At 60.9% G+C, this 46,393-nt stretch carries 41 protein-coding genes; 16 read left to right on the forward strand and 25 right to left on the reverse strand.

What is annotated here, in order from left to right; all coding sequences use genetic code 11:
* The 3 genes from GM79_RS20645 to GM79_RS20655 form a co-directional block, all read right to left on the reverse strand.
* Positions 1-961: IS481 family transposase (locus GM79_RS20645; protein WP_035567650.1), on the reverse strand; the 961-nt coding region annotated here is incomplete at its 3' end.
* A 121-nt stretch (positions 962-1,082) separates the two neighbouring features.
* A complete protein-coding gene (locus tag GM79_RS20650) occupies positions 1,083-2,534 on the reverse strand; it encodes a DEAD/DEAH box helicase (protein ID WP_081867914.1) in 1,452 nt (483 codons plus the stop codon).
* Between the two features lie 48 nt (positions 2,535-2,582).
* The gene (locus GM79_RS20655) at positions 2,583-3,533 is read right to left on the reverse strand and encodes a YihY/virulence factor BrkB family protein (protein ID WP_051719139.1); all 951 of its coding nucleotides are present in this window, start codon (positions 3,531-3,533) and stop codon (positions 2,583-2,585) included.
* 90 nt (positions 3,534-3,623) lie between these two features.
* Between GM79_RS20655 and GM79_RS20660 the strand changes: the two genes are divergently transcribed.
* Entirely contained in the window at positions 3,624-4,166 is a 543-nt protein-coding gene (locus GM79_RS20660; protein ID WP_051719140.1) for a DUF2062 domain-containing protein, read from the forward strand.
* A gap of 36 nt (positions 4,167-4,202) precedes the next feature.
* On the opposite strand, the gene GM79_RS20665 is transcribed toward GM79_RS20660, so the two are convergent.
* The 4 genes from GM79_RS20665 to GM79_RS20680 form a co-directional block, all read right to left on the reverse strand.
* Positions 4,203-4,730, reverse strand: coding sequence for an NADPH-dependent FMN reductase (locus tag GM79_RS20665; protein ID WP_035567585.1), 528 nt, complete (start codon positions 4,728-4,730; stop codon positions 4,203-4,205).
* A 191-nt stretch (positions 4,731-4,921) separates the two neighbouring features.
* Entirely contained in the window at positions 4,922-5,677 is a 756-nt protein-coding gene (locus tag GM79_RS20670; protein WP_035567657.1) for a succinate dehydrogenase/fumarate reductase iron-sulfur subunit, read from the reverse strand.
* A 134-nt stretch (positions 5,678-5,811) separates the two neighbouring features.
* Positions 5,812-7,746 (reverse strand): fumarate reductase/succinate dehydrogenase flavoprotein subunit, encoded by a 1,935-nt coding sequence (locus GM79_RS20675; protein ID WP_035567587.1) that lies wholly within the window; start codon positions 7,744-7,746, stop codon positions 5,812-5,814.
* A gap of 101 nt (positions 7,747-7,847) precedes the next feature.
* Positions 7,848-8,552 (reverse strand): succinate dehydrogenase cytochrome b subunit, encoded by a 705-nt coding sequence (locus GM79_RS20680; RefSeq protein ID WP_072008687.1) that lies wholly within the window; start codon positions 8,550-8,552, stop codon positions 7,848-7,850.
* 343 nt (positions 8,553-8,895) lie between these two features.
* On the opposite strand from GM79_RS20680, the gene GM79_RS20685 reads away from it, so the two are divergent.
* From GM79_RS20685 to GM79_RS20695, 3 genes are all read left to right on the forward strand, one after another.
* A complete protein-coding gene (locus tag GM79_RS20685) occupies positions 8,896-11,847 on the forward strand; it encodes a gliding motility-associated C-terminal domain-containing protein (RefSeq protein ID WP_051719141.1) in 2,952 nt (983 codons plus the stop codon).
* 328 nt (positions 11,848-12,175) lie between these two features.
* A complete protein-coding gene (fabD, locus tag GM79_RS20690) occupies positions 12,176-13,081 on the forward strand; it encodes an ACP S-malonyltransferase (RefSeq protein WP_262489486.1) in 906 nt (301 codons plus the stop codon).
* Between the two features lie 3 nt (positions 13,082-13,084).
* On the forward strand, positions 13,085-14,317 hold the full coding sequence (locus tag GM79_RS20695; RefSeq protein ID WP_152560117.1) for a hypothetical protein: 1,233 nt from the start codon (positions 13,085-13,087) through the stop codon (positions 14,315-14,317).
* A gap of 308 nt (positions 14,318-14,625) precedes the next feature.
* Here GM79_RS20695 and GM79_RS20700 read toward each other — a convergent pair whose 3' ends face one another.
* From GM79_RS20700 to GM79_RS20715, 4 genes are all read right to left on the reverse strand, one after another.
* Positions 14,626-15,600, reverse strand: a complete 975-nt coding sequence (locus tag GM79_RS20700) for a type IX secretion system membrane protein PorP/SprF (protein ID WP_035567591.1) — start codon at positions 15,598-15,600, stop codon at positions 14,626-14,628.
* A gap of 61 nt (positions 15,601-15,661) precedes the next feature.
* A complete protein-coding gene (locus tag GM79_RS20705) occupies positions 15,662-19,135 on the reverse strand; it encodes a gliding motility-associated C-terminal domain-containing protein (RefSeq protein ID WP_035567593.1) in 3,474 nt (1,157 codons plus the stop codon).
* A 191-nt stretch (positions 19,136-19,326) separates the two neighbouring features.
* Positions 19,327-19,833: a 2-amino-4-hydroxy-6-hydroxymethyldihydropteridine diphosphokinase gene (folK, locus tag GM79_RS20710; protein ID WP_035567595.1), complete on the reverse strand. Its 507-nt coding sequence runs from the start codon at positions 19,831-19,833 to the stop codon at positions 19,327-19,329.
* Entirely contained in the window at positions 19,830-20,690 is an 861-nt protein-coding gene (locus GM79_RS20715; RefSeq protein WP_035567598.1) for an alpha/beta hydrolase family protein, read from the reverse strand. The genes folK and GM79_RS20715 overlap by 4 nt, the downstream gene beginning before the upstream one ends.
* A 139-nt stretch (positions 20,691-20,829) precedes the next feature.
* On the opposite strand from GM79_RS20715, the gene GM79_RS20720 reads away from it, so the two are divergent.
* The 5 genes from GM79_RS20720 to GM79_RS26375 all read left to right on the forward strand — a co-directional run bounded on the left by GM79_RS20720 (position 20,830) and on the right by GM79_RS26375 (position 23,571).
* Entirely contained in the window at positions 20,830-21,837 is a 1,008-nt protein-coding gene (locus tag GM79_RS20720) for a polyprenyl synthetase family protein (protein WP_035567601.1), read from the forward strand.
* 47 nt (positions 21,838-21,884) lie between these two features.
* Positions 21,885-22,448 (forward strand): Crp/Fnr family transcriptional regulator, encoded by a 564-nt coding sequence (locus GM79_RS20725; protein WP_035567603.1) that lies wholly within the window; start codon positions 21,885-21,887, stop codon positions 22,446-22,448.
* Between the two features lie 77 nt (positions 22,449-22,525).
* Entirely contained in the window at positions 22,526-22,981 is a 456-nt protein-coding gene (locus GM79_RS20730) for a DoxX family protein (RefSeq protein WP_072008689.1), read from the forward strand.
* Positions 22,982-22,993: 12 nt separating this feature from the next.
* Complete coding sequence (locus GM79_RS20735; protein ID WP_316930140.1) at positions 22,994-23,428, forward strand: DUF1801 domain-containing protein; 435 nt, start codon at positions 22,994-22,996, stop codon at positions 23,426-23,428.
* On the forward strand, positions 23,356-23,571 hold the full coding sequence (locus GM79_RS26375; protein ID WP_316930141.1) for a YdeI/OmpD-associated family protein: 216 nt from the start codon (positions 23,356-23,358) through the stop codon (positions 23,569-23,571). Before GM79_RS20735 ends, GM79_RS26375 begins: the two co-directional genes overlap by 73 nt.
* Positions 23,572-23,767: 196 nt before the next feature.
* On the opposite strand, the gene GM79_RS20740 is transcribed toward GM79_RS26375, so the two are convergent.
* The gene (locus GM79_RS20740) at positions 23,768-24,007 is read right to left on the reverse strand and encodes a hypothetical protein (protein ID WP_035567605.1); all 240 of its coding nucleotides are present in this window, start codon (positions 24,005-24,007) and stop codon (positions 23,768-23,770) included.
* Positions 24,008-24,223: 216 nt separating this feature from the next.
* Here GM79_RS20740 and GM79_RS20745 point away from each other — a divergent pair, with 216 nt between their 5' ends.
* Positions 24,224-25,639, forward strand: coding sequence for a cytochrome P450 (locus GM79_RS20745; protein WP_051719143.1), 1,416 nt, complete (start codon positions 24,224-24,226; stop codon positions 25,637-25,639).
* Positions 25,640-25,683: 44 nt separating this feature from the next.
* Here the strand turns inward: GM79_RS20745 and GM79_RS20750 are convergent, their stop codons facing one another.
* The 4 genes from GM79_RS20750 to GM79_RS20765 form a co-directional block, all read right to left on the reverse strand.
* Complete coding sequence (locus GM79_RS20750) at positions 25,684-26,559, reverse strand: universal stress protein (RefSeq protein WP_035567607.1); 876 nt, start codon at positions 26,557-26,559, stop codon at positions 25,684-25,686.
* Positions 26,560-26,706: 147 nt separating this feature from the next.
* Entirely contained in the window at positions 26,707-28,029 is a 1,323-nt protein-coding gene (locus tag GM79_RS20755; protein WP_035567610.1) for a peroxiredoxin family protein, read from the reverse strand.
* A gap of 105 nt (positions 28,030-28,134) precedes the next feature.
* A complete protein-coding gene (locus GM79_RS20760; protein ID WP_152560118.1) occupies positions 28,135-28,902 on the reverse strand; it encodes a hypothetical protein in 768 nt (255 codons plus the stop codon).
* A gap of 223 nt (positions 28,903-29,125) precedes the next feature.
* Positions 29,126-29,980, reverse strand: coding sequence for a hypothetical protein (locus GM79_RS20765; RefSeq protein ID WP_035567616.1), 855 nt, complete (start codon positions 29,978-29,980; stop codon positions 29,126-29,128).
* A gap of 236 nt (positions 29,981-30,216) precedes the next feature.
* On the opposite strand from GM79_RS20765, the gene GM79_RS20770 reads away from it, so the two are divergent.
* Positions 30,217-32,502 carry an aconitate hydratase gene (locus tag GM79_RS20770; protein ID WP_035567620.1) on the forward strand — a complete coding sequence of 762 codons (2,286 nt, stop codon included), beginning with the start codon at positions 30,217-30,219 and terminating at the stop codon, positions 32,500-32,502.
* Positions 32,503-32,696: 194 nt separating this feature from the next.
* Positions 32,697-33,287, forward strand: a complete 591-nt coding sequence (locus tag GM79_RS20775) for a tetratricopeptide repeat protein (protein ID WP_152560119.1) — start codon at positions 32,697-32,699, stop codon at positions 33,285-33,287.
* A 38-nt stretch (positions 33,288-33,325) separates the two neighbouring features.
* On the opposite strand, the gene GM79_RS20780 is transcribed toward GM79_RS20775, so the two are convergent.
* The 4 genes from GM79_RS20780 to GM79_RS20795 form a co-directional block, all read right to left on the reverse strand.
* Positions 33,326-34,195: an NAD(P)H-binding protein gene (locus GM79_RS20780; protein ID WP_035567623.1), complete on the reverse strand. Its 870-nt coding sequence runs from the start codon at positions 34,193-34,195 to the stop codon at positions 33,326-33,328.
* A 45-nt stretch (positions 34,196-34,240) separates the two neighbouring features.
* A complete protein-coding gene (locus GM79_RS23425) occupies positions 34,241-34,663 on the reverse strand; it encodes a luciferase family protein (protein WP_051719144.1) in 423 nt (140 codons plus the stop codon).
* A gap of 29 nt (positions 34,664-34,692) precedes the next feature.
* The gene (locus GM79_RS20790; protein ID WP_035567625.1) at positions 34,693-35,607 is read right to left on the reverse strand and encodes a helix-turn-helix domain-containing protein; all 915 of its coding nucleotides are present in this window, start codon (positions 35,605-35,607) and stop codon (positions 34,693-34,695) included.
* 213 nt (positions 35,608-35,820) lie between these two features.
* Complete coding sequence (locus GM79_RS20795) at positions 35,821-36,567, reverse strand: EcsC family protein (RefSeq protein ID WP_035567627.1); 747 nt, start codon at positions 36,565-36,567, stop codon at positions 35,821-35,823.
* A gap of 125 nt (positions 36,568-36,692) precedes the next feature.
* On the opposite strand from GM79_RS20795, the gene GM79_RS20800 reads away from it, so the two are divergent.
* Positions 36,693-37,433, forward strand: a complete 741-nt coding sequence (locus GM79_RS20800) for an ATP-binding domain-containing protein (RefSeq protein WP_035567629.1) — start codon at positions 36,693-36,695, stop codon at positions 37,431-37,433.
* Between the two features lie 169 nt (positions 37,434-37,602).
* Positions 37,603-38,292, forward strand: a complete 690-nt coding sequence (locus GM79_RS20805; protein WP_035567634.1) for a TIGR02117 family protein — start codon at positions 37,603-37,605, stop codon at positions 38,290-38,292.
* 181 nt (positions 38,293-38,473) lie between these two features.
* On the opposite strand, the gene GM79_RS20810 is transcribed toward GM79_RS20805, so the two are convergent.
* Both GM79_RS20810 and GM79_RS20815 read right to left on the reverse strand, forming a co-directional pair.
* Positions 38,474-38,722, reverse strand: coding sequence for a hypothetical protein (locus GM79_RS20810; protein WP_152560120.1), 249 nt, complete (start codon positions 38,720-38,722; stop codon positions 38,474-38,476).
* Between the two features lie 778 nt (positions 38,723-39,500).
* Positions 39,501-42,338 carry a S8 family peptidase gene (locus GM79_RS20815; RefSeq protein ID WP_051719145.1) on the reverse strand — a complete coding sequence of 946 codons (2,838 nt, stop codon included), beginning with the start codon at positions 42,336-42,338 and terminating at the stop codon, positions 39,501-39,503.
* A gap of 278 nt (positions 42,339-42,616) precedes the next feature.
* Here GM79_RS20815 and paaN point away from each other — a divergent pair, with 278 nt between their 5' ends.
* Positions 42,617-44,272 (forward strand): phenylacetic acid degradation protein PaaN, encoded by a 1,656-nt coding sequence (paaN, locus tag GM79_RS20820; protein WP_035567640.1) that lies wholly within the window; start codon positions 42,617-42,619, stop codon positions 44,270-44,272.
* Positions 44,273-44,404: 132 nt separating this feature from the next.
* Here paaN and GM79_RS20825 read toward each other — a convergent pair whose 3' ends face one another.
* The gene (locus GM79_RS20825) at positions 44,405-44,662 is read right to left on the reverse strand and encodes a hypothetical protein (protein ID WP_035567642.1); all 258 of its coding nucleotides are present in this window, start codon (positions 44,660-44,662) and stop codon (positions 44,405-44,407) included.
* Between the two features lie 134 nt (positions 44,663-44,796).
* Positions 44,797-45,099: a hypothetical protein gene (locus GM79_RS20830; protein WP_035567644.1), complete on the reverse strand. Its 303-nt coding sequence runs from the start codon at positions 45,097-45,099 to the stop codon at positions 44,797-44,799.
* A gap of 209 nt (positions 45,100-45,308) precedes the next feature.
* Here GM79_RS20830 and GM79_RS20835 point away from each other — a divergent pair, with 209 nt between their 5' ends.
* Positions 45,309-45,767: an energy transducer TonB gene (locus tag GM79_RS20835; RefSeq protein ID WP_081867917.1), complete on the forward strand. Its 459-nt coding sequence runs from the start codon at positions 45,309-45,311 to the stop codon at positions 45,765-45,767.
* A gap of 81 nt (positions 45,768-45,848) precedes the next feature.
* Here the strand turns inward: GM79_RS20835 and GM79_RS25645 are convergent.
* On the reverse strand, positions 45,849-46,393 hold a 545-nt coding region (locus GM79_RS25645), incomplete at its 5' end, for a hypothetical protein (RefSeq protein ID WP_035567647.1).

The raw sequence follows: 46,393 nt of genomic DNA on the forward strand, positions 1-46,393 counted from the left end.
TGTATGGTCCCGGTGTATGGGGTAGTGGGTCGCGGGTTGGGTCGCGGTGAAAGATAGTAGGATTTTTTTGCCATTCGGCGCAAATAAACTCGTGCGGCGTCAGCCCCTTCAACCGCTTGAGCCGCTTGGCGTAGTTGTAAGCCACTAAAAAGGTCTGCAAATGACTGTCCAACTGTGCCGTCGTCTCGTAATGGAAGCGCTTAATCGTGGCCTCCTTTACCGTGCGATTCAGGCGCTCGACCTGGCCATTGGTCCAGGGGTGGGCGGGCTTGGTGAAGCGCTGCTCGATGCCCCACTCGTCGCAGAGCTGCCCGAAAGGATGGCGACCGACTTGGGTGTAGTGGGGCAGGTTGCGAAACTGAATACCGTTGTCCGTCAGTAGCTTATGCACCTTGTAGGGAATCTGTGGCAAGACGCGCCGCAAAAAGTCCGTGGCAATGGCTTGCGTGGCCTGCGGCTGCAACTCGGCGAAGGCCAGCTTGCTGGTGCGGTCAATCGCAACAAAGAGGTACTGCTTGCCCTCTTCCGTTTGCACTTCGGCAAAATCGACGTGCAGGTAGCCTAGTGGGTAGGCCTTGAACTTCGCTTTACCCACCCCTGCCGCCGGCTCGTCGACCGGGGGTAAACGACTGATATCTTGGCGTTTCAAGCACCGATGCAGGGCCGAACGGCTTAGGTGGGGAATCGTTTCCTGCAAAGCATAGAGGCAGTCATCAAGCGGTAGCAACGTATGCTGCCGGAAGAGTACAATAGCTGCCTCTTCAACCGGGGTGAGCACCGTGGAGGCTGGTTTGGGGCCGCGCACGGCCTCTTCCGTGCTGGTGCGCCGCCGCCATTTGCGCACCGTGCCGGCCGTGAGACCCAAACGCTTGGCTAGCGTTTGTACGCCTTCTGTACTTTGCTGGATAAGGCGCCGAGTTGCCGGCGTTGTGGTGGCGCAGCCATGTGGTACTTTTCCCATAGGTTTGTCCGAAAGATACGCCACAACGCTGCTTGCCCATCCCCTGGGACTATACAGCTACGCCATTTGTTCTGGCTGCAAATGAAAAGGAGCTGGCGCGGGTCCGGCGGGCTTGCAGGCACTAGCGAACCAGGGCTACTTTCACCTTTTTGCCCTTCACTTTGGCGCCCTGCATTTTCTCCAGCACTTCCTCGGCCAGAGCCTCGGGTACGGCCACGAAGCTGTGGTGGTCAAACACCTCAATGCGACCCACGGAGTCACGTTCCAGCTCGCCCACGCTCACAAAGGCCCCCACCAAATCACCGGCGCTAATTTTCTCGCGTTTGCCCGCCGAAATGTGGAGGGTAACGGTGCTGGGGCGCGGCGGCTTTGGCGCGGCTGTGGGCAGGGTAGGGGGGCGCAGGCCGGCCCATTTCACACCGCTGGCCGAGGGCCAGTTTTGCAGCTTCTGCTGCTCGTAGGGCGTCACAATGAGGTGGGCGGTGCCCACGGCGCCGGCCCGAGCCGTGCGCCCGGCCCGGTGCTGGAAGGTTTCGGCTTCGTGCGGCGGGTCGAACTGCACCACGGTGTCAAGCTCGTTCACGTCGAGGCCGCGGGCAGCTACGTCGGTAGCTACCAGCACGGTAGCCGAGCCGTTACGCAGCTTCATCATGGACTTGTCGCGCTCAGGCTGCAGCATTTTGCCGTGCAGCGCCTCGGCCGCCAAGCCGCGGCCTTTCAAAAAGCGGGTCAGCTCTTCCACCCGGTCGCGGGTATTGGCAAATACCAGCGAGCGGCCAGCATCGGGCTGGGTGATGAGGTGGAACAGTGCGGCGGGCTTCTGGTCGGCAGCGCTTACTACGTGGCCACGCAGCACCAGGCTTTCGGGCAGGGTAGTGGCGTTGGAGCCGCCCACATTCATCACACGAGGCCGCGTGAGGTATTCACGCACCAGCGCCAGCACTTTATCCGGCATTGTGGCCGAGAATAGCAGCGTTTGCCGGCGCTGCGGCAGGCGACTAACGATGGTCGCCATTTCCTCCTGAAAGCCCAGGTCCAGGAGCTTGTCGGCTTCGTCCAGCACCAGCACTTTCAGGCGGTTGGGCACAATGGTGCGGCGCTCCAGGTGGTCGAGCATGCGGCCGGGCGTGGCCACTACTACGTGTGGCATCTGTTGCAGGCCCTTCACTTCTTCGCGCATGGCATGGCCGCCGTAGTAGCCGGCCACGCGCAGGTTGGGCATGTGCTTGCCAAGGCTTTTGAGGGCGTCGCGCACCTGCATCACCAGTTCGCGGGCGGGCACCAGCACCAGCGCCTGCATGGTAGCCGACGTCACGTCGACCTGCTGCAGCACGGCCAGGCCGTAGGCAGCGGTTTTGCCCGAGCCGGTGGGGGCTTGCCCAGCCACGTCCTGGCCTTCGAGGGCAGGGGCCAGCACCAGCTGCTGCACCGGCGTGGGCCGGATGAAATTCAGCTCGGCTACGCCCGCCAGCAAAGCCGGGGAGAGGGCGAAATCAGAAAATTGGAGGTCGGCTTTGGCTGCGGCGGCAGCCTGGGGAACGGTCCCAGCGGCGGATGAATCAGGAGTTTGCACCGTACAAAGGTAACGGATGCCGCAAGGCCAACGCAGCCCCGGAAATTATCAGTAGCCGGTTTCGCCTTCGGCCACGTTTACCAGGCGGTAGCGCACGGCTGTTTTTTTGGGGCGGATGTCCAGCCCGATGCGGTGGGCGTATGCTTTGGTGAAGGCGGCGCCGAAGTAAAAAATCATGGCCGAGTAGAATACAAACAGCAGTACCAGCACCAGGCTCGACGCCGGCCCGTACACCGGCCCCAGGTCGCGGGCTACCAGCAGCGCCCCCAGCACCACCTTGCCCAGGCTGATGAGCAGCGCCGTGAGGGCCGCCCCGCGCGTGACCGCCCGCCACGGCACCCTGGCCAGACTCAGCGTGCGAAAGGTAACCCCGAACCACACGGCCAGAATCAGCCAGCCTATAACAGAATTCAGAACCCGCACGAGGTAGTAAACGAACGTAGCATCGAAGTCCTGAATGGCGCTGGCAAAGAGCCCCAGGGCGGCATCGGCGGCAAAGGCCAGTAGCGAAAGCAGCGCCGTGGCCAGCAAAATCCCCCCCGAGCGCAACCGCTCGCGCAGGGCCTGCGAGAACTTCCCCGTGCCGCGCTGCGGCCGGATTTGCCACAGCTGATTCAGAGAATGCTGAATGATGGTGAACAGGGTGGTGGCCACAAAAAGCAGAAAGGCAAACCCGACCCAGGTAACGAGGCGGCTGCGCTGCGGGTCGGCCACATTTTGCACAATCTGGGCCACCAGTCCGGCCCCCGACGCCCCCACCACATCGCTGATTTTGGCCAGCAGCATCATCCGCACCAGCGAGGCCGGATAGAGCGAGCTCAGCACCTGAATCAGGATAATGAGAATAGGCGGCAGCGCGAAGGAGGTGAAAAAAGCCGTGGCCGCACCCAGCCGAAGCGGGTCGTTGGCACCCAGCTCGCGGCCGGCGCGGTGCAGCAAAATCGGGAGTTCGCGCCACCAGGGGCCGGGCAACTCCGCGGGCGGGATTACTTTTGTCATCAGCAAAAAAGCCGGAGCGGCCCTGCCAAGCATCGTGCGTTGGCTGGCCGCATCCAGCGAAGATACGGGGCCCCGGCTCCGGCCCCGCCCATGCCCACACCGCCCGTTCCGCCTGCTACCGAAACTACCCCGGCTCCGGCCGCGCCCCCGGCGGGCTGGCTGCGTCGCCGTCTGCTCAACCCGATACTGAGCATCCTGCGCCAGGGCCTGTCGCCGGAGCAGCTGGCCCTGACGGTGGCATTGGGGGTTTCAATTGGCGCCATTCCGTTTATGGGTGCCATTACCACGGTGGCGGCGCTGGTAGCGGTGCGGCTGCGCCTGAACGTAGCGGCGCTGCAATTCGTGAGCCACATGATGACGCCCCTGCAGCTACTCATCATCATCCCGCTGCTACGGCTGGGCGCACGCCTCATGGACAATACGACGGAAAACGAACTGACTGTGTCCCATATCCGGCACCTGTTCGCCACCGATTGGCAGGCAGCCTTGCAGCTCCTATGGCGGGCCGAAGTAGGCGCCATGGCCATTTGGCTGCTGGGCTCAGTTCCAATAGTGGCGCTGCTCTATTTTGTGTTACGCCCAATATTCAGGCGAATAGCGCAACGCCGGGCAGCGGCTGAAGTGGGTGCCTAGCGCTGGCTACACAAACGAGGCGCTGGGGTAGGGCAGCTAAAATGCCAGTAAAGCCTCGGCTTGCTCGCGCAAAAGCTGACGGGAAAGGTCATGGTTCAGGCTGTCTTCCTGATTAAGGTCCTGACCGATGAAGGGCAGGCGCACGCGTTGGGGCAGCACAATTGAGCCGAGGTACATGAGGATGTCGGTGAGGTGCGTCATCGCTAGCATGCCGCCCTGGCCGCCATTGCTGAGGCCAATCAGCGCCGTTTTCTTTTCGCGCAGTCCTCCCGGATACGGCAAGCCATCAATAAAAGCCTTCAATACGCCCGGAAAGGAGCCGTTGTACTCCGGTGTGATAATTACCAGCTTGTTGCCGGCATTCAGCAAGTCTGCCAAGCGGTTGAATGCCGGGTTGGTGCCCGCGTTGGCGTACAGTGCTGAAGTAGTAAAGTTGTCTGGCAGCTCGGCCAGGTCAAGAATTTGACTTTCCGCGTTTAGCTCGGTGAGCAAATTTTGGTAGTAGTTGGCAATGCGGCGGGCGCGGGAGCTGGGCCGGTTCGTACCGACGAGGAGGGTTATCAAAACAGGAAGCTGGGAATGAGTAATCACTCAGACAACCAGAAAGAGGGGGCGAGGTTTCGCGGCGCATTCGAAATGAAGCGAAGTGGGCAGCGACCATCTATAAATTTAGCCCCTGTCTTCGCCTGTCTGTAGGCAATAAAAAAGGCGCAACGGAATTAACCGTCGCGCCTTTTTTGATAACAAACAGGTGCTTATGCCAAGCTGTTCGAAGTAGCCTTGGCCACCAGAAATTCGCGGTTCAGCATTGCAATGTTTTCCAGCGAAATGCCCACCGGGCACTCTGCGGCGCAGGAACCGATGTTGGAGCAGGCGCCAAAACCTTCGATGTCCATCTGGGCCACCATGTTCTCCACACGGGTTTTACGCTCGGCTCCACCCTGGGGCAACAGCGCCAGCTGCGACACCTTGGCCGAAACAAACAGCATGGCCGAAGCATTTTTGCAAGCGGCCACGCAGGCCCCGCAACCAATGCAGGTAGCGGCCTCGAAAGCGCGGTCAGCAATTTCCTTAGGAATGGCAGTGTCGTTGCCGTCTGGTACGCCGCCGGTGTTCACGCTCACGTAGCCCCCGGCCTGAATAATGCGGTCGAACGCCGAGCGGTCCACGCTCAAGTCTTTGTTTATCGGGAAAGCATTAGCCCGCCATGGCTCGATGGTGATGGTATCGCCGTCCGAAAACTTGCGCATGTGCAGCTGGCAACTCGTGGTACCCTTTTCCGGCCCGTGGCTGCGGCCGTTGATGAACAGGTCGCACGAGCCGCAAATGCCTTCGCGGCAGTCGTGGTCGAATGCCACCGGGTCCTGGCCGGCATGCAGCAGGTCCTCATTCAGCACGTCGAGCATTTCCAGGAAAGACATTTCGGGCGAAATATCCTTCACTTTATACTCCACAATCTTGCCTTCGGTGTTGCGGCCTGCTTGGCGCCACACGTTCAGGGTCAGGTTCATCGGTTTGGCGTTGGGATTGGAGCCGGCCATGTTTTTCTTTAATTAAAAATTAAAAATTGAGAATTAAAAATTGAGCCTGTATGCAAATGGGTAACCCCATTTTTAATTTTTAATTCTCAATTTTTAATTGATTTCTATTTGTAGCTGCGCTGGGTCAGCTTTACGTTTTCAAACGTTAATTCTTCTTTGTTGAGCTTTTCGGGCTGGTTCTCGCCCTGATATTCCCAAGCCGATACGTAGGCGAAGTTTTCGTCGTCGCGCAGGGCCTCGCCCTCGGGGGTCTGGTATTCCTCGCGGAAGTGACCACCGCAGCTTTCGTTGCGGGCCAGTGCGTCGTCAATCATCAGCTCGCCCAACTCCAGGAAGTCGGCCACGCGGCCGGCTTTTTCCAGAGTTTGGTTCAGCTCTTCGCCGGTGCCTACCACTTTCACGTCGCTCCAGAACTCCGTGCGCAGCTTCTGGATTTCGGCTTTAGCGAAACGCAGGCCTTCAGCGTTGCGGGCCATGCCGCAATATTCCCACATGATGTGGCCCAGCGCCTTGTGGAACTGGTCGGGCGTGCGGTTGCCTTTGATGGCAAGCAGCTGCTCGGTACGGGCCTGCACACCGGCCTTGGCTTCGGCAAAGGCGGGGTGCTGGGTGTCCACCGGCTTAGGAGCGGTTTGGGCCAGGTAATCGCCAATAGTGTAAGGAATTACGAAGTAACCGTCGGCCAAGCCCTGCATCAGGGCCGAAGCACCGAGGCGGTTGGCGCCGTGGTCCGAGAAGTTGCACTCGCCCGTGGCGTAAAGGCCCGGGATGGTGGTTTGCAGGTTGTAATCAACCCACAGGCCGCCCATGGTGTAGTGCACCGCCGGGTAAATGCGCATGGGCATTTTGTAGGGGTCTTCGCCAGTGATTTTCTCGTACATGGCGAACAGGTTGCCGTACTTCTGGCTCACGCCGTCGGCCCCGATGCGCTGGATGATTTCGGCAAAATCAAGGTACACGGCCAGGCCGGTGCTGCCCACGCCGCGCCCCTCATCGCACATCTGCTTGGCGTTGCGCGAAGCCACGTCGCGTGGCACGAGGTTGCCAAAGGCCGGGTACTTGCGCTCCAGGAAGTAATCCCGGTCGCCTTCGGCGATGTCCACGGCTTTAATCTCGCGATTACGCAGGCGCTCGGCCGTTTCCACGGTTTTGGGCACCCACACGCGGCCGTCGTTGCGGAGCGACTCCGACATGAGTGTCAGTTTCGACTGGTAGTCGCCGCTAACGGGAATGCAGGTGGGGTGAATCTGGGTGAAGCAGGGGTTGGCGAAGTAGGCGCCTTTTTTGTGGGCGCGCCACGCGGCCGTCACGTTGCACAGCTTGGCGTTGGTGCTCAGGTAGAACACGTTGCCGTAGCCGCCAGTGGCCAAAACCACGGCGTGCGCGGCGTGGTTCTCAATCTCGCCGGTGATGACGTTGCGGGTCACGATGCCACGGGCCACGCCGTCCACCATCACCAAATCAAGCATTTCCGAACGGGTGTAGAGCTTCACTTTGCCATAGGCAATCTGCCGGCTCAGCGCCGAGTAGGCACCCAGCAACAGCTGCTGTCCGGTTTGTCCGCGGGCGTAGAAGGTTCGGCTTACCTGGGCCCCGCCAAACGAGCGGTTGGCCAGCAGGCCGCCGTATTCGCGAGCAAAAGGCACGCCCTGGGCCACGCACTGGTCAATAATATTGACCGATACTTGGGCCAGACGGTACACGTTGGCTTCGCGGGCGCGGTAGTCGCCACCCTTCACGGTGTCATAGAAGAGGCGGAACACGGAGTCGCCGTCGTTCTGGTAGTTTTTAGCGGCGTTGATGCCACCCTGCGCGGCGATGGAGTGCGCGCGGCGGGGCGAATCGTGGTAGGTGAAGGCTTTTACGTTGTAGCCCAACTCGGCCAGCGAAGCGGCGGCGGAAGAGCCGGCCAAGCCGGTACCCACCACAATCACATCGTATTTCCGCTTGTTGGCGGGGTTCACAAGCTTAACGTTGAACTTGTGCTTTTCCCATTTTTCGGCAAGGGGGCCTTCGGGGATTTTGGAATCCAACAGCATAGAGAAACGGAGTGAGGGTGTGACTGGTGACCTGTAGAACAGCCAACGGGCGCAGGTGTTGCGCCGGAGGCCAATATTCTACGGGGCGTAATCCGAACTATTTAAAACGCCGAGGCCACGCTTTGAATCAGGGAGGAAGCGTTCGAAACCACTTCACCCCGCTCGTTGGTGAACAGGAAGAAATAAAGGGGCATCGAGGCAAAGCCGGCGGCTACAACTACCGAAAAGACATAGCCCGCGTACTTGATAAGCGACATGTATTTGCGATGGTTCAGGCCCAGGGTCTGAAAGCCCGAGCTGAAGCCGTGCCACAGGTGGTAGCCCAGGCTGATTTGCGCGGCCACGTAGAGCAGCACGTACCACCAGAGCTGAAACGAGGAGGTTACGGCCAGGTACAGATTATCGTAATCGGCGGTAGTGACATCGGCACCGCCCATTTTGCCAAGGTCGCCGGCGAAGCGGGCGCGCCAGAAAAAGTTGTAGAGGTGCACGATGAGGAAAATCAGGATGATGGTGCCCAGGATGCCCATGTTGCGGGACGTCCACTCGCTGTTCTGCTCGGCTTTCCATTGCGCGTAACCCTTGCCGCGGGCCGCTTTGTTGCGGCGCGTGAGGGCAAACGCCTCGTAGATGTGAAAGCCGAAGCCCAGCACCAGGCCCCACTCAATGGTACGGATGATGGGGTTGGTGCCCATGAAATGGGAGTAGGCATTGAAGGCTGCGCCCCCGTCGTGCTTGAATAACTGCAGGTTGCCGACCAGATGCACCACCAGGAACGTGCACAGAAACAGGCCCGTAATGGACATTATGAGCTTCCGGCCGATGCTGCTGGTTAAAGTTTTTGTTATCCAACTCATAAAGTAGCCAAACTGGGGAAGTGAAGAGGTATGTTTATAGCACCCAAAGGTAGGCCCCGCCCGCTACCCGAACAACGCAAAGGCGCGATTCTTGCCTGCCAGGGCCTTGGTCTGAAATAAACCTGGCCTGCGGTGGTGAATCTATCCGCGACGAACATCGTTTGCTCGTTCAGGCACGTTATTGCAGGAATAACCCATTGGGCCCGGCAAATGTTGGGTTTTCGGGCCCTTTGATGACTGGTGTTGCAAGCACTAGTAACACGTCCTACTTTCCCTTCTCTATTTAGCCGGTATGCTACAAAAATTTCTACTTCGGGTCTGGGCACTGCCGCGGCTGGTGCTGCTTGTGCTACTGCTGGCCGTGGGCCTGGGCGCCCTGCCGCAGGCGGCGTGGGCATCTCACATCCGGGCGGGCGACATTCAGGCCACGGTGGACGCTACGAACCCGCGCCTCGTCTCTTTTAGGATGGTGCTTTACACTGATAACTGTACATCTTGTGTAAAACAGCCCACCGCTACTATATTCTTCGGGGATGGCACTTCCAGCTGTCTTGATGGTGTGCCACGGGTAGGAGGAGAGCAGCCTATTCCCGGCAATCCCGATACCAGCCTCAACGTCTATTTATTTGAGCACGAGTTTCCCTCTTCGGGCAGCTTCATCGTCAGCTTCATTGGTGAAAACCGCAATCGGGGCGTTTTAAATATGGACCGGTCTGATGACCAGTCCTTTTACATCAGTACAACCATTAATCTGGACCCCACTCTGCGGGGTAACCGTTCGCCCGTGCTCACGGCTCCGGCCATTGACAAAGCGGGCGTGGGCCAGGTGTTTCTGCACAACCCCGCCGCATTCGATGCCGATGGAGACTCACTGGCTTTCAAGCTGAAGGAGAGCCAGCGCGTAGCCCTGGCCATTGGGGATGTGGTAGGCTCGCCCTGCACCGGCACCGGCACCAACCGGCCGCTTCCGACGATTGTCCCCAACTTCCGCTACCCCAACGACCCATCTATTAGCGGTAGCAACCGGCCTGTGCAGGTGGCCTACGATGGCCGCCCGCAAGGAGTGCCCGGCGCTCCGGCCATTTTCGTGCAGGACATTAATACCGGGCAGATTACCTGGAACGCGCCCAACACCGTGGGCTTCTACAACGTGGCCATGGTGGTGGAGGAGTACCGCCGCACTCCCGGCGGGTTTCGAAAGATTGGGGAGGTTATCCGGGATATGCAGATTATCGTGGCCGGCACGCCCAACATACGGCCTACGATTACCATTCCGGAGGATATTTGCGTGATTGCCGGGCAGAGCGTAACCGGCCAGGTTTCGGCCGTGGATGGCTCGTCGCCGTCGAGCCCGCAGACGGCCATTGATTTGTTCGCTTTTTCGGGCATTATCCCACCGGCTACCTTCACCCAAACGGCTAAGGGGCCGCCCACTGCCCGTGGCACCTTCTTTTGGCAAACCGAGTGCAGCAACGTGGCGGACCTGCCGTATCTGGTGGTTTTCAAGGCTCAGGATACGCCCAGCCCGATATCGCCGACCAACCCGCCGCTGATTGACCAGAAAACCTGGCGTATTACGGTTATCGGGCCGGCGCCGCAAAACCTGACGGCTACGCCCATCGTCGGCGCTGGCACCGACCCCAACCGCGTACAGCTCAACTGGAACCAGTACCAGTGCGCCAACGCCTCGCGCATTTTCATCTACCGGAAGGTGAACCCTTCGACGTGGGAGCCCGGCGACTGCGAAACCCGCATTCCGGCCTCGGCGGGCTACACGCTGGTGGGGAACGTGGCCGCCACCGAAACCTCTTTCCTGGATAGAAACGTGGATGCCAACGGCAACGTGCGGGGGCTTGACCGGGGCCAGACCTACTGCTACCGCATCTATGCCGAGTTTCCGCTGCCGGCTGGTGGTGCCAGCATTGCTTCGCAGGAAACCTGCGCCACCTTCCCCGGCAGCCCCGTGCGCTTGATTAAGGTAGACGTGGAGAACACCGGTACGGCCGATGGCCGCATTGGCGTGTGCTGGACGCAGCCTCGGCAGGGCACTGGCGGCGGCCTCGACGGCACGCCCAGCTACGTGCTGTCGCGCGCCGAGGGCCTGAACCCCACGGCCTTCACGCCCATCGCCACCATCACCACGCTGGCCGATACCTGCTACACCGATACCGGCCTCAACACCGAGGCACTGCAATACACCTACCAGCTGGAGTTTGTACGCACCTTCCCGCCCGCCGACAACCGGGCGCCCATTCGGGAAGTGGCGCAGCCGGCCAGCAGCGTGCGTGTGCGCGCCGTGCCCGCCAACCAGCAAGCCACGGCCATCGCGGTGAGCTGGACCTATAACGTGCCGTGGGATAATACCACCCGGCCAGCCCGGATTTTCCGGCGCACCGGCACCACCGGGCCGTTGGTGCAGCTTGCTACGGCGCCCACCACGGCCACCGGCGGCACGTACCTGGACGCCGACCCGGCCCTGCGCAAGGACCAAACCTACTGCTACTACGTGCAAACCGACGGACTCTATATCGGTATTCCGTACCTGAATTCCTTGCTCAATCGCAGCCAGGTGCAGTGCGTGGTGCTGACCACGCCGCCCTGTATTCCGGTGCTGAAGCTGGCGGTGACCAACTGCGACAGTCTGGCGGCGCTGCCGGAGTTCCCGCGCCAGGACGAGCGCTACACCAACCGCCTGAGCTGGACGCTGAGCGCGCTGCCCCCCGGCTGCGACACCAACATTGCCAACTACCTGCTTTACTACCGGCCTACGCCCACGGGCCCGTTCACGCTGCTGGCCACCACCACGCAAACCAGCTACCTCCACACCAACCTGGAGTTTAACGGGGGCTGCTATGCCGTGCAGGCCGTAGCCCCAAGCGGTGCAGTGAGCGACACGAGCAACATTGCTTGCCAGGATAATTGCGTGTTCTTCCGCCTGCCCAACATCTTCACGCCCAACGGCGATGGGCAAAACGAAGTGTTCCGGCCCAAAAACCACAGCCCGGTGCGCCGGATTCGCTACCAGGCGTTCAATCGCTGGGGCGTGAAGGTGTTCGAGAACGTGACTACTTCCGATGACCGGATTCTCATCAACTGGGACGGGGGCGGGCCGGCCGGCGAGTCCGGCAACGGCAACGCCTCCAAGGTGTCGGACGGCATCTACTACTACCTGGCGGAGGTGGAGTTTGCAGACTTTGCCAATACCAAGCGTACTTACAAGGGCTGGGTGGAAGTACGGCGCTAGGCCGCTGACTACCAACTGCAAAACTGAAAGAGGCCGCCCCAATGGAGCGGCCTCTTTCAGTTTTGAATTGGGCCGTTGGGTAGTTTATGTGCAGCTTGCGCCCATAATTGGCGCGGTGGCTGGCCGGATGCTGAGCCACTTTAAGTACTTAATGTAGAGTAACCGAAGCAAAAAGTTGTCATGCTGAGCTTGTCGAAGCCTCTCTACCGCACCGTTGGACAGTTTCAACGGTGCGGTAGAGAGGCTTCGACAAGCTCAGCATGACCGTTCTCTACTTCGGTTACTTTTGGGCCACCGCTTAACAAACAACTCATCCCCAAGCCCGCTCGTGAACCCTTCCACTTCCTCCGATTCTCTCCAAACAGCCATCCTTTTTCCCGGTCAGGGGAGTCAGTTTCCGGGTATGGCCCGCGAGCTGTTCGAGCAAAGTCTCGACGCCCGCGCCCTGCTCACCCAGGCCAACGATATCCTGGGCTTTAGCCTGACGGATATCATGTTCAGCGGCTCGGATGCTGACCTACGGCGAACCGACGTAACCCAGCCCGCCATTTTCGTGCATTCGGTGGCCCAGTTTGTGGCCCACCCCGAGCTGCGACCCGCCATGACGGCCGGCCATTCGCTAGGCGAATTTTCGGCGCTGGTGGCCGCGGGTGTGTTGCGCTTCGAAGATGCCCTGGCGCTGGTGGCCCGCCGCGCTCAGGCCATGCAGGCCGCCTGCGAGGAGCAGCCCGGCACAATGGCCGCCATTCTCGGGCTCGATGATGCCACGGTGGAGCGCATCTGCCAGGAAATTACGGCGGCCGGCGATGTGGTGGTAGCCGCCAATTACAACTGCCCCGGCCAGCTGGTTATTTCCGGGTCGGCGGCCGGGGTGGCTGCGGCCTGTGAAGCCCTGAAAGCGGCCGGCGCCAAGCGCGCCCTGCCGCTGCCGGTGGGCGGCGCCTTCCATTCGCCCCTCATGCAGAGCGCCGCCGCCGCCCTGGCCGAGGCCATCGAAAAAACCACTTTCAGCGAAGCCCGCTGCCCGGTGTACCAGAACGTGGACGCGCTACCACACGCCGCGCCGGCCGAAATCAAAGCCAACCTGCTGCGCCAACTCACCGCTCCCGTACGCTGGACCCAGGCCGTGCAGCAAATGGCGGCCGACGGCGCCAACGAATTTGTGGAGTGCGGCCCCGGCAAAGTATTGCAGGGGCTGGTGAAGAAAATCGTGCCCACGGCCACCATCGGCTAAGTGGTGCGGCCTGCACCCGAGAATCCACGCGGGGCGCGGTGGTGGGGCTGGTCGGTAGCGCTGGCGGGGCTGGTTCAGCTGGCCTTGTTTGCGCTGGCCACCGGGCCGGGCCTGGCCGGCACCGCCGACTCGGGCTACTACCTGCACGCGGCCGGTACGCTGCGGGCGGCCGGCCACCTGTTACACCCCGACGGCTCGGCCTACCGATACTGGCCGCCCCTGTACCCGGTGCTGGTGGCGCTGAGCGGCAGCCTGGGGGCGCTGCGGCTGCTGCACGGCGCGGCGCTGGTAATTAGTCTGCTGGCCTGGAGCCGGTTGGGCCGCCGGCTGCTGCCGGGGGCGTTGGCGCTGGTGTTGCCCTGGCTGCTGGCTTTCGGTACGCCGTGGCTGGTGGTGAGCAAGTTTGTATGGGGCGAAACGGTGTTTCTGGCCTTATTCGCGGGGTACGCGGGGGCGCTGTTTCGCTGGCTGCGGCTGGGAGAGGCACGGTGGTGGTGGCTGGCTACGGCCTTGGGTTTTTTACTGCCTTTGCAGCGCACGGCCGGGTTTTTCTTGCTGGCGGGTACGGCCTTGGCTCTGTTGCTGACGCGCCGGGCGGGGGGCTGGAAGCGCCTGCTGCCGGTGGCCGGGCACGCCTGGCTGGCCGTGTTAGGAGGCGTTGCGTGGCACGTCTACGCGCTGCTGCTGGCGGCTCCCAGCGTCTACCGTCTCAACCGGGGCTGGCCGCAGTTCGTGAGCTCAGCGGCCGATTACGGGTTCGTGCTCAGCCGCTGGCTGCTGCCGGTGCGCGCCACCTGGCGCCCCGAGCTGTCGTGGGTTTGGGCACTGGTGCTGCTTGGGCTGCTGGCGCTGCTTTGGCCGCGCGCCGCGCGGCTGGCAACGGCCGACGCGGGTCTTCGGCGAACTGAGCTGCCGGAGCCGCACCGCTTTTTACGGGTTTTGTGGATGGCCACGCTGGTCTTCCTAACGATGCTGCTGGTTTCCACCACGTTTACCCGCAGTGCCGCTGGCCTCTACGATGCCGAACGGTACGCCAGCGTGCTTTTTGGGCCCGCGACGCTACTGGCGCTCTGGAAACTGGGGCGCTGGCTTGAAGCGTGGGGCAGGCGCGGCCGGGCTTCCTGGCTGGTGACGGGCTTTCTGGCGCTGTGGGTGGCGTACTCTGCGGGCCGCAGCATCAGCAATGCGCTGGCTCTGCGTAAGCTGGTGCCGGTGGAGTGGCCGGCGGTACAGTAGTGGATGCGGCTAGAGCAGTTTCCGCCGCTATGAACAGAATTAAAAATGAATAATTAAAAATTTTACGGTCAGACCTTTGATTTTTCATTAGACTTGTTCCCGAATAAGCAGAAATGAAAAAAGCGAGTCATGCTGAGCGCAGCCGAAGCATCTCTACCGCTTCGTTGAGTCGATTGGATTAGTTGCGCGGTAGAGATGCTTCGGCTGCGCTCAGCATGACCGTCGATTTTATACTTTTTTTGTATTTAGGAACAAGTCTATTCTCTATAAAACTGTACACTAACCTGGAAACTGCTCTGATTAGCAGCTTACCAAAACCGATTGGTGCACACCACCTGGGCTTTTTTCTTGAGCCGCAGGCCTACCAGTATTTCGTGGCTGCCGCCGTTGTAGCCAGCCAGCTCGGAGAGGCCCGCGTCGTAGGAATAGCCCAGCGTGTACTGCTCGTAGCTGAGGCCCACCATGGCCACGGCCGAGTCGAAGGCCCGCCACGAGACGCCCGCCCACAGCAGGTCCTGGTACTTGAGCTTGGCGTTGACATCGACCGAAAGCGGAGCCGGGCTCACGGCCTTTACCAGCACCGAGGGCACCAGCGACCAGTCGTCGCTGAGGGGCAGCCGCACGCCGGCCGTGGCGAAGTAGTGGCGATTTAGCTTGTTGCCGGGTGCGCCCTCACCCAGCTGGTTGGCCCCGTAGGAGAAATTGAGCTGGTTGCCCAGCAGCTGCGCCCCCGACAGGCCCACGTAGAACTTCGAGCTGTAGAGCCAGGCCCCCACCGTGCCATCCAAAACCCGTGAGGAGGCACTGGGGGCCACGGTTGTGGGGTCGAAAAAGCGCAGCTGCTGCCCATCCACGGCAAACTGCTGCATGCCGGCCGACATGCCCAATGCCAGCCGCAGGTCGGGCGTCAGCACCAGGTTGTAGGCGTAGGAAACGTATGCGCCGGCGCGGCTCGTGGGCCCGGTCACGTCGTTGTACACGAGGCCGCCCAGGGCGTGAAACGGCCGGCGCCGGTCCCGAATGGTGCGTTTGGCCGTGCTGCGCCACTTGCCCAGCGAGGAATTAATGCTGGCGTAGTAGGTTTTGGGCGCCCCTTCCAAGCCCGTCCATTGGGTCCGGTAGCTGAACTTGACGTCGATGTAGTCCTCCACGCCCGTCGTGCCGGGGTTTAGGAGGTAGTTGTTGTTCATGTACTGGCTGTACTGCGCCTGCTGCTGGGCCCTGGCCGGCGCCCCAGCCAGCAGCAGCAACGGCAGTAGCAGCAGTGATAATGCTCTTTTCATAGCGGTAGGTGGCTTATTTCTCTATTGAAGAAGCAGGGTTTTTGGCTGAACGGAGATTCGTTTAATACAAAACCGTCAGCGAGCCGCTGTAGGATTTGCCCAAAGGCCCCCGCGTGACGACGACGTAGTAATAAGTGCCCACCGGCGCCGGCTGGCCGTTGATTTGGCCGCGCCACTCGTTGGACCGGCTGTAGTTGTCGGCCGAGAAAACCTTGTTGCCCCAGCGGTTGAACACGGTGACCGTATTGTTGGGGTATTGCTCAATAAACTCAATCTGCCAGGTGTCGTCGCGTCCGTCGCCGTTGGGGGTGAAGGCGTTGGGAATGCGAATGGCCGGCCGCACCGTCACCGTCACCTGGTCGGAGTCGGCGCAGCCACCGGTCCCGGCCGAGAGGGTATAGGTCGTGGTCACGAGGGGCGAGGCCACGGGCCGTAGCGAGTCGCCCGGAAAAGCCAGCCCCGTGGCCGGCGTCCACGTCACGGGGTAGGGGCCTTCAACGCGGCCTTCCAGCGTTACCGAAGTGCCGGCCAGAATCTCCTTATCCGGCCCGGCGTCCACATCGGCCGGCGGGCTGATGCGCACCACGATACCATTGGAAACCACCGTAACCGGCTGGCCGCACACGTTGGTGGTGCGCAGGCGCAGGGTCACGGTCTGGCCGTCGCGCAACGTGGTGCTGGTGAAAACCGGCGTGGTTGTTCCAGCTCCGGACGCGTTATTGCCGTTCACCAGCCACTGGTAGGCAGGCGCCGGGCCTTCATTAGTAACATTGGCGATGCTGAAGGTGAGTGGCTCGCCCGGACAAACCGGGCCGGCCGGCTGCACGGCAATGGTCAGCGTGGGCAGCGGCGTGGCCGTGCGCGTCACCGTCACGGTGGCCGAGGCCGGGCCCGTGCTGCACGTTCCCGCCGCAGCCGTTACCTCCACCCGCACCCGGTCGCCGGAAACCAGCGTACTGCTGCTGAAAGTAGCCCCGGTGGCCGTTGCCGCCACGTTATTAACAAACCAGCGGAACGTGGGCGTGGCCCCGGCATTAGTGGGCACGGCCGTGAAGGTCAGCGGCGTGCCGGGGCACTGCACGGGCGGCGGTGCCAAGGTCACCGTGGGGGTTACTGGCTGTTGAATCTGCACACGTACCCCATTGGAAACCACCGTCACCGACTGGCCGCACACGTTGGTCGTGCGCAGGCGTAGCGTCACGGTCTGGCCGTTACGTAGTAACGCGCTGGTGAAAGTTCTGCCTGTTTTTCCCACTACGTCGACACCGTCTACTTGCCATTGGTACTGGCGAGCTTGGCCAGCGTTGGTCACGTTGTCGATGCTGAATGTAAGCAGTGTGCCCAAGCAAACCGGGCCGCGCGGCTGCACGGCGATAGTGAGCGTGGGTGGCGGCACCACCGTGCGCGTCACCGTGGCGGTAGCTGAGGCCGGCCCGGTGCTGCACGTTCCCGCCGTAGCCGTTACTTCCACCCGTACCCGGTCGCCAGTCACCAGCGTGTTGCTGCTGAAAGTGCGGCCGGTGGCAGCCACCGCCACGTTGTTTACGAACCAGCGGAATGTTGGGGTAGTGCCGACATTAGTAGTCACGGCTGTGAAGTTCAGGTTCGTGCCGGGGCACTGCACGGGCGGCGCCGCCAAGCTCACCGTGGGGGTTGTAAGGGGGAGAACTGTGATTATTACCGGGTCTGTGAAATCGGGGGTACAATAAGGCCCCGACCCGTTAGGAAGCAGCAGCTGAGCCCGCCGCCGGAAAGAGGTCGGGCCGGGCGTCTGTGAAGTTGGTGGCTGGTAGGTGGGTCCGGTGGAAACGCCTGGCGCGTTCTGCCAATTGCCATTTCTCAGAATTTGCCACTGGTAAACGAGCGGCAAGCCAGCATCGCTAGAAGCATTTCTGGTGCTTGTAATAAGGGCTGGCATTTGTCCAGCGCACACCGTCGGGGATGCAGCAATACTACCCGGTACAGGCAGGTTTGGTATCTGGACGGTGCCTGAGCTTTCGCGGCAAAAGCATTCGGTCGATATGAGTAGCTTCACGGTATGCGTTCTAACGTCGGCCGTGAAAATCTGAGAAGGAGGGTTTTTCCCAATGAAAGTATTACCATTGCCAAATGTCCAAGTGTAGGTCACCGGAGCAAAATCAATGGGCGGGGCCGTGAATTTTATTTCTCGACAGCCTACTATCTCAAACGAAGGGCCCACGCGCAGCAGGGAGCTCTGGTTGAAATTGACCAGACCCAGGCCACTCAAGCGGCCTCCCAGCTGCAGGCTGTCGTCGGCGTAGCCAATGGCCGCGCCCAGCGAGTCGGGGTAGGCAATGAAACCTAGGGCGGGCTGGTTATTACGGGCCACGTAAATCCGGCCATCAGGACCGGCCTGCAGCGCGCCCAGGTCGGCGGGTGCGGTCTGGTTGAGCGGAATGTCGCGCTTAACAACCGGCCCAGTGCTGGTGCTGTCGAATTGCAGCAGCTTGGGTGGGTTCATAACCGTGGCGTAGAGGTAGCCGCCAGCCGAAAACCCCACCCCGTAATATTTCCCCTCGCCACTGTCCACGATAAACGGAACCTGCGGGTTGACGCTCACATCGCCCGTGCCGGTATCAAACCCGAAAAGCTCGACGGTACTGCTGTTGTCGCCCAGCACTTCGCTGTAGCGGGCCAGGGCCAGCCGCCGGCCGTCGGGGGTTATTTTCATCTGGCCTTTGTAGCCTAGGGCAGCCTCGCTCGGCGCGTGCAGGCTGCCGACGGTCGAAACAATCGGCGCGTCGATTACGATTGGACCTGTGTAGCCAGCGGATTGCCGCACGCGGTAGGCCAGAAAAGCATCGCCGCGGTTGTCGTTGCCGCTCTTGGCCGCGCCCCAGCCGTGGGTGATGACCCAGATGTCACAGCCGTTCTTATGAAATACGGCCGTTAACTTTTCCGCCGTGCCGCGGGCCAATGGGGTGTTTTTGGTGGCAAGTATGACAGTGCCCGAACCGCCACCAGCCGGAATCTGGATTTCCGAGTAGCTCAGGCCCACGGTACTGTTCAAGGTGAAGAGCAGGTAGCGCGTTGGTTGGCCCGGCATCACCAGGCCCGGCATTTTGAGGGGCAGGGGGCCGTCGGTAGTGGTGCTGTCGCCGGCCAGCCCCCGGCCGTTGGTCATCACGGTTCCGTTGCCGTTCCAAACAGTTCGGCCGTTGCTGTAAAACAAGATGTTACCATCCTTGTCCGACATCACTCCCGAACCAGCCGGGGCATCCATTGCGCCATTGGTGAGCACCTTGGGCAGGGAGTCGGCCGAGGCCTGATTGAGGTTGAGCCCCGCCTTGAAGCCGAAGTACCAGGTGTTGGCAAACTTCTCATCGGCCGCGCACTCCGGGGGCGGGTTGCCCTGCGCTAAAGCCGTGGTGGCCGCACCACTTAGCAGCAGGAGCAGCGTGAGCAGCCAGGCTGCCGAGCGGGTGCGTCTAGCGGCAGCCGGCCCCCGTTTAGCATTAAAAGCAGGGAAATTGGTGCTACTGGAACGGGAAGGGTACGGCAGCGCTGCAGGCATAAAAGGGCGGGTAAGTGGGCGCAATGGTAAGCAGCTACCTAGAACGAAAGTTCCAGCCACTCGCCTTGAGAAAGCTTCTGATTAGCAGCAAATGCCAAAATCGGTGGCCACCTGACAGCCTGATATAAACGATTTTCCAGCGCCAGATAACGCAAGTTAGAAATAGTGGCCTGCCAAGTCGGGTTGGTGATTTACAAGACGCCATCACCCAGCCACGGCCGCACGGGCAGCGGGTCGGGGCAGCGCGCCAACAGGTCCGCCATGGTTAGGCCCAGCGCCGGGTGCACCAGCTGCGGCGCAATTTCGGCCAGCGGCAGCAGGGCAAACCGCCGCTCGGCCAGGCGCGGGTGGGGCACGGTCAGGTCAGGCTGGTCTATTATCGCCGGCCCGTACAGCAGGATGTCAACGTCGAGGGTGCGGCTGCCCCAGCGCTCCAGCCGTTCGCGGCCGGCCTGCTGCTCCGTGGTCAGGCATCGTGCCAGCAGCTCTCCGGCCGACAGGAGCGTTTCAATAGCCAGGGCCTGATTGAGGAAGGCAGGCTGGTCTTCGCGGCCCCAGGCGGCGGTTTCGTATAAGGCCGATGCTGCTACCACTTGGCCGGCCGTGGCCGCCAGCCGGGCCCGCGCGTCGCGCAGCAGCGCGACCCGGTTGCCGAGGTTGCTGCCCAGCAGCAAGTAGGCCGTTACCGGACTGCTCACGCTTGGCGTTGGAAAAAATCCGCCGTGTGTTCGGCCACTAGTTGGGCGGGTTCGGGCAAGGTGGTTGCAGGCCAGGGGTGTGCACCGCCAAACATGTGGCCCGCGCCGGGCACCAGCAGCAGTTCGGCATCGGGCTTGAGTTGCTGTAGGGCGTGAGCGGCGGTCAGGGGCACGGTTTCGTCGCTCTCGCCATGCACCAGCAGCAGGGGTTGGCGCACGCGGCGGCGCACGTTGTGCGGAATATCGAGGCGCGGCCGGTTGGCCACGTAGTCCTCCAGAATCTGGTAGTGGAGCGGTAGCTGCTGGCCGGTGCGCAGGTTGGGCACGTGCAGCACGCCGGCCCGTTGCCACTCGTCCAGCACCGATTGGGGCCAGCGCTGGTCGATGTCGGCAATGCCGGCCCAGGTAGCCACGGCGTGCACGCGCGGGTCCTCGGCGGCTTTGAGCAGCACCAGGCCGCCGCCCCGGCTGTGGCCCACCAGACTGAGCCGGCTCAGGTTCATTTCGGCGGCGGGCACGGGCGTGGCGCCGGGCGTGAAGAGGGCGTCGATAACCTGCCCGATATCGTCGAGCTCAATACTGAAATTGTTGCGGCCAAAGGCGTCCAAATCTTCCAGGTCGCCGGTGCCGCCCACTACCAGGCCGTTGTGCGAGAGGTTGAGCTTGACGAACACAAACCCGCGCTCCGCAAAAAAATCGGCCAGCAGCGGGAAATGGCCCCAGTTTTTGAATCCTTTGAAACCGTGCACGAAAACGACCACCGGTTTGGCCTGGCCAGTAGCCTGATACGTGGCGTCGGCTTCGAAAGCGCGACCGTGGCGGGTGCCGCTGAGCAGAAAAGGCGAGTTAGTGAGCATAGGCGAAGGTAGGGCGTTTGGGGTAGGAGGGTGGGAGGGTAGCAGGGTAGGAGTTGGCGCCGTTCTGAAACCTCGTACCCGCCTACCCGCCCAACTTCCTGCCCAGACTCCCCGGTTCTGGCGTAATATTGTTGCCGCAATGCCCCATACTCCGCCCTTTTCCCTCGACCAGATTCAGGCCCCCATCGCGGCCGAAATGGAAGAGTTTGAGCACAAGTTCCGCCAGTCGATGCGCACCAAAGTGCTGCTGCTCGACAAGATAATGGGGTACATCGTGAAGCGCAAGGGCAAGCAGATTCGGCCGATGTTCGTGTTTCTCACGGCCCGCGCCACCCGGCTTGAGCCCGCCACCGGCGACCCGCTGCCCGACGCCACGTTTCGGGGCGCGGCGCTCATCGAGCTGCTGCACACGGCTACTCTCGTACACGACGACGTGGTGGACGAGAGCAACTACCGCCGTGGCTTCTTCTCCATCAATGCGCTGTGGAAGAATAAAATAGCCGTGCTGGTGGGCGACTACCTGCTGTCGCGCGGCCTGCTGCTGGCCCTGGAAAACGACGATTACGACCTGCTTAAAATAGTGAGCAACGCCGTGCGCGAGCTGAGCGAAGGTGAGCTGCTGCAAATCGAGAAAGCCCGCAAGCTCGACATCACCGAGGATGTTTATTTTGACATCATCCGCCAAAAAACGGCTTCGCTCATCGCTTCCTGCACGGCCGTGGGCGCCGCCTCGGTGGGCGCCGACAAGGAGGTAATTGAGCGGGCCCGCCTGTTTGGCGAGAAAGTGGGCATCGCCTTCCAGATAAAGGACGACTTGTTCGACTACGGTACCGCCGAAATAGGTAAGCCCGTTGGCATCGATATTAAGGAAAAAAAGATGACGCTGCCGCTGATTTACGCCCTGCAACAGGCTTCCTGGCTGGAAAAGCGCAAGGTCATCTTCAATGTGAAGAACAACGACGGCCACCGCGACCGGGTGCAGCAGGTGATTGAATTCGTGAAAAAGTCGGGGGGGCTGGATTACGCCATTGCCACCATGAAACGCTACCGCGACGAGGCCCTGGCCATCCTGCACACCTTCCCCGAATCGCCGAGCCGCACCTCGCTGGAAGAGCTGATTAACTACACCATAGAGCGGGAAAAATAGACCGCGGATTGGCCACGCCAAACTCTATTTTGCCCGCCTGGCCCGCTATGCATCCTGTTCTGGCTTATACCGACCGCATTGTTCGGCTCGAACCACCGGCCCGCGACGAGCTGCTGCGCGCTTTTACACGGCAGGAATTTGCAAAAGGCACTTGCCTGCTGCGCGCCGGGCAAGCCAGCCAGCACTATCATTTTTTAGAGCAGGGGCTGGTGAAGTCGTCGTTTTTCAAGGAGGACAAGGAGTTCATTATGACCTTTTTCAAGGAGGATATTCTGTTCACCGAAATCAACAGCTACCTCACCACGGCCCCCTCCAAATACCAGCTGCTGGCCTTGGAGCCGACTACGGTGCACAGCATTGCGCGGCCCGACATTGTGCGCCTTTGCCGCGAGTACCACGCCATCGAAACCTTGTTTAAGCAGTTGCTGGGGTTTGCTTCCATTGGCATGATGAAGCGTATCAGCGAAATGCTGGAGGAAAATGCCACGACGCGCTACCGCCTGTTTGTGCGGGAAAAAGCACCCTTGTTGCAGCGTATTAGCCTCGGCGACCTGGCGGCCTACCTGGGCATCACGCAAGTGTCGCTAAGCCGCATTCGGGCCGGGCAGTAGCTTTTTATCATATGTTAAATAGCGGGGTAGGTGCAATGGGTAGTTTTGACATATCCTTTCGTACCCCGCTGCTTACCATGAAAAACAACCACCCTCGCCCGACCCTTTTCTGGACGGTAATCGGCCTGCTGGCCTTCGGAATGCTGGCCGGTGGCACGGCCCAGCTACTGCGCGCGCAAGTAAACGTGGACGGCATGCGGCACCTGGGCTACCCCCTCTACGTGCTGCCGCTGATAGGGGCCTGGAAGCTGGCAGGCACCGCGGTGATTTTGCTGCCGGGCTGGCAGCGGGCCAAAGAATGGGCCTACGCGGGCTTTTTCTTCTTGCTCACCGGCGCTACTGCGTCGCACCTGGCCAGCGGTGAGGGCGTGGCCCGCGCCTTGCCGGCGTTCGTATTTGCCTGTCTGGCGGTGGCCTCCTGGTGGCTGCGCCCCGCCGGCCGCCGCCTGCCCGCCGCACCCGAGCCGACGGCCCAGGCAGCGGCTCTTGGCTTGGCGGCGCCGCACGGCCAACTGCAAGGGCCAGCTGTTTAAATCTGCTTCTCTATGAACCCGAAAGTTGACTTTTATTTCCTCAAAACCCAGCAGTGGCGCGAAGCCCTGGAGCACTTACGGGCGCTGGCCCTCGAATGTGGCCTAACAGAAGTGCTGAAGTGGGGCGTGCCCTGCTACACGTACAACGGCCGCAATATTTTGCTGCTGCATGTTTTTAAAGAGTATTGCGCCGTGCTGTTTTTTAAAGGCGCGCTGCTTCGGAGTGCGCCGGACCTACTGGTGCAGCAAACGGCTAACACGCAGGCGGCGAGACAGCTGCGCTTTACCACGGTTGGGGAAGTCGTGGCCCGAAAAGCCGTGGTGAAAGCCTGCATTCGGGAAGCGCTGGAGGTGGAGCAAAAGGGCTGCAAGTGGTGCTCAAGAAGACCGAAGCATTTGCGGCGCCGGAGGAATGGCAGCACAAGCTGGCCGAAACTCCCACGCTGAAAACAGCATTTGAGGCCCTGACGCCAGGCCGGCAGCGGGCTTACTTGTTGCATTTTTCGGCCCCCAAGCAGTCCAAAACGCGCGTGGCCAGAATTGAGAAATGCAGCCCAGGCATTCTCCGCGGCAAGGGGCTGGCAGAGTAGCGCCGGCCGCGCAGTTGGCCGGGGACCAGGCAGCAAAAAGGCCACCCGATTGGGTGGCCTTTAGCAGTAAAATCGCGAAGGAGAGCGCGCCCAAAATCCGTGCACTCCGCTTAATTCGAGCCAATCTGTGACCTGAAATTACTGGGCTACCTGATAGCTCACGGCCTTGGCGTCGCTCACTTTGAAGGTCACGCCATCAGAAAGAGCTGTCTACTTCCAGTGAGTGCGTTATTTCGCAGCCGGGGCACTTGATTTCTTCGATTTCGTGGTTTTCGGCGTGCTTGGCCGAGTCGGCATGCTCGTTGGGGGCGGGTACCCCGATGAGGCCGGTGAAAACTTCGGTGCTGCACTGTTCGCACTCAAACTTGAGGCCCACGGCGCGGCCTTGTACGTCGGCGAGTGGGGCGGGGGAGTTGGGGTTTTGCTGCGTCCACATAAGAAGGAAGAGTTAGTTGGGTGAAGAAAAGGATAAGTACAACGCGCCCATTTGGTGTGGAAATGCGCCAAGGCGCGTTCAATCGTTAGAAAGGACCAGACGGGCCGCGCCTACGCGGTGTTTTTACGGTGCCAATTCGAAAAAGACGAATTGGACCGGCCCAGTAGGTAGTTTTGATGACGGCGGCCGGTGTCGGGCCAGCTTCAGCAACTACTCATGGAAACCCTAAAAACCGAGCAAGCGGCTCCGAAACAAGCGTTTTTACTGCCACGGGTGCCGCGCTGGCGCTCGCTGCTGCGCTCGTTTGCGCTGGCCAAAGACCCGCTACCGGTGCTCGACGCCACTCTGGCCCGCTACGGCGACACGGTGGAGCTGTTCATCGGCGGGGTTGAGAAAAGCATCCTCACCCGCGACCCCGGCCTGACCCAGCACATCCTGCAGAAAAACCACCGCAACTACGCCAAATCGAAGTTTACCCAGGGGTTTTCGCGCTACATTGGCCACGGCCTGCTCACCAACGAAGGGCCCGACTGGCTGCGGCAGCGCCGGCTTATTCAGCCGGGCTTCCATCGGCAGCGGGTGGCCGGGCTCACCGGCCTTATGCAGGAGCTCACGGCCGAAACCCTGGCGCCGCTGGCCGCGCAGGCCGCCAGTGGGGGCGGGGCCGTTGCCGTGCCGGTGCACGAGCTGATGACGCGGCTGACGTTCCGCATTATTGCCCGCTCGGTGTTCAGTACCAACTTTCCCGAAGCCGAACTGGACCGGCTGGCCGGGCTGATTACCGAAATTCAGGCATTTTTCGTGCGCTCCATTCGCCAGCCCTACCTCAAGCCCTGGTTCCGGCTGCGGGGGCAGTTCCGCTACCACGATGCGCTGGCGGCGGAGCTTCGGGCGCAGCTGGGCGGCTACATTGCCCGGCGCCAGGCAGCCAACCAGCAGCCCAACGCCACGCCACCCGACGACCTGCTGCAAATGCTGCTCGACGTGCGCTACGAGGATACCGGCGAGCCCATGACCTCCGACCGCGTGCTCGACGAAGCCCTGATTCTGCTCATCGCCGGCCACGAAACCAGCGCCAACGCCCTCACCTGGCTCACCTATCTGCTGGCCCACCACCCCGGCGAAGCTGCCGCAATTCGCACCGAGATGAATGCCGTGCTCGCGGGGCGCCCACCCACATTCGAGGACCTGCCGCGCCTTGGGAAAGCCCTTTTTGCCGTGCAGGAAGCCATGCGCCGCTACCCACCCGCCTGGATGGTAGACCGCGTGGCCCTGGCCGACGACGCCTACAACGGCCTCCACATTCCCAAAGGCACGCTGTTTTCGCTGTATTTCTACGGCCTGCACCACGACGAAAAGTATTGGGACGCGCCCGCCGAGTTCCGGCCCGCCCGCTTTGCGCCCAACCCGGCGCGCCCGGTGCAGCCCTTTGCCTACGTGCCCTTTGGCGGCGGGCCGCGCCTGTGCATCGGCATGCAGTTCGCGCTCACCGAAATGCAGCTCGTGACCCTGGAGCTGTTGCGGCGCTTTGAGGTGCAGTGGATAGCCGGCCAGCCGCCCGTAACCATGCAGCCGCTCATTACCCTGCGACCCCGCAACGACTTTCAGGTGCGGCTGCGGTTGGTGGGGTAAATGGTGGCGTACCAGCCGCAGGGCCCCACCCCCGGCCCACGGTGCTACGCGTTCAAATGGTACGTCAGCACTGGCGGCAGGGCGTTGGTGGCCACGGTTTCGGCGATGCTGGTTTGGAAGAAGCGGCTTAGCCCTGAGCGGGCGTGAGTGGGAATGACCACCAAATCGGCATTTATTTGCTGGGCGTATTGCTCGATACCGCTCGTGGTACTGGCCGCACGTACCATTTCTATTTGGATGTTGGACAGCCCCGCCCGCTCGGCAAAGGCCTGCAGATGCTGCTGCCCCGTGTCGGAATTGGAGCTGGATACAATGTGCAGCAGGTGCACCGTGGCGTTGGGAAAGGCCGCCACTACCCGGCGCAGGCCGTCGGTAGCGGTAGCCGCCTCTTCGGTGAAATCCGAGGGAAACACAATGCTGCGCACCTCAAACTTGGCTTGCGCGTTCTTTATGGTGAGCACCGGGCAGGGCGCCAGGCGAATCATGCGCTCGGTATTTGAACCCACAAAAAAGCCTTCCATGGCGCCGTGGCCCTGGGCGCCCATCACCACCAGGTCGATGCCGTGCTTCTCCACCGCAGCCAAAATGCCGTCGCCGATGCGCGAAACCTCCACCGTGTCGTGCACTGCTACGCCGGGGGCGAGGCGCTCGGCCTCGTCTTTCAGCCCAGCCATGCGCTGCTTGGTCACTTCCATCAGTTTGATGGTGAACAGCTCGTCCATGCCGCCGTTGCTGTTGGGCAGCTCCGACCCGTTCACCGGCCCGCCAAACGTGCTGAAGTTGGCGGTGCCCGACTCCGGCGCTTCAATTACGTGCAGCAGCGTCACGCTGCCGCCCGTGTGCTGGGCCAGCTGCATGGCTACCTCAAAAGCGTGGTGCGATTCGGCCGAAAAGTCGGTAGGAACAAGGATGTTTTTCATGGCGCAGTAAGGGAAAAAGAATTAGCAGCAGCCGTCGTGTTGCTCACGTCGTGCTCCAGCTATATCAGGATACGAGAAAGCCCGGATTTAGGAGTAAATCCGGGCTTTCGAGGCTTGAAAACGTATTTTGCTGATTTGGCCGTGGTGCTATTCTTTCAGTAGCTTGTCCACTTCGCGGTTGAAGCTGGCAACTTCCTCCTCGTAATACTTGCCCGTGCCGGGGCCCGAAAAGCCGGTGTGAATTTTCCGCACGACGCCTTTTTTATCCAGGAAAATGGTGGTGGGGAAGGCCAGAAACTGCGCCAGCTGCGGCAACGACTTGGCCACCGAGTCCTTGTTAGATACGCCGGCCACGGCCAGCTCGTAGCCGATATTGAACCGCTCGCGCATGTTGCGCAGCCGGGCCGAAGCCACTTTGTAGTCGGGGCTGCGCTCGTAGCCCAGGCCGATGACTTCCACGCCGCGGCTCTTGTTTTTCTCGTACCACGGCGCCAGGAAGTTGGTTTCGTCCATGCAGTTGGGGCACCACGAGCCCAGGATTTGGATGACCACCACTTTGCCCTGGTATTTGGGCGCGGTCGGCTCCACCACGCCGCCCTCAAAGATGCTGGGAAACTTGAAATTCAGCCGCGTTTCGCCTTTTTTGAGGGAAGTGAGGGCGTCGGCATCGGGCAGCTTGGCGTTGGGGTCGAGCACGGCGGTCCAGGTTTCGTGGCCGGACTTGCCGGAGTAAAAGTCGCCGAACAGCGTGTTGGGCGCGTATTCTTTGGTGATGTCGATGGGTTCCTTCGGTCCGTTGTGGGCCGTGAATAGAAAGGCGTGGCTGCCGTCGAAGGTGCTCACGCGCATATTTTGTCCGCTCACTTGGCCGCTGAGGTAACGGTAGTCGCCGGTAGTAGTGAGGAAAGTACCCGTGAGCTTGTCACCCTTCTGGGTGAATACGCCGGTGGCCGTGTAGCTCTCCGAGCCTTCGCCAAAAGTGGCCCGCCAGGTGCCACCGAAGCTGCCCGTTTTTTCGGTTGATTGCGCGGTGGCAAACAACTCCTGCGCGCCGGCCGAAGCCGTCATCGGCACGCGGTACGAATCCTTGGTATCGTACTTTACCCAGGTGCCTTTCAGCTTGTCCGGGCCGTCGGCGCGCACCACCAGCGCGGCATCAAAGCTGTGCAGGCGGATGGTGGTGGAATCGCCGGCCGAGGAAATTTCCTCGCAACGCAGCCGCTCCTCGCCGTCCAGGCCCTTATTAATGAGGTAGACCACCGGCTTGCCGGCTTCGGTTTTCACCTCAAACAGAAACGGAATTTCCTGGTCCTGGGTGGCCAGCACCCCGCGCCAGGGGCCGGGCGTGAGCACGGGCGCCGCAGTGCCGCCAGCGGCCGCCGTTTCGGTAGTAGTGGTATTGGACTGGCAGGCGCCCAGACCCAGGCCGAGCACGGCCGTAGCCAGGAGGCGGAAGGAAAACGTAGTCATAAGTGGTGCAAAAATGCGAAGGGCGTATTGATGGAGTCAACCGGAGTTCACAACTGCTGGTTGCCGCAATAGGTTGTGGGAAGGGTGGTTGTTCGTATTCAGGTTTCAGCGAAACCCTTTGCTGGTAGATGGTCGCTTGGCGGTGGGGTCGAGCACGGCAGTCCAAGTTTCGTGGCCGGATTTGCCAGAGTAAAAGTCGCCTCTTAAACTAGAGGTTCTTTCCTTGTCCGGCACGGCATCAAAGAGAAAGGCATTATTACCATTAAAAGTGCTAAGAAGCCAGTGCTGCACTTTATTACGCAGCACGATATTTCCAGCTAAATAACGGTAGTCTCCTGTTTCAGTTAAGAATTTGCCCGTCAAATTATTTTCTGTTCCATTGTCCTTGACGTTGTATTTGAAAACACCCACTGCGGGATACGTATTGCCCTCACTTCTTCGAAAAGTAACCTTGTAATTTGCACCTTTAATCATAGCTTTATTAAATATCGGCAACACCTTTCCCGCTGACCCATCATCTTGATTGAATAGCTCTTTTCCGCCTTCCATCTGCACCTGCGGGTTTTGTTTTCCTGCCGTGGCCGTCAGCGGCACGCGGTACGGGTCCTTGGTATCATACTTCACCCAAGTGCCTTTCAGCTTGTCCTTACCATCAGCGCGCACCACCAGCGCGGCATCAAAGGTGTGCAGGCGGATGGTAGTGGAATCGCCGGCCGAGGAAATTTCCTCGCAGCGTAGCCGCTCCTCGCCGTCCAGGCCCTTGTTAATAAGATACACCACCGGCTTGCCGGCTTCGGTTTTCACCTCAAACAAAAACGGAATTTCCTGGCCCTGCGTGGCCAGCACCCCGCGCCAGGGGCCGGGCGTGAGCACGGGCGCCGCCGCGCCGCCTGCGGCCGCCGTTTCGGTAGTAGTAGGGTTGGACTGGCAGGCGCCCAGGCCCAGGCCGAGCGCGGCGATAGTCAACAGGCGGAAGGAAACTGTAGTCATAAGTGGTGCAAAAATGCGAAGGGCGTATTGAATGGAGTCAACCGGAGCCCACAACTGCTGGTTACCTCAATAGGTTGTGGTAAGGGTGATTGTCCGTTTTCAGGTTTCAGCGAAAACCTTTGCTGGTAGATGGTCGCTTGGCGTTGGGGTCGAGGACGGCCGTCCAAGTTTCGTGGCCGGACTTGCCGGAGTAGAAGTCGCCTTTCAGGCTACTCAAGCCTATAGAACTATCTACAGCATCAAAAAGGAAAGCGTGATTTCCATCAAAGGACGACAAACGTACTCTTGGCTTGCCTTTCGTTTTAACTCGGTTACCAAATAAGCAACGATAGTCGCCACTGGTGGTAAAAAACTCGCCAAATAAGTTGCCTGATTCTGTATCAAACCGGAGTACCCCAACCGCAGGGCAGGTTTTGCCCTGTTCATCTTTGAATTCTGCTCTGTAAGTAACAGCTTGCTGATTCTCAAGTCGACTGTCAAAAGGCAACGTGAACTTGTCGGTTTCTGAAACCTCATCAGGAAAAAGCCGATTGGACAATTCCTCTGTTGGTTCTACTACTGCCGTCATCGGCACGCGGTACGAGTCCTGAGCATCGTACTTCACCCAGGTGCCTTTCAGCTTGCCCTCACCCGCATCCCGCACCACGAGCGCGGCGTCAAACGGGTGCAGGCGAATGGTGGTGGAGTCGCCTGCCGAGGAAATTTCCTCGCAGCGCAGCCGCTCCTCGCCGTCCAGGCCTTTATTAATAAGGTACACTACTGGCTTGCCGGCTTCGGTTTTTACCTCGAACAAAAACGGAATTTCTTGGCCTTGGGTGGCCAGCACGCCGCGCCAGGGGCCGGGCGTGAGTACGGGCGCGGCATTACCACCAGCGGCTGCCGTTTCAGTAGTAGGGTTGGACTGGCAGGCGTTCAAGCCCAGCGCGGCCAAAGTCAACCAGCGGGCAATCGAAGTATTCATAAGTAACCGCAAAAATGCAAACGGAAGCCCGGCAACTGCGTTCCGTGCCAACAGGTTGCCGCCTGCTGCTGCCTTGCAATGACCCGGCCGCAGTTCCCGCAACCGCTACGCTCAGATAACGCCCCGCCCAAATATTGCGTTAAGCTTAGGATAAACGGCTTCTGTAGATTCCGGTTAGGTCCAACCTAACCCGCAGTACTACATTTGCACCAACACCTTATTTACCTCCGCATCCTATGGCTTTCGACCTGGAAATGATTCGCGCCGTGTACGCCGGCATGGGTTCCCGCATCGAGGCGGCCCGCACCGCCGTGGCGCGCCCGCTCACCCTCACCGAGAAAATTCTCTACGCCCACCTGTTTGGCGGCGAAGTAAAGCAAGCGTACGAGCGCGGCGTTTCCTACGTTGATTTTGCCCCCGACCGGGTGGCCATGCAGGACGCCACGGCCCAAATGGCGCTGCTCCAGTTTATGCAGGCCGGCAAAGCCACCGTGGCCGTACCCAGCACCGTGCACTGCGACCACCTCATTCAGGCTAAAGACGGCGCTACCGAGGATTTGGCCGAAGCCAACTCCGAAAACAAGGAAGTTTACGACTTCCTGGCCTCGGTTTCCAATAAGTACGGCATTGGCTTCTGGAAGCCCGGCGCCGGCATTATTCACCAGGTAGTGCTCGAAAACTACGCCTTCCCCGGCGGTATGATGATTGGCACCGACTCGCACACCCCTAACGCGGGCGGCTTGGGCATGGTGGCCATTGGCGTGGGCGGTGCCGATGCCGTGGACGTGATGGCCAGCATGGCCTGGGAGTTGAAGTTCCCAAAGGTGATTGGCGTGAAGCTCACCGGCCGTATGAACGGCTGGACTTCGGCCAAAGACGTGATTCTGAAAGTAGCCGGCATCCTGACCGTGAAAGGCGGCACGGGCGCCATCGTGGAGTACTTCGGCGACGGCGCCGAGAGCCTCTCGGCCACCGGCAAGGGCACCATCTGCAACATGGGCGCTGAAATTGGTGCCACCACGTCGGTATTCTCCTACGACGAGAAGATGGGCGACTACCTGCGCGGCACCGGCCGGGCCGAAATCGCCGAAGCCGCCGCCGCCGTGCGCCAGCACCTGCGCGCCGACGACGAGGTGTACGCCGACCCCGCCAGGTTCTACGACCAGCTCATCGAAATCGACCTCAACACCCTGGAGCCCTACGTGAACGGCCCATTCACGCCGGATGCCGCCTGGCCCATCTCCGAGTTTGCCGCTGCCGTAAAGGCCCACGGCTGGCCCGAGAAGCTGGAAGTCGGCCTCATCGGCTCCTGCACCAATTCGAGCTACGAAGACATCACCCGCGCCGCCAGCATTGCCGCCCAGGCCGTGAGTAAGGGCCTGACGGTGAACGCCGAGTTCACCATTACGCCCGGCTCGGAGCTGGTGCGCTACACCGTGGCCCGCGACGGCCTCCTCGACACCTTCTCGCAGATGGGCGGCGTGGTGCTGGCCAACGCCTGCGGCCCGTGCATCGGCCAGTGGGCCCGCCACACCGACGACCCCAAGCGTCGCAACTCCATCATTACCAGCTTCAATCGCAACTTTGCCAAGCGCAACGACGGCAACCCCAACACCCACGCCTTCGTGGCCTCGCCCGAAATCGTGACGGCCTTCGCCATCGCCGGCAACCTGACTTTTAACCCCCTCACCGACACCCTGCCCGGCGCCAACGGCCCCGTAAAGCTCGACGAGCCGGTGGGCGTGGAAATGCCGCCCCTCGGCTTTGCCGTGGAAGATGCCGGTTTCCAGGCGCCCGCCGCCGACGGCAGCGGCGTGCAGGTGCTGGTAAGCCCCAGCTCCGACCGTTTGGAGCTGCTAGAGCCGTTCAAAGCCTGGGAAGGCACCGACCTGAAAGGGTTGCGCCTGCTCATCAAGGCCCAGGGTAAGTGCACGACGGACCACATTTCGATGGCCGGCCCGTGGTTGAAGTACCGCGGCCACTTGGACAATATCTCCAACAACATGCTCATCGGGGCCACCAACGCCTTTAACGGCAAGCCCAACGAGGTGCGCGACTTTTCGACCCAGGGCGACGGCTACACCACCGTGCCCCAGGCCGCGCGGGGCTACAAGAGCATCGGCATCGGCACGGTAGTGGTGGGCGATGAGAACTACGGCGAAGGCAGCTCGCGCGAGCACGCCGCCATGGAGCCCCGCCACCTCGGCGTGCGCGCCGTGATTGTGAAGAGCTTCGCCCGCATCCACGAAACCAACCTGAAAAAGCAGGGCATGCTCGGCCTCACCTTCGATAACAAGGCCGATTACGACCTGATTGAGGAAGGCGACACCATCGACATCCTCGGCCTGACCAACTTTACGCCCGGCCAGCCCCTGCAGGCCCGCCTGCACCACGCCGACGGCGACACCGACCTCATCACCCTCAACCACACCTACAACGAGGGTCAAATCGAGTGGTTCAAAGCCGGCTCGGCCCTGAACCTGATTCGCTTGAAGGAAGCAGCAGCCAAAACGACTTTCTAATATCAAAAGTCGATTTTAGCGCTTAAGCAGCAACGGCCGCCTCAGTATTCTGGGGCGGCCGTTTTGTTTATATTCGCCGAGCTTTCAGGGTGCGTAATGCGCTGCAAATAAACTTATAGCCCATGCAAAAGCTGAGGAAGACTATTTTTTTGGCAATGGTAGCACTGATTTGCCTATCGGCTGTTCCTCCCTGTTTGCCCGGAATCAACCTGGTTCCCATGTACGGGCGCGTAAAAAAGTGCCCCGAGCAGATAGCTGCCGACCAGCAGTTTTTTGCCTATTGTGAAAAGACATTCAAGTCCCGGCAGGAAGCTGCAGCCGCTTTTGCATCCCGGGGCTGGGACCATTTCTATGCCAATGAGCTGGATGTGTCTATGAAGCGCTTTAACCAAGCATGGATGCTCGACAGCACGAATACCCAAGTGTACTGGGGTTTTGGAAATATTCTGGGCAAGCAAAGGCATTTCGCGGCGTCACGGTCGTTTTTAAGGTTGGCAATAAGGCTTAATCCGACCAACGCGAAGGTTTTAAATGACGCATCCAATAGCTACATCAACCACTTCCTGGCTACGAAGAACTTCGCTGCCCTCGACACTTCGGTGCTGTACCTAAAGCAGGCAATTAAATTGAATCCCAAGCAGGCACGCCCCTACGCGGATTTGACCGCCGCCTATTACTTCTACTCACAACCCGATAGCGCCCGAAAATACCTGGCCATTGCTGACAAGTTGGACCCTGCGGCCGTGGATAAGCAGGTGCGGAAGAAGTTAAAAAATGCCAAGTAGGAATAGTATCGCGCCTAGAGCGGCGTAACAGCAACTGCTCAGTTGGCTGTAGGCTTCAGGAAATCGGCCAGCACGTTGCGCATGGTTTGCGGGGAACGGCCCAGCAGAGTTTCCAGCGTGGGGTCTACGGCCGCGAAGTCGCCGCGCCGGGACGACCGAAACGTGCCCAGCAGCAGTTCGGCTACCGGGGCCGGCACGCCCCGCGCAATGGTGGCCTGCCGCCACTCATCGTCCGTCACCGTCTCGTGCCGGATGTCGCGTCCCGTAACTTCCGAAGCCAGGGCGGCGAGGTCGGCCATTGTTACGGCGGTGGCGGCGGTGAGCGGCGGGGTGATACCCTCAAAACGACCAGGCTGGGTCAGAATCAGCGCGTCGGCTTCGGCTAGGTCGGCGCGGGTAGTCCAGCTCACGGGGCCGTCTTCGGGCGTGCGCAGGATGCCCTCCCGCAGCCCGTGGCCTACCATGTGCAGGGCGCTTTCGGCATAAAAGCCGTGGCGCAACGAGGTGTAGGCCCCGCCCTGCGCGGCCAGCATGGCCTCGCTTGCAGCATGGTTCAAGGCCGGCTCAAAGAACGAATCGGGCCGCGCGCCCATGTGGCTGGTGTAGAGAATACGGTCGGCCCCGGCGGCGTGGGCCGCCTCAATAGCGGCCCGGTGCAAGCGTCGGGCCTCTTCGCCGAGCTTATTGGCGGAGATAATTAACACCTGGCTAGCCCCCGCGAAGGCGGTTGGCAAGCGCTCGGGCTGCCCAAAATCGCCGGCTCGTACTTGCACGCCGCGCTCGGCCAGAGCGGTGGCTTGGCCGGGTTCGCGCACGCTGGCTATCAGTTGGTTGGCGGGTATGAGGCGCAGCAGGTTTTCTAAAATGGCGGCCCCTAACTGGCCGTTGGCTCCGGTGATGACAAGCATGTTGATGAATTTCTGGGAGTGACAATAATTGTGGTTGGGGCGGGGCTACTGGTTGCGGCCGGCCTGCAGGCGCTCCAGCAGCACGGCCAGCGGCTGGCCGTGCAGGCGCTCGTAATTGAGCCGAAACAGCCAGGTGGCGTGGTCGGCATCCGCAGCGGTGCGAATCCGGAACGTCACCCAGTCGCCGGGGCCTTGGCCGTACGGAAACGGACTGGCCAGGCGCTGGGCCAGTAGCGGCAGGCCCAGGCCGGCGGTGGTGGCCAGGTGCACTTCCCCATTCAGATGAATGTGGCCGAGCTCGGCTTCTCCCACGTAGAAATCGGCCCCGTCCACGCGGGTGCGGTCGAATAAATCCCAGTGGGTAGCGGAGATTATATCGGGCCACGTCCGAATGGCGGTGGCAGTTTGCTGGGCCGGTCCGGCCAGCACGGGCGCGGGCCGAATGGGTCCCTTAGCGGCTAATTTCATGCGTTGGAACGGTAAATGAGGAGATAAAATCAGTTGAACGAGTTGCGGAAGGCCAGGGGCGAGAGGGCAGTTTTGGTTTTGAACAGCTTGCTGAACGACTGCGAGTGCCCGAAGCCCAGGGCGTAGGCAATTTCACTCACCGACAGCTCCGTCGTGGACAGTTGTTCCTTGGCCTTCTCGATAAGTCGGGCCTGAATGTGCTGCTGGGTACTTTGGCCGGTGAGGCCCTTGAGCAGCACGCTCAGGTAGTTGGGCGACACATGGAGCTGGTCGGCAATGGCCTGGACGGTGGGTGGGCCTTGCCGGGCCAGCGCCTCGCCGTCAAAGCAAGCCGTGAGCAGGTCGTCCAACCGGCTGAGGAGTTGATGGTTGGTGATGTGGCGGGTGATGAACTGCCGCTGGTAATACCGCTCGGAGTACGTCAGCAGCAGCTCCAGCTGCGCCACGATAACGGGCTGGCTGAATGCATCAATCGGAGCGTGGTATTCTTGGCCGATGCGCTGCATGAGGTCGGTCAGCAAGTCTTCTTCTTTGTCGGAAAGGTGCAGTGCCTCATGCACCGCGTAGCTGAAAAAAGGGTACTGCCGGATGGTTTTGGCCAGCGGCGTGTGCCACAAAAAATCGGGGTGAATGAGCAGCAGCCAGCCCGAATGCCGCAGGGTTTCATCGGCTTCCACGGTCAGCAGCTGGCCGGGGGCCATAAACACCATCATGCCCGCGTCGAAATCATACACTTGCTGGCCGTATCGGAGCTTGCCGTTGAAATTCTTTTTCAGCGCAATGGAATAGAACTGGTTCAGCATCGGGGCGGGCGCAACATTGCCCGCGTAGGTAAGGGCCTCGAACCGGATAAGGCTGAGCAGGGGATGCTCCGGCTTGGGCAGGCCCATGAGCTGATGAAAGGCCGAGATGGAATCGACGCGCTGCGGCAGCTCGTTTTTCATGGCGCTGAAACTATGCTTTGGTGGCGAACAAAACGTTGGCAGAAGGTCCGCTTTTCTTGTTCGATTTTCTACCAACCAAAGGTCGGGAGTGCCCCGCCGCCCGGCGTAGCCAAATCGCAGTTTGTTGTAGCCATTTCTTGGTGCTGCCTGATGTAGGGGCTGCCTGCTCCCGGTAGGGTTTATTCTCGGAGTGGAATTCCGAAAAAGCTGCGGCTATTCGGGTAGCTGCCGGTTAGCTGCTTCCGCCGCGAAATGCCGCATGCGGTAGCAATTCATGGCCGTTTCGCCGAGCTGTTCGATGAGCTTGTAGTTGGCGATGGCGCCCACCGGGGCGCCGATGACGGGCACAAGCTGGGCCATTTTGGCGAGGTCGATGTAGTCGCGGTATTCCTGCTGGAGGGTGCGCCAGTCGAATTCGTTGACGTCGGCGGGCAGCGTGTGGCGGTAGCTGTCCCAGGCGGCGAGGCGGCGGTAGGTGTCGTTGCGGGTGTGCTGGCTGCTGAAAGCCAGCTGGAAAACGTGGAGCAGGTACAGCCGTTCGGCGTAGTCGCGCACGTCGTGGCCGTAGAGGGCGGCAATATCGAAGAGCAGCTTAAGCTTTAGGCCCATCAGCAGCGGGAAATCGGCCAGCCCGAGCAGGAAGCCGCCCGCGCCCGTCACGGCGCCTTCGGCCGAAGCGGTGTTGCGGTAATAGCGAATGCGGGTCCGCACGGCGATTTCGCGCTCCGGCAAGAGCACATCAGCCAAGGGGCGGCGGGTAATGTGCGTCGAACCAAACAAGGCCCCGCGCACCATTTGCTTGATAGCCGAGGTGATGGCCCGGTGCACCCGCTCGGGCAGCAGGGCATTGAGCCGGAGTTGCACGCGCCGCGCCAGCCCATTCAGGAAGGACGGAGGACGCTGCATGCGCTGCTGCCAGACGTGCATTTCGGCGGAGGCAAGTTGTTCGGCAGGCGACATGGGCGGATAAGGGTTGATGGGCCCGCTAAGCTACGAGGGTTGATTTCGGGAAGTTGACCACCGCCCGCGGTCCGGCGCCCGGGCGCCCGCGCAAAGTCCACGCTACACAGTTTCTTTGCCCGAAGATGAAACAGCAGGCAATATTCAATTGGAGCGGGGGGAAGGACTCGGCGCTGGCACTCTACAAGGTGCAGCAGGCGGGGGAATTCGAGGTGTTGACCTTGCTCACCAGCATCAGCGAAGCGTACCAGCGCATTTCCATGCACGGCGTGCGCGTGGCGCTGCTCGACCAGCAAGTGGCCAGCATCGGGCTTCCCTGCCACAAGCTGGTGCTACCCGAAATGCCCACCATGGAGGCCTACGAGCAGCAAATGACCACCACGCTTCGGGCCTTGAAAAGTCAGGGCGCCACAGTATCCATCTTCGGCGATATTTTCCTGGCCGACCTGCGCCAATACCGCGAAGCGCAGTTGGCCCGGCTCAACCTGCAGGCCGCGTTCCCGCTGTGGGGCGGGCCCACTGCGGCGCTTATCCGCGAGTTTCTGGCCCTGGGCTTTAAAACCATTACCACCTGCGTTAACGAAAAATACCTGGACCAAAGCTTCGTGGGCCGCGTTATCGACGAAGAATTTCTGCGCGACCTGCCCACCGGCGTGGACCCCTGCGGCGAGAACGGTGAGTTTCACACCTTCGTCTTCGACGGGCCTATTTTCACTCAGCCCGTGGCCTTTGAAAAAGGGGAAGTAGTGTACCGTAAGTACACGCCCGCCCCCAAAACCGATGATTCCGGCTACGATTGTGCCGAAACCGACGAGCCCAGTCCGTTTGATACCGGCTTCTGGTACTGCGACCTGCTGCCCCGCTAGCGCCCGGGACCAGACCAGTCCGGGCCCGGAAACGGCCGAATTTCAGCCATCGCAGCAGCTTCATGCGTAAGGGGCGCACATCTGTTTGTGTTGGCGTAAGCAGCTGGCAGCGGTAAATTGCCAACCTGTGCAAGCGTCCGCTATGTCGGCTCAATACCTTAAGTGACTTATGTCAATTCTCCTTCGAAAAATACTGAAGCCGATAGGCTATGCGGCGGGCACGCTGCTCGGCGTGGCCGGCCTGTATGTGGGCACCGCCTTCGTACTCTCGCGCATCACTGTGCCCAAAACCCAGCCCCAGGCTTCGCAGGATGTGCTGGTGTATCTGCATAGCAACGGTGTGCACACCGACATTGTCCTGCCCGTGAAAAGCCCACAAATGGACTGGAGCCAGCTGCTGCCCTACAGCGACATCCCGTCCGGCGACACCAGCCTGAGCTACCTGGCCTTCGGCTGGGGCGATAAGGGCTTCTACCTCGACACGCCCACCTGGGCCGAGCTCAAGTTTAGTACGGCCTTCGTGGCGGCGTTCTGGCTGGGCTCTTCGGCCATGCACACCACGTACATGCCCAAGCTAGAGTCCGGCCCCGATACCGTGCCGCTCTACCTGAGCAAAGACGAATACGCCCGGCTTATCGCCTATATCCAGAAAAGCTTTCGCTATGATGCCGCAGGCCGGCCGCAGCATATCGAGGGCCACAGTTACGGCCAAAACGATGCATTCTACGAAGCCCACGGCGTGTATAGCTTCCTCTACACCTGCAACACCTGGACCAACAACGCCCTGAAAGCCTCCGGCCAGAAAGCCTGTCTCTGGACCCCCGCCGAATACGGTATTCTCTACCAATACGGCAAATAGTCGTTGCCGCCATAGGGCTTCCGCACCCAAACATGCAACTGTGCTTCTAATGATATAAAGCCCCTTTGGTGCCAGCAGATTTTCAGCATTTTCAACGTCTCACCTACATTCCCAGGCGCTGGAAGCAGCTGTGCAAAATTTGACACAGAAGTCCTGTCGCTAAAGGCTTACAGTTTACTATTTAATTGAGCCATACGTCAGCCACCTGCTCAAAGCGGTGAGCGGCGAAAGCCCCGTAAGGCCGTTCGGCGTAGAAGCCCAGTACGTGTACCTGGGGCTGGCCGGTGCGCACATGCGGCAGCACTCGCACGGCATACACACGGCCGGCAGCGGGCCAGTCGCCTACATAGTCGGAAGGGCGCTGCGCGTCGTTCACGCAACGAGCAAACTGCTGGACGGGAAGCGGAGTGGGGAGCTTTACTTTTGACATGACCAAAGATACAAAGTTTACGACAAACTAAAAAGACTAGAAATATTATTTTTAGTCTTTTTCAAAGGTAATTGATTCAATTGGTGCAGTCAGGCATAAATATCCTGTGGGAATTGTCCATATACGCTAACGCTGGTGATGTGGATTTAAGGAATCGAAGAGAATAATTTACTAAATAAATTAGTAAAAGAGAAACAGGCCTGCTCTCGTAGACGTGGGTAGGTTTTCGGGCTTACATCGCTTCCGTATTTTGTCACTTCCGCTCTGCATCACTACGCGCGAACTGCTCCATTCCGGTCGGCTTGCTTTCAACAGCCGACACCTTGCTTCGCCTCATCGAGTATTCGGTCCCGCACATGGCTTCTAAGCTTCTAGCCTGCGCTAGTGGTAAGCCGGTAATTAGAGCCGACATCCACCCGGCAACTTAGTGGCCGCATAGTGTGGCAGCTATGGTCGCTGCACGATGCGGCGGTGCCGTGGGAACTCCTGGCCATTCAGCTGCTCAATCCGCCGAAAAGCTGCGCAGATACGGCTACGACATAAATAAGCGCAAACAGGCGGCCTTGCAGGGAGTGCACCGGATACACAGCTCCAGACTGGCTTTGTGAGAGCGGACGCAGGTGCGCAAAGGCAAGCCGGCGACAGCAGACCAGCGCCAAGCAAATGCGTGGTCAAACGCCTGCATCAGGCACTCAGGTAAGCAGAAGCGTGCACAAAATTTCCGCAAATCGTTACGGAACAGACCCAAGCCGGCAGCTAAAAGCCAATGACTGACTACTCAGCGCAACACAACCGAACGGGTTACCACCCGATTGGTGCCGATGGCGCGTACCAGGTACAAGCCCGGTTGCAGTCCGGCCAGGTTGGTTTCGAACTGCTTGCCCGTAGCCGAGAAGCTCTTCACCAGCCGGCCGGTCATGTCCAGTACCTGCACCTTGGCCGGGCCGAAACCTTGAGGTAATACTACCTGCAGCGGCCCCTCGGTTGGGTTGGGGTACGCTACGAAATCCACGGCTCGGGCGCTGGCCCGAGTGGGCAGCAGCGTGGTGGCGTACGCTATGGTTGCCGACTCGGACGCGTCCTGCAATTGTAATAAGGTAGGGGCCGACAGCATGGCAAAGGCTACGATGGTTGAGTCGCCGGGCGCCAGCGTGCTTATCCGGGTGCCAATTACCTGCGATACGTCGGTGCCATCGGGAAGGCCGGCGTTGCTTTGGGCAGTTCCGCTGCTCAGAGTTATGAACTTTTCGGCAGGAGAAAAGCCATCTGCTAAGCTGAGAGAGCTCCCGGCAGGGGCATTATTGTCAATTGAATACACCGTGGGCGAGCCACCCTGCAACAGTTGCACCCCCGCGTAGATGGCGGGCAGCGAAGGCGTATTCTGTTGGCCCAGGGCATAGCAATAGCCCAGGGAGCGGGAGTCGTCCCAGGCGGCGGCGTTGCGGGCGGAGCCGTCCTGCGTGGGCACGTCCCAATCCATGAACAAGCCCGCGTAGAGCGGTTTCAGCGTATCGGCCGTGAGGTTTTTGAGCGTGTATTCCAGCACCACAAAATCGCGCCGGCCAGGCGAAGACCAGGCGTAGGCCCGCAGGCGTACGCCAACCCCCACGCTGCGGGCAAGGTTGCCGGCGGCGGGAATGCTGTCCTGAAACAGGGCGCGCGCCTCCTGGTCGGCGCGGGGGCCGGGCTGCAGGCGCACCACCTGGGCGCTGTTGAAAAACGACTGCCGCGCCGCGCCTGACCTAGTGCGCAGCCGGTCCGAGACGCGGGTGGGGCTTGTGGCTAGAATCAGGCCGCCTTCGCTGAGAATATTGCCGCTGCCCCGATACGTGACGCCGGTGCCAATGGTGCCAGACAGGTCGTCAAAAGCCAGGTTGCCGCGACTGGTCAGGGTCACGTTAAGGTCGTTGGCATCCAGCACCACGTAGTCAGGATTGAGCACGAGCTCCACCAATTGTTCGGATTCGTACCCGTCGTCGCCCGTGAGGTGGTAGCGCAACGTGGCCGTGGTGTTGAGCGGAATACCGCTGCTGGCCACCGCCAGCCGGAACGGGTTGAGCGTGTTGTTCAAGCTGGCCAGGGAAGCCATGTCGCCCAGCACGAACAAGCCTTGCTGAATGCTGATATGGGGCGAGAGGGACGTGAGCGTAACGGTGAGGCCGGCAATGGGCTGCAGCAGGTTTTGCACGGCCACGCTCAGCCGGATGGTGTCGCCGGCGAGGTACACGGCGCGGGCCGGCACAAAAGTGCTGGTTACTACCCGGGCTTCCCGGCTGGGCTCAGTCAGGGCCCGGAACACGTTAAGCCGGCCGGTGCCCATGAGGTCTTTCCAAGCCGCATTGGCCGGCAGGTTATCCACTTTGTCGGTGGTTTGCCGCAGCTGGGCTGCTACTTGGGAGGCCGATAAAAGTGGGAATTTCCAGCGTACTAGTGCCGCGGCGCCTGCCACCAGGGGTGCGGCAAACGAGGTGCCGCCCACGGCCACGTAATCTGCGTCGGCCTGCCCGCCGCCCGATTTTGCGTGGTAGCCCTGCGTGGTAAGGATGCTAACGCCGGGCGCTACTAAATCGACCCGGTGGCTGAAGGTGGCGTTGGGGCTTTTCTGGTCGGTGCTGCTCACGCCCGATACCGACAGCACGTGCTCGTAGGAAGCCGGGTAGAACATCAGGTCGGCGTTGGTATTGCCGGCGGCGGCTACCAGCACGGCGTCGCGGTTCACGGCGGCGTAGGTCATGGCGTCCTGTTCGAGCCGGGAATAGCCACCCGGCGCGCCCCAGCTCATGTTGATGACCTTGCAATTGTGGTCGGCCGCGTACACGACGGCCTCAATGCCCGCGAAATTGCCTGTGGGAGTGTTCGAGTAAATGTTGAGCGGCAGGAACCGGCATTTGTTGCCCATGCCCGCGATGCCCACGCCGTTGTCGGTGTGGGCCGAAGACACGCCGGCTACCAGCGAGCCGTGAATAATTTTGATGTCGTAGCCGGGGTCGTTGTCGTTGTTGGCCAGGTCCCAGCCGTTGAAGTTGTCCACGTAGCCGTCGCCATCGTCGTCGATGCCGTTGACGGGGTCGGCGTAGTTGTACTTAATCTGTTGGCGCAAGTCTTGGTGCGTCAGGCGCACCCCGCCATCGGTGATGCCGATGACAATGGAGCTGTCACCGCGGGTAATATCCCAGGCCCGATAAGCCTTAATCTGCTTCAGATAATACTGGCTTTTCGACAGGCTGGTGAGCGTAGAGTCAGCCATCGGGTCGTTGGGCTGATATTGCGGGTAGCGGACGTAGTGCGGCTCCACGTATTCGACCGCCCCGGTCGCCAGCAGCACCGTGCGAACGCGCTCCAGCGTGACGGTGGTGGGCACCTGGAACTGGTAAATGCCGCGCAGGTCCACGCTGCCGGGCTTTTCAATATTGGGCGGCAGGGTGCGAAGAAATTTCTGCCGGACGTCGGTGGCCCCCAGGGTGCGCAGCGCGGCCTCCAGTGCGGCTGGCTGCCGGCCCGGCTTCAGCTTCAGCGCGAAGCGGCCGGGCACGGTAGGAGGGCCAGCCGCCGCCGCTGCCGACCACCCCAGCGCTAGTAGCACGACAAATAATAAGGAGCGTAACATGTTTTCCATCAAGCAGAAATGGCGTGTTGCAACAAATAGTCAGCACTAGTAAAGGTAACCACCTACGAGTTAATTCCACCCTTGGTGCGATGGACTATAAATAAAAGTCGTGGAACACGCAAATTCCCTGGCTCGCAGCGCCGACGGGTGCCCGTGAATGCCCCGGTGCGGCCGGTTTCAGGCGCGGCGGCGGGCCGCCCCAGCGGCCGGGGCGGGCGCCCTTCCGTAACTTGCGGCGCGGCAATTGGGCCGTTCCACCGTCATCTTTTGCATACCTCCCACCCACGATGATTGCCAAACACCAAGCCACCCTCGACGCCGCCGTGCAGGCCCTGCACGGGCGCACGTTCTTCGCCGCCTTCCCCGAAAACCCCTCGCCCGACATCTACGGTGCCGATGCCGATGCCCAGGGCCGCGAAAAATTTGCCGCCATGCGCGGCCAGCGCTTTGCCGAGTTGCAACAGGGCGAACCCCAGGGCTGGGCCGGCCAGGAAGAGTCGCCCTACGAGCAGCAGCCGCTGGGCGTCCAGTACCCGTTCTACGAGCCCGCCACCCTCGTCGCGAATGCCCAGGGCGCCTTTGATGAGTGGCGCAAGTTGAAGCCCGCCCTGCGTGCCTCGCTCCTCACCGAGGCGCTGGAAGGCATGCGCAGCCGCTTCTTCGAAATTGCCTACGCCACAATGCATACCACGGGCCAGGCCTACATGATGTCGTTTCAGGCTAGCGGCCCCCACGCCGCCGACCGGGCTCTGGAAGCCATCGCGGCTGGTTACGAGGAGCAAACCCGCTTCCCCGAAGAAACCCGCTGGGAAAAGCCCATGGGCAAGTACAGCATCGCCCTGAACAAGACCTGGCGCGCCGTGCCCAAGGGCCTGGCTCTGGTCATCGGCTGCTCCACTTTCCCTACCTGGAACACGGTGCCGGGCATGTTTGCCTCGCTCGTTACCGGCAACCCCACCATCATCAAGCCCCATCCCAAGGCGGTGCTGCCCATTGCCATTGTGGTGGCCGAGGTGCAGAAAGTACTGGCCGAAAACGGTCTGAATCCCTGCATCTGCCAGCTGGCCGTGGACGCCGATGACCGCCTCATCACCAAGGAACTGGCCGAAGACCCCGCCATCAAGCTGATTGACTACACCGGCGGCTCGCAGTTTGGCGAGTACGTGGAGGGCCTGAAGGGCAAAACGGTGTTCACCGAAAAAACCGGCGTCAACAGCATCATCCTCGATTCCTGCGCCGACCTCGACAAAGTGGCCCAGAACCTGGCCTTCTCCGTGAGCCTCTACTCGGGGCAGATGTGCACGGCGCCCCAAAACTTCTTCCTGCCCGAAACGGGGGTGAAAGTGGGCGACACGCAGGTGCCCTACGAGGAAGTGGTGCAGAAGCTGTCGGCCGCCATCACGGGCTTGGCCACCAACCCCAAGGCCGGCGCCCATGTGCTGGGCGCCATCCAGAACCCTGCCACCCAGGAGCGGGTGCAGCAGCTGGCTTTTGATGGCGGCCGCAGCATTCTGGCCTCCGGCACCGTGGACAATGCTACCTTCAAAAATGCCCGCACCTGCTCGCCCAGCATCTTTGAGGTCGATGCCAGCCGGGTGGAGCAGTACAGCCAGGAGCTGTTCGGGCCCATTATGCTGATTATCAAAACCAAGGATACGCAGGAGAGCATCCGCTTGGCGGCGCAGCTGGCCCGCGAGCACGGCGCCATTTCCTGCGGCGCCTACACCACCGACCCGGCTATCAAGGAGCAGATTATGGACGAGATGAGCCTGGCCGGTACGCCCGTCAGCTTCAACCTCACCGGGGGCATCTACGTGAACCAGAACGCTGGTTTTTCCGACTTCCACGTCACTGGCGGCAACCCGGCCGGTAACGCCAGCTTCACCAACCCGGAGTTCGTCATCAAGCGCTTCACCTGGGTAGGCTTCCGGGAGCCCGCGTAACGCTGGGTTCCGCTTAAGCAAAAAAGGCCGCCGCTTCCTGAGAAGCGGCGGCCTTTTTTAGTTGTCAGTTGCTAGTCAATCGGTAGGTTGTTTCAATGCTAACAACTGACAACAAGCAACTGACAACTAAACTTAGAAGCCTTTGGAGTACGTGTAGGCTTTGGGGGATTTGGCGGTTTTAAATTTCTCCAGCCGATTTGGGGCGAAATCGATGGTGGGGCGAATGTTATTTTCGGGCCGGAAGCGGGCTTTTGCCACGCGGCCTTGCGAAGACTCAGCAGCGTGTACGTAGTGGTGCTTGGCTTTCTGGCGTTTCTTGGCGGGGTCTTGGGCGAAGCTGGCCGAAGAAGCAAGGAAGGGAAGAACGAGGAGGAGGAGGAGCTTTTTCATGGAGATAACGGCTTAAAAAATAAAATAGAGGAGGGTTGGGAGGAGTTGGTTAGCAGCGCTTTCGGGCTTGCTTTGTGAGGCTGAAACGGAGACATGATTCAGGAGGTTACGGGTTTTGAAAAAATAAAATAATCCTACAATATTTTCCGTAAGTCCTCTTTCAAATGTTCAATTTCCTGCCGCACCTGCGCCCAGATGCCGGGCTCGGAACCGTCGGCGGGAGTGGGGAACTGGACGAGCTGTTCGGCCAGGCGCGCGCGCTTGGTTTCCAGGGCCTCGGCGTGGGCCTGATAGGTGTTGGGCGACCCGGCCACCGTGGCGTGGACGCGGTTGTGCAACGTCTGGATTTTAGTGTCCAGCTCGGCCAGGGCCTGATGCAGGTCGTGTTCGGAAAGCTGGGGTAGGCGCTGGCCGTGGGAACCGGGAGTGCTGGACATGGCGAAGGAAAACAGGAGGAGTGAACAAGCAAAACGGGCGGCCTTGTTGTACTGCCTTTCGCCCCGAAAAGATGCCCGCAGTACATCGCGTCCCTAGCCGTGTACAGACGGGGGCCAGCACAAGCGAAACGAAAGCATAACGCTGGCTAATCCTAGTGCTCACAGGAGGCCGGTAGTTTTGGGTCGTAGAATTTAATTCGGCCAAGCCCATGCTCCAGTATCTTGTTTCAGCCAGTGTACTACTAACGGTAGTGGCTGGGCAGGCCAGCGGCCAAACGGTTTCGCTGGCCCCCCTAGTTGAGGCCTTTGAACCTGGCGGCTTGGCCAGCCCCGTGGTGTCCCTTGTGCCCGCCGCCGTGTACTTTACCGCCGATGAGATGCCGGCCTTCCCCGGTGGCGACGCGGCCCTGGTGAAATTTCTGGCCCGCAAACTCAATTACCCGGCCGCCGCCCTCGACCGCAACCTCTCGGGCAAGGTCTACCTCACGTTTACCGTCGACCCCGAAGGCCGCCTGCACAACCCGCGCGTCGTGCGCGGCCTCGGCTCCGGCCTGGATGAAGAAGCCCTGCGCCTCGTGCGCCTCATGCCTTGGTGGAACCCCGGCAAAATCAACGGCCAGCCCGTGTGGGTGACGTTGACGATGCCCATCGGCTTCCGCGCCCTGTGAGCCGCGAATGAGAGTGGGTTGTGTGGCTGAGCCTTCATTAATAAGCCTTCGCGCTACGCCGGCCACGGCACTACCTTCTGTTTATACCTCCCCGAACGAACTCGGCAGGCCCGCTTCCCGTGCCAGCGGCGCGGCGCCCGATTGCCACAGGGCCGCCAGTACGGCGTTGGCGGTGGGCGCCAGCTCCACGTGGTAGTCTTCGTGCAGGCGGGCGGTTTGCCGCAGGGCCTCGTGGGTGCGTTTGGTGAGGTGCTGGAGCAGCGGCTGGGTGGGGCCGTGCAGCCGGCCCGTGATTTCCGGCTGGTGCCGGAACACGTTGGCCAGCAGCCGCCAGCTCAGCTCGGTTTCGCCAAACAGGTCCTCGGTTACCTTGGCGTGGTAGGCCAGCCGGGCTTGGAGCTGCCGCAGTATCACGAGCAGGTCGTTGGGCGTTTGGTGGAAGCCCCGCACCGGGTCGTCGACCTGAGCGCGGAGGGCGGCGCGGCGGCTTTCCAGCGCGTCGGGGCCTTCGAGCAGGCGGTAGGCGAGCTGCTCGATGAGCAGGGCGTCCTGGCCTACGAGGCGGGCCAGGAGCTGGTCTTTCTCTTTTTGCGGAAGTTGGAAGAGGGCGCGGCGCAGGTCGGGTG

Source organism: Hymenobacter sp. IS2118 (assembly GCF_000715495.1).
Lineage (GTDB): Bacteria > Bacteroidota > Bacteroidia > Cytophagales > Hymenobacteraceae > Hymenobacter.

Bases quoted from the DNA above. Each gene is read 5' to 3' on its own strand.
- GM79_RS20655 (WP_051719139.1), bottom strand. From the start codon at position 3,533: ATGACAAAAGTAATCCCGCCCGCGGAGTTGCCCGGCCCCTGGTGGCGC.
- GM79_RS20660 (WP_051719140.1), top strand. From the start codon at position 3,624: ATGCCCACACCGCCCGTTCCGCCTGCTACCGAAACTACCCCGGCTCCG.
- GM79_RS20670 (WP_035567657.1), bottom strand. From the start codon at position 5,677: ATGAACCTGACCCTGAACGTGTGGCGCCAAGCAGGCCGCAACACCGAA.
- GM79_RS20675 (WP_035567587.1), bottom strand. From the start codon at position 7,746: ATGCTGTTGGATTCCAAAATCCCCGAAGGCCCCCTTGCCGAAAAATGG.
- GM79_RS20680 (WP_072008687.1), bottom strand. From the start codon at position 8,552: ATGTCCATTACGGGCCTGTTTCTGTGCACGTTCCTGGTGGTGCATCTG.
- GM79_RS20685 (WP_051719141.1), top strand. From the start codon at position 8,896: ATGCTACAAAAATTTCTACTTCGGGTCTGGGCACTGCCGCGGCTGGTG.
- GM79_RS20700 (WP_035567591.1), bottom strand. From the start codon at position 15,600: ATGAAAAGAGCATTATCACTGCTGCTACTGCCGTTGCTGCTGCTGGCT.
- GM79_RS20705 (WP_035567593.1), bottom strand. From the start codon at position 19,135: ATGCCTGCAGCGCTGCCGTACCCTTCCCGTTCCAGTAGCACCAATTTC.
- GM79_RS20715 (WP_035567598.1), bottom strand. From the start codon at position 20,690: ATGCTCACTAACTCGCCTTTTCTGCTCAGCGGCACCCGCCACGGTCGC.
- GM79_RS20720 (WP_035567601.1), top strand. From the start codon at position 20,830: ATGCCCCATACTCCGCCCTTTTCCCTCGACCAGATTCAGGCCCCCATC.
- GM79_RS20725 (WP_035567603.1), top strand. From the start codon at position 21,885: ATGCATCCTGTTCTGGCTTATACCGACCGCATTGTTCGGCTCGAACCA.
- GM79_RS20730 (WP_072008689.1), top strand. From the start codon at position 22,526: ATGAAAAACAACCACCCTCGCCCGACCCTTTTCTGGACGGTAATCGGC.
- GM79_RS20735 (WP_316930140.1), top strand. From the start codon at position 22,994: ATGAACCCGAAAGTTGACTTTTATTTCCTCAAAACCCAGCAGTGGCGC.
- GM79_RS20740 (WP_035567605.1), bottom strand. From the start codon at position 24,007: ATGTGGACGCAGCAAAACCCCAACTCCCCCGCCCCACTCGCCGACGTA.
- GM79_RS20745 (WP_051719143.1), top strand. From the start codon at position 24,224: ATGGAAACCCTAAAAACCGAGCAAGCGGCTCCGAAACAAGCGTTTTTA.
- GM79_RS20750 (WP_035567607.1), bottom strand. From the start codon at position 26,559: ATGAAAAACATCCTTGTTCCTACCGACTTTTCGGCCGAATCGCACCAC.
- GM79_RS20755 (WP_035567610.1), bottom strand. From the start codon at position 28,029: ATGACTACGTTTTCCTTCCGCCTCCTGGCTACGGCCGTGCTCGGCCTG.
- GM79_RS20765 (WP_035567616.1), bottom strand. From the start codon at position 29,980: ATGAATACTTCGATTGCCCGCTGGTTGACTTTGGCCGCGCTGGGCTTG.
- GM79_RS20770 (WP_035567620.1), top strand. From the start codon at position 30,217: ATGGCTTTCGACCTGGAAATGATTCGCGCCGTGTACGCCGGCATGGGT.
- GM79_RS20780 (WP_035567623.1), bottom strand. From the start codon at position 34,195: ATGCTTGTCATCACCGGAGCCAACGGCCAGTTAGGGGCCGCCATTTTA.
- GM79_RS23425 (WP_051719144.1), bottom strand. From the start codon at position 34,663: ATGAAATTAGCCGCTAAGGGACCCATTCGGCCCGCGCCCGTGCTGGCC.
- GM79_RS20790 (WP_035567625.1), bottom strand. From the start codon at position 35,607: ATGAAAAACGAGCTGCCGCAGCGCGTCGATTCCATCTCGGCCTTTCAT.
- GM79_RS20795 (WP_035567627.1), bottom strand. From the start codon at position 36,567: ATGTCGCCTGCCGAACAACTTGCCTCCGCCGAAATGCACGTCTGGCAG.
- GM79_RS20800 (WP_035567629.1), top strand. From the start codon at position 36,693: ATGAAACAGCAGGCAATATTCAATTGGAGCGGGGGGAAGGACTCGGCG.
- GM79_RS20805 (WP_035567634.1), top strand. From the start codon at position 37,603: ATGTCAATTCTCCTTCGAAAAATACTGAAGCCGATAGGCTATGCGGCG.
- GM79_RS20810 (WP_152560120.1), bottom strand. From the start codon at position 38,722: ATGTCAAAAGTAAAGCTCCCCACTCCGCTTCCCGTCCAGCAGTTTGCT.
- GM79_RS20815 (WP_051719145.1), bottom strand. From the start codon at position 42,338: ATGGAAAACATGTTACGCTCCTTATTATTTGTCGTGCTACTAGCGCTG.
- paaN (WP_035567640.1), top strand. From the start codon at position 42,617: ATGATTGCCAAACACCAAGCCACCCTCGACGCCGCCGTGCAGGCCCTG.
- GM79_RS20825 (WP_035567642.1), bottom strand. From the start codon at position 44,662: ATGAAAAAGCTCCTCCTCCTCCTCGTTCTTCCCTTCCTTGCTTCTTCG.
- GM79_RS20830 (WP_035567644.1), bottom strand. From the start codon at position 45,099: ATGTCCAGCACTCCCGGTTCCCACGGCCAGCGCCTACCCCAGCTTTCC.
- GM79_RS20835 (WP_081867917.1), top strand. From the start codon at position 45,309: ATGCTCCAGTATCTTGTTTCAGCCAGTGTACTACTAACGGTAGTGGCT.